We start from the raw sequence: 50,908 nt of genomic DNA, 5'->3' as shown, positions 1-50,908 counted from the left end.
AAGCCCGCTGGGTTGGGCCGGCCGGGGGCCGGCAACTGCAATACGCTGGGTGTGCCAAGGCTGCCGGCCAGCGGCCGGTATTACGGGGTTGCGGCGCTCGGCAGCACCAGCTCGAACACGGTGCCGGTTTCATCGGAGGTCACGCTTACCGTTCCGCCATGCGCCTGTGCAATTGCGCGGGTGATCGCCAGGCCCAGTCCAGCACCTTCGTGGCGGCCACGCTCGCCGCGATAGAAGCGATCGAACAGGCGCGGCAGTGCTGCTTCGGCAATCGGCGGGCCGAGGTTGTGCACGCTGACCCTGCACATGCCATCGCCCTCGACCAGCTCCACCCGCACCTCGCTGCCCACGGCTGCGTGCTTCAACGCGTTGGACAGCAGATTGGCGATCGCCCGGTGCAGCATCAAACGGTTGCCTTCCACGCTCGCCACGCCGTCGCGGCACAGGGTCAATTGCCGGTCCTCAGCCAGCAGTTCGTAAAACTCCAGCAGCGAATCCACCACCGCATCCAGCGCCACCGGCTCGCGCGAAGGCAGTGCCCCCGGCGCCTCGGCCTGCGCCAGGTACAGCAGGTCACCCACGGTCTGCGCCAACTGCTGCAGTTCTTCGGCGCACGAGGCCAGCGTCTCGCGATAGGCCTCGTTGCTGCGCGGGTGGGCCAGCACCACCTGTACCTGGGTCAGCATGTTGGTGATCGGCGTGCGCAGCTCGTGGGCCAGGTCACCGGAGAATTCGGTCAGGCGCGCGAAGTCCTGCTGTAATCGCGCCAGCATGCCGTTGAGGGTCTGCGCCAGCTGTTCCAGCTCAGCCGGCGCGCTGCGGGCGTTCAACCGCCGTTGCAGGCGCCCTGCGGTGATCTGACGGGCTTCATCGGCCAGCGTCCGCAGCGGCCGCAGCGTTCGCCGCACCACATAGCCACCCAGCAGGCTGCTGGCCACGGCGGCACCGATGATGGCGATCGCCAGCAGGTGGCGGAAACGCTGCAGGAAGTCGGCGTGGCGGGCATCGTCGATGGCCAGCAGGATCAGCAGCTGGCTGCCGTCGGCCAGGGTCTGGCGCAGGTGCAGCGCATGCATGCACGTTCCGTCGGCAAGGATCCAGTCGTGCCGCCGGAAGGCACTATCGATAGGCTGGCTGCGGGCGTGTTCGCGCAGCAGCGCCGGCGCGGTGGAGAACAGCACGGTGCCGCGCGCATCCACAATATGGAAGGCGATGTCGGGATGGTGGCTCAGCGCCTCTGCCAGTCGCTGCCCGCGAACGGACGCAGGCCCATTGCCGGCCAGGTCGCTGATCAACGCGACCTTGTTCTCCAGCTCGGTGAAATCCTGTGCGACCAGATCGTGACGGGCACTGACATAGATCGCCACGCCCAGTGCCGCCAGCACCAGCGTGGCCACGGTGGCGAACAGCAGCGTCAGCCGCACCGCGATGGAGCGGCGCAGGCTCATCCGTTGCGCGCGGCGCCGTCGTCCGGCGCCTCCAGCACATAGCCCATGCCGCGCACGGTAATGATCAGCTTGTCGGCGAAATCATCGTCGATCTTCGCGCGCAGGCGGCGGATCGCCACGTCGATCACATTGGTGTCGCTGTCGAAGTTCATGTCCCACACCTGCGAGGCGATCAGCGAGCGCGGCAGCACTTCGCCACGGCGCCGTGCCAGCAGCTCCAGCAGGGTGTACTCCTTCTGGCTGAGCGCGATGCGCTGGCCGCCACGCTCCACCCGGCGGCGCTGGGTATCCACCACCAGGTCGGCAATGACGATGCGTTCCACCTGCGGCACCGCCTGGCCACGGCGCAGCAGCGTGCGCACGCGCGCCAGCAGCTCGGCGAAAGCGAAGGGCTTGGCCAGGTAGTCATCGGCGCCCAGCTCCAGGCCCTGCACGCGGTCGGCGATGCTGCTGCGCGCGGTCAGGAACAGCACCGGCAGCGGCCAGCCGGCTCCACGCAGCCGCGACAGCACGGTCCAGCCATCCAGGCCGGGCAGCATCACATCGAGGATGACCAGCTGGTACTCGCCGCTCTCGGCCAGGTGCAGCCCGTCGATGCCGTTGCTGGCGAGATCGACCACATAGCCGGCCTCGATCAGGCCCTGGCGCAGGTAGTTGCCGGTCTTGGGTTCGTCTTCGACGATCAGCAGTTTCATGGTGCGGCCATCATCGCAGCTTGCGGGTGGGTCGGCAGCGGCGGTTCATGCCACCGGGTCCAGGGTGCCGAGTACCGCAACGCAGGCCAGCACCAGCAGCGCCAGCACCGCTTCGCAGGCCAGGCTGTGGCGCAGCGAACGCAGTGGCCTGGGTTGCCAGCCGCCGCGGATGGAAACGGCCAGCGCCGGTACCAGCCGCCAGCGATGCAGCGCGGCCAGCCCCAGCATGCCACCCACCAGCCCCAGCTTGATCATCAGCCAGCGCCCATGTGCGGTGCCGGTGAGGTTCTGCACGGAACCGCCAAGATCGACATAGGTGTAGGTCCCGGTCATCGCCAAGGTGGCGACGATGATCGTGCCGGGTACCGCGAATCCGTGCGCGGCCTGCCACAGTTCGTGGGTGCGCTCGTGCAGCCCCGGTCCTTGCCGCCGCAGCGCCCGTTGCAGGATGGCGGCGATCGCCCCGACCCAGGCGCCGGCGGCCAGCAGATGCAGCATGCCGGCGCCGAGCCGAAGCGTGCCGCTAAGCCCGTCGCTGGCGGCGGCATGGCCATTCCAGGAAAGGCTGGCCAATGCGCTGGCAGACAGTGCCAGCAGTGCGAGGCGGCGCAGGCCCTGTACGGGGCGGTTGATGGCCAGCAGCGGCAACATTGCCAGTACGGCCAGGAGGCGCAGCAGGCCCGCTTCACCCACCGGCGTACCGGCAAGAAACCAGCGCGCGGTCTCGCCGTCGATGTCGGCCGGCGATATGCCAAGCACGCCGGACAACCGGGTCACCGCGTCGGTGATGACCAGTACCAACGCGATCACGGTGAGCGTCAGCGAGACGCCGTGCGGCAGCCCGGGCCGGACGAACAGCATCCGCCCGAACAGCAGCATCAACACGGCATACAGCGAAAGCCGCAGCGCATACGGCGAAAGCTCGGCCACAGCAGCGGCCTTACTTCACGGTGAAGCGGTAGTTGCCGGTGATCGGATGGCTGTCCTGGCCGACCGCGCGCCACTGCAGGGCGTAAGTGCCGGCAGGCAGCGGCTTGGCGAAGCGCGCGCGCAGGGTGTGGCCGTCCTCGGAGATCTCCTGCGCAGTGGTCGGCATCGCCATCTTCATGCGGCCATGGTCCATGCTCAGTTCGATGCGGGTGGCACGCGGCATCACCTTTTCACTGAACTGCAGTTCGATCTGGCTGGCCGGGGCCACGGTGGCGTCGGCGGCCGGCGTTGCACGCACCAGGCTGGGATGGGCCAGCGCCAGCGGTGCGACCGCAAGGCCGGACAGCAGCAGGGCGAGCGAGGTGGGGCGGAGCAGGGCGCGGGTCATGTGCGGGAACGCCTGTCGGGAAGTTGCGCTCAGGGTGGTGCAGCGCGCCTTTCGCTGCCCTGACGCGAACATTACCGGTCTGTAATGTTGGCTGCCGGCCCGCGGCCGGCGCTACCGGGCCCGTGACTGCGCGATCCAGGCCGAAGGCGAACAACCGACCACACGCCGGAAGGCTGCGCTGAACTTGCTGGGATTGGCGTAGCCACTGGCCAGCGCAACCTCGGTGACGCTGCATCCCTGGGCCAGTGCCCCGCGCGCCCATTGCATGCGGCGTCGGGTCAGGAACGCATAGGGCGGCAGACCGGTGGCGGCGCGCAGCGCACGACCGAACGTGGACGGGTCCATCTGCACCGCAGCGGCCAACTGTGCGACTTCAAGAGGCTGGCCGTGCTGTGCATCGATGTAGGCCTCCAGCTGCTGCAGCCGCCGCGTGGACAGTGCCGTGTCCCTGCCGCGTTCCGTGCAGGCAAGCCCGGCAAGCTGGCCCAGGCGGTGGAGCAGGACCTGGGCGCCATGCTCCAGGAAGCCTGGCAGGCAGACATCGGCCTGCGCGCTGCACCACAACGCCTGCAGTACCGAAGTGATCACCGGGTCGTGGTGCAGCCGCGCCGCCAGCGGCTGCAGGTGTTGCAACCGCTGCGGATCCTGCGGATGCAGGCGGGTATCGATGGCGATGCCGAGCAGATCGACTGCGGGGCTGGCATAGGTGCCGGTGTCTCCCGGCAGCACCAGATTGAACTGGCCGGGCCGCCACGGCGCCTGCAGCAGGCCGTTGAGGGTGCGCTGCTGCAGCCGCCCACGGCCAGGCCCAGGCGAAGCTGGTGCGGATGGCCCATCTCGCCTTCGCTGGCCTCGAAGCGATGGCGCAGCAGCACCACCGCCCCGTCATCGCTGGCGTAGGCAGCAGGGGCCTGCGACCGGGTTTCCTGCAGCAACTGGTCGGTGAGGGCGGGCATCACGGATCCGGGAATGGAGCGGCGCTGCCGGAAATGGAGTGGCGGCGGGGCGCGAATGTTACAGGATAACACTCTTGTCCCGCGCTGCCGCCGCCCGCGCGTCCGCCACTCCATCCGTCGAGGTTCCCGCTTTGAAGTCGTCCACGCCTGCTGCCGCGCTCATCGCAGCATCCCTGCTCGTTCCTGCCTTGCCCGCCCTTGCCCAGCAGGCCGACCCGACCACGCTCGACGGTGTCCGCGTCACCGGTTCCAAGCGCGATACCCCTTACCTGAAGAGCGATCTGTCGGTGACGGTGCTCGATCGGCAGGCGCTGAAGGAAGCGGGCGTCACCGAGTTCCGTGACCTCGACAAGCTCGCGCCGAACGTCAAGTTCAATGCGATGGGCCAGCTCAGCAACATGTTCATCTCGATCCGCGGCATCGAGTCCAATCCATTCCTGGTCAACCGCGCCTCGGTCTACATCGACGGCATTCCGTTCCGCGAACTGAGCAATGCCGTGCTCAACCAGGTCGAGTCGGTGGAGGTGCTGCGCGGTCCGCAGGGCACGTTGTATGGCGCCAACAGCGAATCCGGCCTGGTGCTGGTGCGTACGCGTGGTCCTGCGGACAAGCGCGAAGGCGAGGTCAACCTGCGCAGCACCTGGTTCGGCAACGGCAATGGCACCGCTCTCGATGGCTTCCTGGCAGGGCCGCTGAACAAGACGGGCAGCCTGTCCGGCTCGGTGGCGTTCATGGGCTCCGATGAGGACGCCTACCTGAAGAACCTCACGCCTTCCGGTGCGCGCGGCAAGGTCGGCGAAGGCTACCTCCAGGGCAAGCTGCGCTGGCGGCCGAGCGACTACGTTTCGGTGAACGCGCTGGCCTATCACCTGCGCACCCGCGCGCCGGGCATGTTCGAGTATGAATACCTGCCGCTGGATACCGGCCTCTACAACCGCACCTACGGCACATCGCTCAATGGCGGCCGCCGTGCCGGTGACTTCACCTACATCAACGACGCGCCCAAGCGCACCGAAAAGGACGAAACGGTGGCTGGCCTCAGTGCGCAATGGCAGCTGCAGGCCGGCACGCTGGACGTGGCCGCTTCCTGGCGGGACGAGGAGGTGACCTCGGCCGGCTACGACTTCGACATGACCAACAGCCCGGCATTGGCCGGTCGCATCTACGACAGGAAGAAGGAATGGACGGCCGAGGCGCGCTTCAGCTCGCCCAGCGACCAGGCGCTGACCTGGATGGCCGGTGTGTCGACCTACCGCAACAGCAAGGATTCGATCCTCGGCACCTTCGTCGGCCCGGCGCTGCATGGGCTGGACAGCTACAACCTGGCGCCGCGGCAGACCTCCAAGGGCGAGGACTACAGCGTCTTCGCCACCGCCAGCTATACCTTCCCGGCATTGCCGAAGCTGACCGCCAGCGCCGGCCTGCGCCATGAGCAGGCACGGCGCTCCACCGAACAGCGTGCCGGTGCGCTGGATCTGGGCGCCGGTGGCCGCGTGCTGTACCGCGATGCCGCGCTGGCGCATACCTTCTCGGCCACGCTGCCGCGGGTGTCGCTGCGCTACGACGCCACTGACGACCTGTCCTTCTACGCGGCCTCGGCCAAGGGCTACATTCCGGGTGGCTTCAATCTGGCTGCGGCGCAGAGCGATGTGGTCAATGACAAGGTGCTGCGCTATGAGTCCGAACGCATGTGGAGCCATGAGCTGGGCTTCAAGATGAACCTGGCCGGCGGGCGTGGCCACATCGGTGGCGCGCTGTTCCACATCACCTCGGACAACTGGCAGGAGATCCAAGTGGCCACCGATGCCAACGGCCGCCCGATCTCGTCGGACTACGTAGGTTCGGATGCCTCGATCCGTTCGCGTGGTGCCGAGCTGGAGGGCGTGTTCGAAGTGCTGCCGGGCTTCACCCTGATGGCGAATGTGGGCTACGTCGATGCGAAGTACACCAAGCTGTGGGTCAGCGTGGACCAGAACCTGGATGGCAAGCGGGTCAAGCTGACCCCTCACTACACTGGCTATCTGGCGGCGCGCTATCAGTTCGACTCGGGCATCTATGCTCGGCTGGAATCGCAGTTCACCGGCTCCAGTGCACTGGATGAACGCAACCGCGCGTTCCAGCCCGCAGTGGCCGTGCTCGGTGCTCAGCTGGGCTATGAGACCGGGCCGTGGAGCGCGCGGGTGTTCGTGCAGAACCTGACCAACAAGCGGCGCATCAATGGCCTGATCTTCGACAATCTGGCCTTCGGCCGCGACGGCAACTACTACGGCCCGGTCGACAGCCCGCGCATCTTCGGCGCGGAAGTGGGTTACCGCTTCTGAGCAAAGGTAGTGCCGGCCGCTGGCCGGCATCTGCGGGGCGCCGGCCAGTGGCCGGCGCTACCGGTGGACGTGCAACGCCCGCCGGTTGCCGATGTGCGCGCATGCCAGCAGCACGCCACCGCAGGCAGTAGCCACGCCATGCCAGAGCAGCGATTCCTTCAACGGCAGGTACAGCGACGCTGACACCAGCAGGATCGCGCCAACCACGGCCAGCCGCACCGGCAGCCAGCGCCCATGCCGGTACAGTCCGGCCGTGGTACTGGCCAGCGCCAGTGTCGAGGCCATCAATGCGAACAACCATTCCCAGCGCGACATCATCAACAGCAGCGTCATCACGCCGTGGCCGGGGTGCTGGAACGAGCGCAGCGCCATCATTGCCGCCGGCACGAAGGCCAGCAGCAGTGGCAGGGCGATGCAATGGGCGGCGCAGGCCAGCGACAGCCAGGCACCGGCCAGATCGAAACGGGGATGCCAGCGTGCCGAAGTTGGCGGCTGGGCCAGAGCCCTTGCGGGGGTCGGGGGGATGTGGTCCATTATGTTACATAGTAACAATTGGAGTCTCCCCCATGAAGCTTCCTGCTGCTCTTTTCCTGCTGCTGGCTGCCAACGCGGCGCAGGCACACGATGTCCGCCAGCATGCACCGCACGTGCACGGCCAGGCCACCGTCGATCTCGCACTCGACCAGGGAACGCTGGAGTTCGCCCTGCAGGCGCCGGGTATCGGCATTCTTGATTTCGAGCGACCGCCCGCCAACGCGACCGAGCAGGCGGCACTGTCGCGCGCCACGGCATTGCTGAAGGGCGGCAGCTGGGTCACCCTGCCCACCGCCGCCAACTGCCGCCTGGCCAGCAGTGACGCCAGTGCCGAAGGCTTCGCTGCGACCGCCGCTGTGCCAGCGGCCGGGCAACATCGCCACGCCGGTTTCACTGCCAACCTGCAGTATCGCTGCACGAATCCGAGTGCACTGCGCGCCCTGGTCGTGCGCCTGCCGGTGCTGTTCCCCGGGTTGCACGAAGTCATCGTCAACAGTGCGACCGCCAACGGCCAGGACCGCAGCGTGCTGAGTGCCGACAACCTGCGCGTGGTGCTGGCGCCGTGAGCACGCCAGCGGTGATCGCCCTGGAGGATGTGCAGTTCGGCTACGCAACACGCCTGGTGCTGGATATCCCGCAGCTGCTGATAGAGCAGGGCAGCAGCGTGCTGTTGCGTGGAGTGAGCGGTGGCGGCAAGAGCACCTTGCTCGGCCTGCTGGCCGGCGTCCTGCTTCCCGGCTGGGGGCGCGTCGAAGTGGCCGGTCACGCGCTGCAGATGATGCGGGGTGCCGCGCGTGATTGCTTCCGTGCCGATCAGCTGGGCGTGATCTTCCAGCAGTTCAACCTGCTGCCGTTCCTCAGCGTGCGCGACAACATCGCGCTGGGCCTGCGCTTTTCTCCGGTGCGCAGTGAGCGCATCAGCGGGCCGCTGGACGACGAGATCCTGCGTCTGCTGGAAGCGCTGCAGCTGGATCCGGCGTTGTCCAAGCGTGCGGCCGGTACCCTGAGTGTCGGCCAGCAGCAACGCGTGGCCGCCGCACGCGCCCTGATCGGCCGCCCCGCAGTACTGCTGGCCGACGAGCCGACCTCGGCGCTGGATCGCCAAGCCGCGACCGCCTTCCTGCAGCTGATGTCCGCACAGTGCCGGGCCGCCGGTACCACGGTTCTGGTGGTCAGCCACGATGAAAGCCTGCAGCCCTTGTTCGACCGCACCATCGCGTTGTCGCAGATCAATCACGCAGGTGGCACTCATGCTTGAACTTTCATGGGCCAGCCTGCGCAGCCGCGCATTGTGCGTCAGCCTCACCGTGCTGGTGATCACCCTCAGCGTGGTGCTGCTGCTCGGTGTTGAGCGCGTGCGCACGCAGGCGCACGAAGGTTTCGCCAGCACCGTCTCAGGCACTGACCTGATCGTCGGTGCCCGCTCCGGGCCGGTGAACCTGCTGCTGTATTCGGTGTTCCACATCGGTGACCCGACCAACAACGTGTCCTGGCAGTCCTACCAGGAGCTGTCCTCGCTGCCGCAGGTGAAGTGGGCGGTGCCATTGTCGCTGGGCGATTCGTGGCGCGGCTACCGGGTGGTCGGCACCAGTGGCGGCTACTTCGAGCACTACCGCTACGGCGCGGGGCATGCGCTGGCGTTTGCACAGGGGCGGCCGTTCGACGACCTGTACGACGCCGTGATCGGCGCAGAGGTGGCGCGCGCGCAGAAGGTCGGCCTCGGCGACGAGATCGTGCTGGCCCATGGCACCGGCGCGGTCACGTTGGCCACGCATGCCGACAAGCCGTTCCGTGTGGCTGGCATCCTGCAGCGCACCGGCACGCCGGTTGATTCCTCGGTGCTGGTCTCGCTGCAGGCCATCGAGGCGATCCATGTCGACTGGCGCTCCGGCGTGCAGCTGCGCAGCCAGAGCGTCAGCGCCGAGCAGGCGCGCCATCTGGACCTGACCCCGACCAGCATCACCGCTTTCATGCTCGGGCTGAACTCGCGCATTGCCACGTTCTCGGTACAGCGCAGGATCAACGAGTATCCGGACGAGGCGATGCTGGCAATCCTGCCCGGCGTAACCCTGCAGCAGCTGTGGCAATCACTGGGCACCGCCGAGCGGGCACTGCAGCTGATCAGTGCGATGGTGGTGCTGCTGGGCATGGTCTCGCTGGTGGCGCTGCTGGTCTCGACCCTGCAGGAGCGACGGCGCGAGATGGCGGTGCTGCGTGCGATCGGTGCACGCCCGGGCTATATCGCCAGCCTGCTGGTGGTGGAGGCGGTGGCAACCAGCGCGCTTGCCTGCGTGCTCGCACTGGCCGCACTGGTGGTGGCCAGCCTGGCCGGGCGTGGCTGGGCGCTGGCCAACTTTGGCCTATCGATCACCCACATCTGGCCGGATGGCCGCGAACTGGCGTGGGTCGCGGGTGTGCTGGCGATCAGCGCGGTGGCCGGCCTGGTGCCGGCGCTGCTGGCCTATCGGCGCACGCTGGCCGATGGCCTGTCACCCGGGGGCTGAGCATGCGCTGGTTGCCGCTGTTGCCAATGTTACTGGTGCTGACCGCCTGCGAACGCCCGGTCGATACCGGCGTGCAGGCGCTGCCACCGTCACCGGTGGTCGATCGCGATGTCCCGGCAGCTGCCGAGGAACAGGAACTGGACTGGTTGCAGATGATGCCGAAGGAAGAACTGGGGGCGCTGGAGCGCGGCGAGGGCCCGGAGGTCGAGCACAACGGCAACCGGCGCATGCCGCAGTTCGGTACGTTTCGCACCGTGGACACCGTACTGCAGCGGCCGGTGCGCTTGCCGGGTTACGTGGTGCCGCTGGCCAACGCGCAGGACGGGCGGCTGACCGAATTCCTGTTCGTGCCGTACTACGGCGCCTGCATCCATGTGCCGCCGCCACCGCCGAACCAGATCGTGCACGTGGTGCTGCCGCGCCCGATCGAGATGCCGGACATGTATTCGCCGTTCTTCCTGGCCGGTATCCTGCGCGCCGAACGGCTGGACGATGATCTGGCCGGCTCCGCCTACACCATGCGCGATGCGCAGCTGAGGCCGTATGAACCGTAGCGTCCTGATCGGATTGGCGTGTTGCCTGGGCTTGCTGGGGTGTACGCAGGCGGGTGGGGGCGCCACCACCGTCGCCGCAGCACCGGCAGCACCGGCAGCGGCGCAGCCGGCCACGACCGAAGCGCCCATCGACCGTTGGGATGCACTGCGGCCCGACGAAGTGACCTACCAGCGGCCGCCGCCGCAGATCGGCCTGTCACGCAATGGCATGGACGGGGTCGGCGGGCTGATCGACGACACCGGCTCGGGCACGCCACCGGGGCAGGAGATCGACCATTCCAGCCCGGACCGCGCCAAGCAGTTCGGTTCATCGCAGGTGGCCGAAACTGCCGATGGCCGCGCCGTTGACCTGGATGGCTACGTGGTGCCGCTGGGCACCAACGACGCAGGACTGGTCGACGAACTGTTGTTCGTGCCGTTCTACGGGGCCTGCATCCATGTGCCGCCACCGCCGCCGAACCAGATCATCCATGTGACCCTGGCCACGCCGATCGCGCTGGGCGACCTGTGGGATCCGTACCGGTTGGCCGGTCGCCTGCAGGTCAAGCGCTTCGATGCGGATATCGCCAGCGCGTCCTACGACGCCGCAGCGGCGTCGCTGACGGCGATCCACAACTGATGCGCGCGCGCTGGATCATCGCTGCGGTGGTGTTGGCGGGAGCAGGCGTAGCGTTGGCGGTGTGCTGGCAGCGGCGCGCCGTAGTCCCAGAGCCTCCGGCGGTCGCGTTTCCGGCACCGGCAGCCGATGCCAGCCAGCGCATCGAGCAACGCCTGGGCGAAGACCACGCCTTTCGCAATGATGTGCTGTTCCTGCTGGCGGCCACGTTGCGCGACCGCTGCCAGCCGGCACAGACGGGGCTGCTGGCGCGCATGGCCAATCGTGCATCGTTGCCGGTGCTGGCGGCGGTCAGTGCGGTGACCCAGCAGGATCCAACGCTGGACCGGCCGATCTACCAGTACATCCAGCATCGTGCAGACGCCACGCGTTGTGGCCAGCCGCTGCAGATGCCGTTGGCCGGTGGGCGCAGCATGCAGGTGGACATCGAACAGTACGCGCGCACCTTCCCGGACAGCTATTTCGATCCGCAGCGCAGCAGCGAACCGCGTGATTTCGGCGGCCTGTCGCTGCAGCAGCGCGCCGGTAACGCCTGCAACAGCGTGGTGTATTCGGTGCTGCCGCTGGGGGGCACCGATTGGCGTTGCAGCAGCCTGCGCGCCAATGCGCGTGCGCGGGTGCGCGGCCTGTGCGAGGACGAACTGCGGCGCCAACATGGGGCAACGGGCGGGGAGCTGGACATGGCCGTGGGGCAGGGCATGCAGGCAGCGGTGGTGTCGGCGATCGTCGCGTTGCCGGAAGACTGTCGGTAGAGCGGGGCCATACTCGGCGGCCTTGTTGCGGGTACCCCGTTCGCCGGACACGGCCCGGCGCTACCGTTCTCCGGAACATGAACATTACCCGGGACGAAATCTGAACGTCTGGCGGCCTTCTCATAACTATACAGGACATCCTGTATAGTTATGACGGTGCTCCACCCCCATCAGGTTTCCCCATGGCTTTGTCCCAGCCCTTGGCCGGCGCTCCGGCCCTGTCGCGTGCCCGTCGCTGGGCACTGTTGTTCACTGTCGCCGCCGGCCTGCTGCTGGTCACCCTCGACAACTCCGTGCTGTACACCGCACTGCCCACCCTCACCGAGGAACTCTCGGCCAGTGCCGGCCAGGCGCTGTGGATCATCAACGCCTATCCGCTGGTGATGGCCGGCCTGCTTCTGGGCGCCGGTACGCTTGGTGACCGCATCGGTCACCGCCGCATGTTCCTGATCGGCCTGGTGGTGTTCGGCACCGCCTCGCTGGCGGCGGCCTTCGCTGACAGCGCCGCGCAGCTGATCGCCGCCCGTGCGTTCCTGGCGGTCGGTGCGGCGGCGATGATGCCGGCCACGCTGGCGCTGATCGGCCTGAGCTTCCACGAAGAGCGCGAGCGCAACATTGCCATCGCCATCTGGGGCTCGGTGGCCATCGTCGGTGCGGGACTGGGTCCGATCATCGGCGGCTGGCTGCTGCAGCACTTCTGGTGGGGCTCGGTGTTCCTGATCAACGTGCCGGTGGTGGTGGTGGCCTTCGTTGCAACCCTGCTGCTGGCACCGGAAGGCCAGCGCGATACCTCGCGGCCGTGGGACCTGGTGTCTTCGTTGCTGGCATTGGCGGCGCTGTCCGGCCTGGTGCTGGCCATCAAGTCGCTGATCGCCACGCCGCCGTCGTATGCGCTGGGTGCCGGTGCGCTGCTGCTGGCCGTCATCAGCGGCGCGGCGTTTGCACGTCGCCAGCGGCAGTTGCCGTACCCGTTGCTGGACTTCGCGATCTTCCGCAATCCGGCGTTCCTGGCCGGCACGCTGTCGGCGGTATTCACCTTGTTCGCGATGGCTGGCCTGCAGCTGGTCACCACCCAGCGTTTCCAGCTGGTGGCAGGCTTCACACCGCTGCAGGCAGGCCTGCTGGTATCGGTGGCGGCGCTGGGCAGCCTGCCCAGTGCGCTGCTGGGTGGCAGCATCCTGCACCGCGTGGGCCTGCGCCCGCTGATCTGCGGTGGCCTGGCGGCTGGCGCCGTGGGTGTCGGTGTTGTGGCGTTCGGCTTCCCGCACGGCCTCGGCTGGGTGGTGGCGGGCATGGCGATCACCGGTTTCGGCATGGGCTCGGCCATCTCGGTGGCATCCACCGCCATCCTCAACAATGTGCCGGCACACCGCGCGGGCATGGCCTCGTCGGTGGAAGAGGTGTCCTACGAGTTTGGTGGCCTGCTGGCGGTGGCGATGCTGGGCAGCCTGAGTGCGGCAATGTACGGCGCCTTCCTGCCGGTCTCGGCGGACATGCCCGAGCTTGCCCGCGACGGCTTCACCCAGGCGCTGCATGCCGCACGCGAAAGCGGGCAGGGCGAGTGGTTCGCGCTGGCTGCGGCTGCATATGACCGTGGCTACCAGATCGTGCTGCTGGTGATCACGGTGATGCTGGCAGTGGGCGCGGCGATCATCGCGCGCCTGTTGCGGGGGCGCGTCGGTGGCCGCGAGGGTGCGGCCGATCGCGTAAAATGACGCGATGAGAACCAGCAAGCGCGACCGCATCCTCGACGCCGCCGTCAACGTGATCAATCGTGACGGCGTGCGCGCGGTGACCTTCGAGTCGGTGGCCGCCGAGGCCAAGCTGACCCGTGGCGGCCTGCTGTACCACTTCCCGTCGCGCGAAGCGCTGCTGCGCGGCATCGACGAGCATCTGGTGCAGGCCTGGGAAGCGTCGATGGAGTCGCTGCTGGGCAAGACCGCAGGCGAGGCCACGGCGCTGGAGCGCTACCAGACCTTCGTGCGTGTGTCGGCGCAGAGCGCTACTCGTGCCGAGTTGATGTTCATGCTTGAATCGGCTGACCCGGACGCCGACGAGCGTCCGTGGGGACCGGCAGTGCGGCGCTGGGCGCCATTGCCGCCGTCGGCCGCGGAACAGGATCCGGCCGCGCTCGACAATTTCGTAGCGCGGCTGGCGGCCGATGGCCTGTGGATCTACGAAGCGATGTACGAAGGGCAGCTGGATGAAAGTGTGCGCGCCCAGGTAGCGGAGCGGATCGCCGGGCTGCTGGCAAAGAACGACGGACTGTCCAGCTGAGCCGTCGACCGACGCGCGGATATCGCTCTTGGTAGAGCCGACCGCTGGTCGGCTGCTCACGAAAATCCCGCGCTTCGCGCGATAGTCGACTCTACCCAGCCTGCGCTGCGCTCGCGGCCAGCCATGCCCGCGGCGACGCTCCCAACCGCTTGCGGAACGCCTTCGACAATGACCCGGTATCGGCAAACCCGACTTCGATTGCCACCTGCTTGACCGCCACGCCCGCACGCAGCTGCGCGCAGGCCAGGCTCAGCCGCCAATCCAGCAGATAACTGGCCGGCGTCGCCTGCATCACCTCCTTGAACACCGCTGCGAACGCACTGCGCGACATGCCAGCGGTGGCGGCCATGCGCGGCAGCGTCCACTCGTCCTGTGGCGCCTGGTGCATTGCCACCAGCGTACGTGCCAGCCGCGCATCGGACAGCCCGCGCATCAGCCCGTGGCTGACCCCGGCCGCATCGGGATGATCCACCACCCAGCGCAGGATCTGGATCAACGCCACCTCGAACAGGCGGTTGGTCAGCAGCCGCGAACCGCAGCATTGGCGGTCGGCCTCGGTGAACAGCAGATGCAGGGTGTCGTCCAGTTCGCTGATCGCGGACAGCGGCACCACCATCACCGGCGGCAGCGATTGCACGATGGGATTGCGCGCGCCGCCATCGAAGTCGAGCGTGGCGCAGGTGAAGTCGGGGCCATCCAGCGGCGCATTGAAGAACACATGGTGCAGCGGTTGCGGATACAGCAGCAGGCTGGGCGCGTCGATCTTCAAGCGGGGAAGCGCGATATCGCCGTCGGGATGACGGACCTCCATTTCACCCTGGCGCAGGATGTGCAGGAACGCCCGACCGGGCTGCGGCTCGAAGACATGGCGCCCGCACAGCGGACCGCTGTGGAACAGCGCGGCCTGCACTCGGAAGCGTTCCAGAAGGGAGGACAGGCGGTCGGGTGCGGAGGTGTCGGCGGGCATGCTCATGGACGAATGGACAACAGATGCGGCTGATTACGACCAATGCGTCCGTCGAGTCTACCTAGGATGAGCAGGTCGTCCAATCCCGGGCGCTTTCCCAAGGAGATCCACCATGTCCCGTGTCCCCCTGATCGATGCCTCCGCCACCACTGCCGAGCGCCAGGCCTTGCTGGGCCAGGTCCACGCCGCTTTCGGCGCCACCCCAGCCATGTTCCGCGCCGTGGCCAACTCGCCGGCCGCCCTGCAGAGCATGTGGGGTTCGTTCGGCGCGCTGGGCGGCGGTCGGCTGTCGCCGTTGCTGGGCGAGCAGATCGCCGTCGCCATCGCCAACCGCAACGCCTGCGAGTACTGCCTGGCGGCGCACACGGCGCTGGGTCGAAAGGCCGGCGCCAGCAGCGAACAGATGGCTGCCGCGCAGATCGGCCAGTCCAGTGATCCGGCCACCTCGGCGGCGCTCGACTTCGCGCTGAAGGTGGTTGAACAGCGTGCACAGATCACCGACGGTGATGTGCAGGCGCTGCGCGCAGCCGGCTTCGATGACGAGCGGATCGTCGAGATCCTCGCCCATGTGGCGCTTAACCTGTTCACCAACTACATCAACGTGGCGTTCGACGTGCCGGTGGACTTCCCCAAGGTGGCGCTGCGCTGAGGTCCATCAGGCCGGGGGCGTCTTGCTCCCGGCCGTTCTCAGTTATCGTGGCTGTCGTCCGCCTGCAGCCGTTCGGGATGGGTATACACATTGAACCCCCTCTCCCGCGCGAACCCGACCAGGCACAGTCCGGCACTGCGGGCCAGGTCGATCGCCAGCGCGGTCGGCGCCGACACCGCTGCCAGCACGCTGGCACCCGCACGTATCGCCTTGCTGACCATCTCATAGCTGGCGCGACTGGAAATCACCAGCAACCCACCGTCGATGGCGTGCTCGTTGTGATGCAGGGCGCCGACCAGTTTGTCCAACGCGTTGTGACGGCCCACATCCTCGCGCACCCAGCCGATCCGCCCGCTGGCATCGGCCCAGGCCGCAGCGTGCGTCGATCCACTCACCGCATTCATCGGCTGATGCTGCGCCAGCGTGGCCAGCGCCCGCAGCAATGCGGCATGCGGATAGGTGCGGCGCTCGCGGATCTGCGGCAGCGGGCGCAGCACATCCTCCAGCTGGCGCGTGCCGCACAGGCCACAGCCACCGCGACCGGGCAGCAGGCGGCCATTGGCCGGATCCAGATCGGCACCGGGTGCGTCTTCAGAAACGGTCATCTGCAGCTCGATGCCCTCCAGCTGCGGGCGGACCTCGATCGACAGCAGTTGCGAGGGCGCAGTGATCAGCCCCTCGCTGAGCGAGAAACCAAGCGCGAAGTCTTCCAGGTCGCAGGGCGTGGCCATCATCACCGCGAAGGCGGCGCCGTTGTAGCGCAGTGCAACCGGCACTTCCTCGGCCACCACGTCGACCTGCTGCTGGTGACCCCCGCTGCGCCAGCGCTGCAACGGGCGCTGGGCCGTGCCGGCAGGCGGGGTGTGCGGCGGGGTCGATTCAGGCATGCAGCGCGTCCGGGCAAGGGAAATACGCAGGTGGTGGACCACCCACGGCTTTGAGAATAGCGCAGTGGCCGGGCGCTGACGCGGGTGTAACCGTTGTAATGGCAGGCTGCGCCGAAAACAGCGCCTGCCTCTGGCGAAGTGGCCTTGTCCGTGCTTGATTGCGGGGCTGGCCGCACTGCAGAAGCCGCATCCGGCCCGTCTCGCGCCGTTGATTGTTGTGTTCCTCCCGCCAGGTTCCCGAACATGTCCGAGCAGAAGCCGCCGCGTTACAAGCCCTACAACCAGCCGGCCGGTGGCTGGGGTGCCGCCGGTGCCACCGCCAAGGTGCTGCTGCAGCAGAGTGTGATCGGCAAGGGCTCGAAGGCGCTGCTGGCGATGAACCAGCCCGGTGGCTTCAAATGCCCCAGTTGTGCATTCCCGGACGCTGACGAACGCAAGAAGCTGGAATTCTGCGAGAACGGTGCCAAGGCGCTGGCCTGGGAGGCCACCCAGTTCCGTGCCGGCCGCGACCTGTTCGCCCGGCACACGGTCACCGAGCTGATGGCGCAGACCGACTACTGGCTGGAGATGCAGGGCCGGCTGACCGAGCCGATGCGCTACGACGCGTCCACCGATCACTACGTACCCTGCAGCTGGGATGAGGCGTTCGCCCTGATCGGCCGTCATCTGCAGGCGCTGGACAGCCCGCACCAGGCCGAGTTCTACACCTCCGGCCGCACGCCCAACGAAGCCGCGTTCCTGTATTCGATCTTCGTGCGCGAGTTCGGCACCAACAATTTCCCGGACTGCTCGAACATGTGCCACGAGCCGACCAGCCGCGGCCTGCCGCCGGCCATCGGCGTGGGCAAGGGCACCATCGTGCTGCAGGATTTCGAGCACGCCGAGGCGATCTTCGTGATCGGCCAGAACACCGGCACCAATTCGCCGCGGATGATGAGCAACCTGGTCGAGGCGCGCAAACGCGGCATCCCGATCGTGGCGGTCAATCCGATGCCAGAGCGCGCGCTGATCCGCTTCGCCGAGCCGCAGGACATGGTGCAGATGGCCACGTTCGGTTCGACCGAGATCACCAGCGAGTTCGTGCACATCCGCATCGGCGGCGACCTGGCCCTGATCAAGGGCATGATGAAGGTAATGTTCGAGCGCGAAGCGCAGGGCGAGCGCGTGCTTGACCACGATTTCCTGGCCGAGCACACGGTGGGCCTGGACGCACTGCGCAAAGATGTGATGGCGCAGGACTGGGACGAGATCGTGCAGGTCTCCGGCATCACGCAGGCGCAGATCCGCCGCTGCGCCGAGATCTACATCCGCTCCAAGGCCACGGTGATCTGCTACGGCATGGGCCTGACCCAGCATCAGTATGGTTCGACCCTGCTGCAGCAGGTGGCCAATCTGCTGTTGCTGCGTGGCAACTTCGGCAAGCCCGGCGCAGGCATCGGGCCGATCCGTGGCCATTCCAACGTGCAGGGCGACCGTACCGTCGGCATCGACGAGAAACCCAAGCCAGCCTATCTGGACCGCGTGCAGCAGGTGTTCGGCTTCGATCCGCCGCGCGAGCACGGTCATCACGTGGTCGAATCGATCGAGGCGATGCTGGACGGCAGCGCCAAGGTGTTCATCGGTATGGGGGGCAACTTCATCCACGCCGTGCCCGATACACCGCGCGCGTATGAGGCCATGCGCGGCCTGGAGCTGACGGTCGGCATCGCCACCAAACTCAATCGCGGCCATCTGGTGCATGGCCGCGATGCCCTGATCCTGCCGGTGGTCGCACGTTCGGAGCGCATCGTTACGCCTGCCGGCGAGCAGTTCGTCACCATCGAGGACGCGATGTCGAACGTGACCGCCTCGCGCGGCGTGCTCGAACCGGTCAGCACGGACGTGCTCCCGGAGGTCGAGATCGTCTGCCGCATGGCGATGGCAACATTGCCGCACAGCAAGGTCGACTGGGCGGGGTGCATGCATGACTACGCACCCATCCGTGAGCTGATTGCGGCGGTGTACCCGGAGATCTACACCGGCTTCAACGAGCGCATCCAGCAGCCGCACGGCTTTCACCTGGACATTCCTCCGCGCCGCCGCGTGTGGCCCACGCCCAACGGCAAGGCCAACATCCTGGTGATGCCGGGGCTGGACGTGGACGCGCCCGTGGATGACCCCGAGATGCTGCGGTTGGCCACAGTGCGCTCGCACGACCAGTACAACACCACCATCTACAGCTACAACGACCGCTATCGCGGCGTCTACAACGACCGCATGGTGTTGTTCATGAACATCGAGGACCGGCTGGCACGTGGGCTGGAGAAGGAAGCACTGGTCAGCCTGGAGACGATCAGCGGCGACGGCGTGAACCGACGCATCGAGGGCCTGACCGTGCTGGACTACCCGATGCCGCGCGGCGCGTTGGCCGGTTACTACCCCGAGTTGAACCCGCTGCTACCGCTGGACTATTACGATCGGGTCAGCGGCACCCCGGCGGCCAAGTCGATTCCGGTGCGGATGCGGGCGATGGCCGAGGCAATTGCGTGATGCGTTCATCGGCTATCATCAACGGGTGAACCTGCCTGGCCTGCTGCTGAGATGGATGCTTCTCCTTGCCCTGGTGCTGAATGCACCGGCGCTTGCGGTTGCCTCATCCTCGTACGCGGCGCAGTCCAGCGCGGACCATTGCGCCGCACCGCATTCCGCTGCCATGCCCGGATGCTGCGACGAGGCAGCATCAACGGTCTGCCAGAGCAATGAGTGCGAATGCCCGCCGGCCAGCCTCGGCATGCTGGCCACCCTGAGCGGAACCCCGGCGTCACCCTGGCGTGAGGCGCCTTTGCCCGCCAGCACCCAGCAACGCGCACCGCCTCCGTTGCCGGATCCGCTACGCCCTCCCATCGTGTGATTCCCTGCAGGCCTCAAGCGCCTGCCGTAGCTGCTCGACTCACTCTCGACTCTGCCTGTGCCTTCGACGCGCAGGCAGCGGGCCGCGTTGCCCGCATCTGCAAAGGAATCAACACCATGAACCGTTCTCTCTCCCTCAGCCTGTTGCTGGGCACCGTGCTGGCCACCACCGCCTGCGCGCGTGCTGCTGAAGAATCGTCTGCCGCGCCGGTTGCCACCGAAGCCCCGGCGGCACCGATCAAGGCCGGCCCGTCGCAGGTGGATCCGGCACTGCCCATCGCCATCGTGCACAAGACCGCCAGCTGCGGCTGCTGCGGCATCTGGGTCGACCACCTGAAGGCCGAAGGCTTCCAGGTGGATGTGCGCAATACTGATGACATGAACCCGATCAAGGTCCGGCTGGGTGTGCCGGTCGGCAAGGCCTCCTGCCACACCGCCGAGATCGGTGGTTACGTGGTTGAAGGCCACATCCCGGCCGAGGACATCAAGCGACTGCTGGCCGAGCGGCCGGCCGCGCGCGGCCTGGTGCTGCCGGGTATGCCAGCCGGCTCGCCTGGCATGGAAATGCCGGATGGCTACGTGCAGCCGTACACCGTTGAACTGGTGCGCAACGATGGCACCACCGAGCCGTTTGCCCAGCACGGGCAGGGCGGCTGACAGGCGGCGGTGCCGGTCGTCCTGACCGGCACCCTTCGGCGCGCCCAATGTAGAGCCGAGCCCACCCTCGGCTTGCTCTTTGTGGCGTCGAGCCATGCTCGACTGCTCTGCTTCGGTCGAGCAAGCTCGACAGAATCAGCGGGCACCGGCTGTTTCCTTGGCCAGCTGTGCGTCGAACTTCTGTTCTGCCGCATCCGCGTAGGCCTTGCAGGTCAGTGCCTTGGCACCGGCCCTGGCACCCGCAGCGTAGTCCCAGTTGCTCGCGCCCGGATGAGGGGTCAGCAACACGTCGCAGGGCAACGCCCGCACCGTCGCGAAGCTGCGCTTGTAGTCCTCGACCAGGCGCGGATAACGGGGGTTGCCCTTCAGCTGGTAGCCCGGTGCACTGAGGCTGTCGGCATAGGCGATGCGCACCGGCTTGCCCTCGCGGGTATCGGTCCAGGTCCAGGCGGTGCTGCCCGGGGTGTGTCCCGGCATGAAGTGCGCGGTGAATTCGATGCCGCCCACCTCGACCACCTCGCCATCCATCACGATGCGGTCTGCATTGGCAGGCGGGTAGGTGATGCCATCGCCGAAGTGCAGGTCATCGCTGCCGCCACGCGCCAGCAGCACCGCCGATTCCGCGTTGGCGACCACGTGCGCGCCGCTGCGGCGCTTCAGTTCCGCCACTGGGCCTGCATGGTCGGCATGCGCATGGCTGAGCAGGATCAGCCGCACGTCCTGCGGGGCGACGCCGCGCGCCTTCATGTTATCCAGCAGGTGGCCGGCCATCTGTGGCATGCCGCCGTCCAGCAGCACTGCGCCCTCGGCGGTCTGCACCAGCAGTGCGGTCAGGTTCTCGGTGCCGATCTGCCAGGTGTGGTCAGCAATCTGCAGCGGTGCCATCGGCTGCAGCCAGGAAGCATCCACGGTGTAGGCCTGCAACTGCGGCAGTGGTGCCTCGGCGGCGCTGGCGTAGGCGATCGGGAGTACTGCTGCAAGCGAGAGGGCGAGCATGTGCGGGCGCATGTGAAAGGTGTATCGGGAAGGTGGATCGAGGCTAGCATGGCGCTTTCCGATGCCGTTTCTATGATTCCTCATGCCTGCCATAAGCCGGCGTTGCGGGTGCCGGAATATTGGCGCGACAACTGCCGTGAAAGGGCGATGCAGTTCGCAACGTGTTCGCATTGCGCAGGGTAGCCTGCAGCGACCACAAGGAAGGAGCAGGCGCATGTGCATTGTGTGCAATCCAGGAGCCGCAGCATTCCTGCAGGCACGTCGCGAGTTTCTGGGCGGGATGGTCGGATTGGGTGCGGCGGCGCTGGTCGGGTCGGCCGTACCGCTGGCAGCGTTCTCTGCTACGCCGCCGCCGAATCTGGCAGGGCCGGCAGATAGGATCTTCCATGGCGGTCCGATCCATACGCTCGGGCCAAAGGGCAAGGTGCAGGCCATCGCGGTTCGCCAGGGACGCATTCTGGCCACGGGCAGCCGCGAGGAAGTCATGTTGCATCGAGGGCGCCAGACCGACGTGGTCGACCTGCACGGCCGGGCGCTGCTGCCAGGCTTCATCGACCCGCATATGCACTCGGCGATGGCGATGCTGTCCGATTGGGTGGATGTGACGCCGTTCAGTACCAGCACGTTGGCCGAGGCGCTGTCGAAGATCGGTGCCGCCGCGAGTGCGAGCAAACCCGGCGAATGGGTGGTTGCGCAGGGCATTGACCCTTCGCTGATGCCGGGTGAGCCGATCACCATGAAGGCGCTGGATGCGGTCGCTGCGGATAATCCGGTGTTCGTCCTTGAATCCAACGGACACGTCGCCTACAGCAACAGCAAGGGCTTCGCCGCTGCCGGAGTAACCGATGCGACGCCCGATCCGGAGCAGGGGCGTTACGATCGCGAGGGTGGGAAGCTGACGGGCCGGATGCAGGAGTCTCCCGCGATGAAGCCGTTCATGGCCGCGATGCCGGTCCCCGACGAGGATCGCTACGTCGCGTTGATCCAGCAACTGTTCTCGGACGCGGCCAGGGCCGGCTGCACCGGCCTGCATGATGCCGGCATCGGGACCGGAGGCGTGACCGATCTCAAGGTACTCAATCGCGTGATGGCGAAGAATCCGCCGATCCGCTATTCAGGCTTTCTCACCTCGGACCTGATGGACGACTGGGTCGAACTGGGGCTGAAGCCCGGCCACGGTGATGACCGCTTCCGCCTGACGGGTATAAAGTTCTGGTCCGATGGCTCCAACCAGGCGCAGACCGGCTATCAGCGCGAGAACTACCTCGGCTCGGACAAGCGGGGTTCGCTGAACTACACGCAGGAGCAGCTGACGAAAGGTGTGCAGCGCGCCCACGATCTCGGTTGGCAGGTCGGCATCCATGCCAATGGCGATGCGGCCATCGATACCACCCTGAAGGTCTACAAGACCGTACTGGCCAACACGCCACGTGCCGATCATCGCCACCGCATCGAGCATTGCAGCGTGCTGCATGGGGACCAGATCACACAGCTTGCCGAGCTGCAGGTGTCGCCTTCGTTCCTGATCGGGCACGTGTACTACTGGGGAAAGGCGTTCCGCGACAACATCCTGGGTCCGCAGCGCGCCGATCTGTACGATCCATGCCGGTCGGCGCTGGCGGGCGGGCTTCGCATCTCGCTGCACTCGGACTTCAACGTCACCACCATCGAACCGTTGCGCTACATCGACAACGCAGTGAACCGGCGCATGCGTGATGGCGGCGAAGTGTTGAACCCTGAAGAGTGCATCAGTGTCGAACAGGCGCTGCGCGCAGTGACCATCGATGCGGCATGGCAATGCCGGGTGGACGACATTGTCGGAAGCCTGGAGTACGGCAAGTATGCGGACATGGTCATTCTTGATCGCGACCCGCTCATGATCGATCCGGCAAGCGTCCTCGAGCTGAAGGTGATGGAGACCTGGCTGCAGGGTGAGCGACGCTACGCCGCGTGATCCGAGGCTTGAAGCAGGGCCCGGCGCAGCTGCGCCCCGGGCCCTGCGCAGGCTTAGTACTGGTACTGCCACCCCAGCGTCAGCACTCGGCCACGGCCCGAGAAATAGCTCGGGTTCGACGGCGTGGTCTGCGAGTAGTAGCTGATGTACTGCTTGTTCGCCAGGTTCTGCACGCCCAGGGTGAAGCTGTGCTTGTCCAGTACATAGCGGGCCACCAGGTCCATCGTGGTGTAACCCTTGAACTCCGCCACCTGCGCGCCACGCAGATCGAAGTCGCGGTCGAAGGCGTGGCTGGCCTGCAGGCGCGTGCTCAGCTGTGGTGTCCAGCTCTGTTCCCAGAACGCGGTCAGCCGGTTCGGCGCGATGTTGACGCCGGCCAGGTCGCTGTCGAGGCGGCCGTCGACGTCGGCATCGTAGCGGCCATTGGCGCGTGCATAACCCAGGCCCAGCCGGCTGTCGCCCAAGCGCAGGCGCAGGTTGCTTTCAAAACCTTCCACGCGGGTGGCCTGGCGCTGCACCGCATAGGCGTCGATGCCCGGATCGTAGATCAGCACCGAGCCCAGCTTGGATTCGGAGGTGTAGTACGCAATATCGCCACTGAAACGGCCATCGTCGTACTCCAGCCCGATCTCGCGGTTGTCCGAAACCACCGGTGACAGGTCAATCAGATTGTCCACGCGCTGGCCGTCGCGGTTGATCGCACGTAGCACGCGGCCGACGTCGGCCACGGTGTAGCCTTCCGAATACGAGGCGTAGGCGTTGAGGCGATCGTTGATGTACCAGACCGCGCCGAAGTTGGGCAGGGTCTCGCTCATGGTCGGCTTGCCGCCAGCTACCTTGCGTGCGCCGTAGCGGGGCAGGGTGGTGTAGTCGCCTACTTCCAGCTCGCCCTTTTCGTAGCGCAGGCCGCCGGACAGCATCAGGTGGTCGCTTGGCCACCAGTGCAGCTGCAGCAGCGGCGACAGGCTCTGGTAGGTGGTCTGCGGCACCCAGTTCATGCCGCTGGCCAGCAGCACCTGGTGGGTGCGGTCGCGCAGGCCGTCCAGGCCCAGGGTCACGTCCAGCGTGGTGTCGGCGATGCGGGCCCAGCTCTGGGTCAGCTTGAAGCCGCGCTTGTTCGATTCGTTCTGGGTCTGGTCCCAGGCGGCGTTGGCGCCGGTGTTGCCCCACGGGTCCCACTGGCTGGCGCCATAACGGCCTTCGAAGTCCACCGCGAAGGCCTGCGCCTGGAAGCGGCCACCGAGCAGGTCGGCGGCGCTGTAGTCCAGCGTCAACGAACGCGAGCGGTTCATCGGTGGATCCAGCGGGGTATCGCCGGGCACCGAAATGGTCGGGCGGCCGGTGCGGTAATCACCGTTCACCGCCAGGTAGTTGTCCAGCCCGCGCAGCTCGTAGCGGTTGGCCATCAGCTGCAGGCGGTGGCCCTCGGCAATGTTCCAGCCCAGCTTGGCGAACACGTTCGACGATGTCGAATCCATCAGTTCGCCCTGCGCGTTGGTACCGATCGAACGGCCCTCGCCGTCGTGATACAGGCCCTGCTTCTCATAGGCCAGGCCGGCCACCAGATCGAACTGCTCGCCGCGCACGCCGACCAGTGCCGAGCCGCGCTGGCCATTGTCATCGCGGCGGCTGGGCAGGGCCGAGCTGTAGGTGACGTTGGTGTCGAGCAGGAAGGCGCCGGGCTCGCTGGGCGCGCTGCGGGTGATGATGTTGACGATGCCACCGGTGCCGCCGATGCCCTGCAGCGCGTTGGCGCCGTGGATGACCTCGATGCGCTCGATCATCGCCGGATCGATGGTGTGCGAATCACGCGAGCCATCGCGCAGCGGCGTCGACTGCGGTACGCCGTCGACCATGTACAGGATGCCGCGGCCGCGCATGGTTTCGCCGTAGTTGGACATCTTCTCGCGCGCCGGGGCAAGCGCCGGGATCTGCGCCGACAGCACGCGCGAGACATCCGAGCCCAGCGCCAGCTGCTGCGCGATGTCCTCGCGGGTCAGCACGGTGATGGTGTTGGGCATCGCGGTCTCGCCCTGCGGCATACGCGCGGTCGAGGCCGATACCGTGACGCGGGCCAGCGAAGTGGTCGTGCCCGGGGACGCTGCCGATGACGAGGCTCGGGCCGGAGCGCGGGCCTTGGAGGATGCCGGCGCGGCACTCACCACGAACACCCCCGGCGAGCGCTCCTGCATCGCCAGGTCTTGCCCGGCCAGCAGGCGCTGCAGGGCGTCGTGCGGGGTGTAGCGGCCGTCGAGGGCAGGCGCGTTGCGGCCACTTACGCTATCGGCCGCGAACAGCAGCTGGATGCCACTCTGCCGCGCCAGTGTCGTGAGCGAAGCCTGCAGCGGGCCGGCCGGCAGGTGTAGTTCGACAGGTGCGGACGCAGCGGTCTGCGCGGTGGCGGGCAGCGCCGCACACAGGCAGGCGGCAAGCAGGGTGGGGGCCAGCCGGCGCAGCGCGGCAGGCGGAACAGGGCGGATCATGCGGGGGTCCTTCGGAAGGGTTCAAGCACTTGCCGGATGGGACGGCGCGCAACCCACCCTCGGCGTGGCAATCAATCGCGGGCACGCAGATGCAGGCTGCCGTCGGCGGCGGTATGCACCTGGACCGGCAGGATCTCCGGCAACAGGGCGACCGCCGTCTCGGCACGGTCGGCATCGAACACGCCCGACACCTGCAGTGGTCCCAGTGCCGGGTCGTCCAGCACGATCGGACGGTCGTGATAGCGCTGCAGGATGCGCAGCACCTCGGCCAGCGGCATGCGGTCGAACTGCAGCCGGCCGGTGGTCCAGTCGGCCCGGTCCGGATCCACTGCTTCCGGCGGAGACAGGGACCCCGGCTGGGCCAGCAGGCGCTGCCCCGGCTTCAGCCGCTGCTCGGTGCCGCCGCCATCCACGCTGACACCGACCTCGCCGCGCCAAAGCGTGACCTCGCTGAGATCGCCCTGGCGGTCAACATCGAACACCGTGCCGTAGTTGCGTACCTGTACCGGCCCGGCATCGACCTGGAAGCGGCGCCACGCCGAATGCTGCACCTCGAAGCGCGCATGGCCCTGCGCCAGCAGCACCCGCCGCGAACGCAGGTGGCGACGGACCTGCAGGTGGGTTCCCGCGTCGAGCAGCACGCGGCTGCCGTCCGGCACCTCGATGTCGCGGCGCTCGCCGACGGCGGTCTGGTAGTCACGCACCTGCCAGGCCGGGTCGGCCAGCAGCAGCGCGGCGGCCGCCAGCAACAGCACCGGCAGTACCCGTTTCGCGCCAGATTCGCCGCGCCGCCGCTGCAGCTGCTCCGGGCCTGGCAACGGGAAACGCTCCTTCAGTGCCTCCCGGTGCTGATCGAGCGTGTCCTCGGCGGACGGTTCGGCGGGCGGCGACGGCGGTACCGGATCGGGTGATGCAGGGCTCACCGCAGCGCACCGTGCAGCCGACAGTCGGCCATGGCCAGGCGCAGGTGACGTTCCACCGCCTTCAGGCCGATGCCCATCCGCTGCGCCACTTCGGTCTGGGGCAGCTCGTGGATCTTGTGCAGGATGAACACCTGCTGGCGCCGGCAGGGCATGCGCTCGATGCTGGCGGTCAGCCGCTGCAGCGCCTGCTGGCCCTGCGCCTGGCGCTCGGGTCCGGGGCGCTCGCAGGCGCCTTCGGGAAGCTCGGCGCGGGGCTCCACCCAGTGCCGGCGCAGGTCCTCGGCGCGGCAGCGGTCGACCGCTGCGTCGTGGGCGATCCTGCGCAGCAGCGCGATCGGTTGGCGGGCGTCATGCACGGCCGGACGTTCCAGCAGGCGTACACAGATATCGTGTACCACTTCGCGGGCCAGCCCGGGCGAGCGGAACCGGCGATGCAGGTAGTCCACCAGTTCCTCGTAGTGGCGCACCAGCGAGGTCACCAGCGGCAGCGCAGGTGGGCGGGGAAGTGTCGGCTGGGACATCCGGAAGGGCAGCAAGGGTGAAAGGCGGGTGCCGGGAGGTCATCCCTGCGTAATGACGCAATACTAATGGGAACTGTTCTCGTTTGCCATGCCGCGATCGCCAGGGCGATTGTTCGCCGCGCCTGGAAAGTGAATCCACGATCATCGGCTGGAGCGCAGAATCGCCCACGGTTAGCCTGCCTGCAGGCTCAAGGAGGTGGACCCTTGTAAGGGGGCATTCGGTTTGCGAAGGCGGGACAGTCGGTTTGCGCCCCTCGGCCCGGCTGTCAGAAGTCACTTCAATGGACCTTTGAAGCGGGCCTGAAAGTGATTAGAGAGCAAGCGCCAGCTCCGCATGGGCTCGGCGGGTTCTACTCGCTAACACGGACATGTAATGACCCACTGAAAACCTGCTCAGGTGTTACTTTCCCCGAAGGAGACACCGATGAGCGAAATGATGGAATAAGAGATCAAGCGCTGGACCGCCCGGCGCAAGTCGGCACTGATGCTTGAGATCATCCAGGGCAAGACGACGGTGGCCGCGGCCAGCCGCCAGTTCGACCTGACCCCGGCGGAGATCGAGGGCTGGGTCGAGGACGGCAAGCGCGGCATGGTGCCGATGACCAAACTGTGTCGTTGGTTCGAGATAGCCCGCCGCTAGACGTACTACAAGCCAACCCGGTCACTGCCCAAGGTAAAGCCTGAGCTGGCCGAGCCGATCCAGGACATGATTGAGACAGAGTCCTCGTTCGGCTACCGCACGGTGACAGCTCTGCGGGGCATGAACAAGAACACCGTCCAGCGGATCTTGCAGCTCAAGGGCTGGCAGGGGCGCAAGCGCCCACTTGGCCATCGGCCGCGTATTGAAGCCAAGGTGTCGCGCGCCGAGGGGCCGGACCAACTTTGGGCCACCGACCTGTGCCGCATCTGGGGCGGGAAGGACGGCTGGCTCAGCCTGGCGCTGGTGATCGCCTGTGGCACGCCACAGTTGCTTGGATGGCACCTGTCACGAACTGGCAAGGCCAGCACCGCGTCGGCAGCGCTGGAGCAGGCGTTGATTACCCGCTACGGCCCGCTGGGACGGGTGCCAGCGCCTTTCCTGCTGCGCTCGGACAATGGGCTAGTGTTCAACAGCCGCGACTACACGCGCCTAGTGCGCAGCTACGGCCTGCAGCAGGAGTTCATTACCCCCGCACTGCCCACAGCAGAACGGGATGGTGGAACGGGTAATCCGGACGTTGAAGGAGCAATGCGTGCATCGGCATCGCTTCGAAAGCCAGACCCATGCCCTGCGGGTGATCGCAGACTGGATCGCCTTCTACAACCAAAAGCGCCTTCACCAAGCGTTGAAGATGATGACCCCGGATGCGGCCTATGCCGCTACATTAACCGCATGACCTGAGCAGGAACCGGTGGGTCATTACATGGGCGGCCATCGAGTCCATCGCCAGAATCTACCTGACGAATTGCAGAAAGAACCTCCTGCATAAGCACGCGTTACCGAAGTCCTGAGCAATTGACAGCAAATGAGAGCTCACCATAGATGAGACCTGGGCAGAAGTCAGATTGTTAGGTGCAAAGCGTATCAAAATATTCTTCCTGCCAAGTTCTGAGGATATAGCCCAGAGCGCCCCAGCCTCCTCAGGATCGGTCAAGTGAAGCTTCTCGTGAAACACTAGCAAATCGAAACAGCTCTCGACGCCATCTATCTCACCCAAGGGGACAACCAAGCACCAACTCAAGTGAATGATTTGAGACAATCGCTGAAGTGAACACCAAACATCTTTGCGCAAGAAAGTAGGGCATTCGCCTCTAAGATTCAATGCCTTAGAATCCTCAGATTTATATCCTGGCGGAGGCAACTGCATAGGCCGAGATCTGTCCTGAGCAAAGTACTGTTGCAAACGCTGCCTCTGTGAGTCGAAAAATGCGCCGGACGATGAGTAGGCGACCATGCTGACATCGACGAATTCCCCTCGGAACTCATCAGAAATTTCGATCGACAGAAATTTAACTTTAGAGCGCACGTCACAGATTGGCATATAACTGAAGTTGAGAACCCCCCGACGTGCACATTCAAGAAACTTCTGCCTAACTTGATAGGCAGTTCTTGCGCCCGGGGCGAGAAGAGCCGGAAATGCGTAGGCTTCGGAGTAATTCGAGCTGGCATCTGCTGCAGAGCGAAAGCAGGCCTCCGTAAATCTTTGGTCTACAATTGCCAAGTCAAGATCCGATTTTCCACGCGCAAAGGAATGTCCGTACAACAAGCTCATCCCGTACTTCGCGGAGCCGCATGCATACACTGAATCCAATGCGACGCCTAGTGCACTGGACACACGCTCACGCGCGGAATTTACGACAGTCTCATCAGCTCCATTGGCATCGAGAGAATGATCGCGGTACGCAAAGGCGGATATGTCAGCGGACGAGCATCCTTGCTCATGCAACACAGACAATTTTTTAAGTAAGCTCACTTTCTTGCCCCATCAGTGCGCAACCAACTTAACGCAGCCAACTCCGCGGCAGAATCTGCCATTGAGAGCACCTTAACATCTGGCTGCACTCCGGAAGGGTACTTTCGACCTGTTCTATCCATAAATGTTGCACTCGCGACATGCAGACGATAGCCGCCTGGAAGATCAAAACTTCTGTTCGACGTAGTGTAACCACCCGTGCGCGTGCCAAAGCTTTTTACACCAGGTCGACCGTTAAAAGCGATAGCGACGGCCTCACCAGAGCTCGCCGTCCTTGAGTCAAGTAAGATGGCCACTTTATCCAGGGTGAGATCAGGGATCGAAGATGCCGCAGGATCGATGGTCCAGCTATCGATCGTCCCATCCCTATTCTCTATCCCGCCGATGTGGTCCTGCCCAAGCAAGGGAGCTAGCGCAGAAAGCATTGGCCACATGTTCCCTCCGCTATTCAGACGAAGATCTAAAACCCAATGCCGGACCCCATTGGCATGAAGGCGAGAGAACTCCGAATGAAACATCTCAACAAATCTATCAACCTCTCCGTGGTTACTTCCCGAAAATGGCGGCATCGAAATCAGCGCGGTATTTGGAGCGACTATATCGAAGGTAGGATCGAACTTTGGCCCAGACTCCATCTTAGACGTTACAACATCATCAGGGGACTGAAGAGCGCTATGGTGATCATCAAGCGTCTGCAGAATGCCCTTAATGCGTCGTTCCACCTGCCACGTCGTTTCTCGCTTAACGTCTGACAGGGCCTCATTGCCCTCGACATTGCCCCAATCGACTCTATTAGCAAATAGTGCATGTTCACGGATCAACCGTGTGGCGGCTTGGTATGTTTCTAGCAAAGAAGACGTGCCGTCACTTACTTCATCCCCACTGGCAACTGGAGATAATGTCAGCGACTCCAGCTCGGCGCCGGCGCCATCAAAAATGGCAAGACCCATTATCATTGTTGTGGCGCGGCTATCGACATTGAATCTCCTAACAAGCGTCCCTTGTTCTTCAATGAGAGGAATCTCCGCCGCGTCAATCTTCGCATTTTCATCGTCCACCCTCAGCATCATCTTCGAGCGCCCTTGACCTTCGAGACGATAGTTAGCCCTAATTTCTACCTGTCGACCTTTCAAATGTGATGCATCCAAACGAATTGCAACTCCTCCGTAGCGGCAGTGGCCCTCGCCTTTGGAAGCCCCTATGCGCGCGCCGGCCGTCTGCAAAGGATCACCCTGACCATGCCATACGCATGATTTATCCGGAGACACAGCAAACCACTTGTTCATTTCCTTACCCTGGGTGCATGAAGCGCAAGCGACTGAGAGGATGATCACAAGTAAGATGTACAGGTTACGCATAGGAAATTTCACCAGAGGACTCAATGATGATGGGCCGCCCCTTAATAAGGGTTACATAAGACCTCTTCAGGATCTCCCATATAACCGCCTCCTGATATCTTTGATCCTGCACTAGCATTCTATTGAACCTCATATGAATTATTGCCCACGAAATCGAATACCTCATTTCGTCCGTGTGCGTTACGAGTTCATTTGCGATGTGATCCGACACCGACACTGGAGCGAGCCGCTCGCACCATGAAGAGTCAACGCCTTGGAATGCCAACCCTCCATTTGATAGCGCGAGCCGTGCGGAAGCAAAAAGTCGCCCGATGCGTTTCCTATCGTTCGTAGAAAAGCGTATCTCATTATGAAAATCCTTTGCGGCGCGGTCCGCGAATTTCGAACGAGATTCGACCGATCCGAGACCTAGCGAGATCATCAGGCGGTCTATCGAGACTGCGACACACTTCCAGTAATCTGCGCCCTGATCATCGAGGCGGTCAGCATACTTAAGAAGTGATTGGCTCTCGCATACCCAGAGATCTTCAATTTTCGAAAGCAGCGGATCCCCTCCGTATCTCTGAAGTTCTCGAACGTAGGGGTAAATTGATATCTCTTGAACGACAAATTTCCGCCGAAGGGCATCTAATGCATCCATCAAAGGCACCATCAACTGAGCGCCGCCTCCACCTGCATCACTCCTAAATCTCACGCGGAGATGAAATCCGCGATCATCCCTATATCTAACGAAGAACAAATCAAGTCGTCTCTCCGCCGAGAATTCCGCCAAAACGTCTAATACCAATTGGGCGCTCTGCGCGGCAGAGTATATTTTCAGGTAAAGCCAGTCCATACCGACCGGCTTAACGGCGGCATCGAAGTCTTCAAAGCAGGCGGTCGCGCTAGTACGCCTATCCACCCCAAAGGTATGAACAAGCTGGATCTCATGAGCACGGCGGCCATCATTTGCAGAAAATGCGGGCTGTAGTCCGAAGGGGGAGGCCGTTGTCAGTATGGACTTTTCTGATCGCTTAAGGTGTCGTATCAGCTCAGTTAGCATCCATTCTACCCGGGTATCGAGTGGAATAACCCGATCACCTTGAACCAAGGCCACCTCATGCGGCATCGCCATTTCTTCGCATATCTCATGCCAGCGGTGGATTAGCTTCTCTCCTTTCAATCTGGAAATTTCGTCTATTTTCTCAGCCGATAGGTACCAAGTTGGTCGACTGAGAATGATGTTCTTGAACCTCATTCCCGGCACATAGGGAGCGCTTGGAAAACGGTCACGAAGTGTAGGTATTGAAACCGCATGCCCCTGCGTAGCAACACTACTTAGGAACCTGTAAAGAGGGAGGCTGGCGCGGCGCTCAACTGCATGAGCGTTGCTCATTCGAAGGGAGAGCAGGCGACCCAGAGAGCGAGACTTCACAAGAACCCGGCCGTCCCTGACCAGAACTACCAAGTCCGTGAGATCAATCCGGTGCGCGAGCCTCGAAGGGCCCGCACGTATGCCAATTTCGACATTACTCAGGACAGGGCGTGCGCACACACTACCAAGATCGTCCTCTGGCAAGTGTACGATTTCTGCAGGAATCTCGTCTAAAGAATCATGGGGCAAGCCATCATTGGTGAGAAGCCCCCTTAGTTCCGGCAACTGATATGAGAACCGTCCCATCACCCGACCGGCCCGCTGTGCTCCAACGCTTCGGATTTCTACCAACTCTCCCGTGCTCGATTTCCAGAGGCTCAACCAGGACACGATGGGCGTACGTGGGGAAGTGAGCGGCAAGTCGGTTTGAGATTTCACATTTGGACGCAACTCGACGTATTCCTGCCCCCCAGGGGGGATCATCTTCTCGACCGCGCTAGTTGCGCCTGTTGTCGGCATGACATTGTGCGATTTCGTACCTGATGCTGCGCCAAGGAATCGCAAAATGGCCGGTGCGGAAGATGTCCTCTCAATATAGCCGAGAGCGGAGAGCTCATTGGCGATATCAAGAAGTGGAACCTCGAGATCCCCATATCGCGATGAAAATATATCCACAAATTTCTTCAATCCATTGTTCTTCTCTGAGAACACGGCGAAATGACTTATTGCTTCTTCGACGCTCTTTACCACTCGCGTGGAGATCGCCCCGAGACTTTCCGATGCGTAGAGATCGACCTTCACCGACGCTTCAGCAAGTTCACTATCAATGCCCTGCAGAAGCGCGAGGCGACTGATCGCTCTATCATACGATGACGGAATAGATAGAGGATGCTTTCCGGACAGGCCACTAATTGCAGCTTGAGCATCTGCGGCTCTCCTTCCGAGGGCTTCGCTATCGGCGAAGGAACTAGCCAAATTCCCTAGTAAATCATCAGCAGTAAGATCCAGAAGACCGTCGTTACAAAGCAACTGAGCATCAACTAGTTCATCAAGATACTCACCAACCTGACTTGAGGAGGAGTCGGGGTAGCGCTGCACCACTTTCTCCGCCAGTGAATTGAGGCTCATGCCGCAGCGGGCAAGTCCAAGTATCAACTCCAACGGTCCGTCAAGCTCCACCACCTCATTCCGATACACCCTCTTTCCCTTGCGATTCCGCGAGTAAGCCATCCACGATAAACGCCCATCGCGAACATGCAGCGTGTCGTTGAGGTGGAAGGACAGCTCCGGATGATCACGGTGCTCATGTAGTATCTTGGATACGATTTGACTAATCGTCGCGGTGGACGCTTGGACGTGCCGATGCATTTCACGGCGGACTGGAATGGTGAGCCCCCCAGTTGCGCCAGCTGAGGCTGTTCCAACGCAAGCAAAGGTGCCGAACGGCGTGGGCCTATACGCCATGCGAAAGAGGTACTTTGCGACCGCAGCGATGACATCAATGTCCTTCGCCTCCGTTTCGGGTCGAAGATGGTCATAGCGAGCGAGCAGCTTTGGACTCGCTAGCCATATTGCCTCTCGAATATAAGGGTCATCCATCAGGGCGCGGACCTCCCTTAGTAGAGTATCCGCGCTACAGGATAACCTATTGATGGTTTCAAATGGAAGAACTGCAACTCGGATGAATGCAACATTGGCGGTTGTCATCAGCGCCTGCAACGTAGGCATATTAGTCAAGATCTAATCTCCAGTATCTGTCCATTGCGCACTTCGAGGACCCTATCAGCCAAGTTGATAGTCTGTGGCCTATGGGCAATAACTATCGCCGTTATTCCGCCGTCTCTAACAGCCTCGCCAATTAACTTCTCGTTCTCCAAATCCAGTTGACTTGTTGCCTCATCCAGGACGAGGATTTTTGGCCTCTTGTAGAATGCTCTCGCAAGGAGTATTCGCTGAACCTGTCCGCCAGAAAGGGTGCTGCCCATATCTCCAACGGACGTTCTATAGCCCATGGGCATGCCTTTGATCTCCTTATCGACGCGAGCTCGCCGCGATGCCTCAACAACATCTTCCATGGAAGCGTCATCCTCGAAGAACGAGATGTTCTCCGCGATCGTTCCTGAGAACAGCTGATCGGCCTGCATCACACAGCCGATCGCGTCTCGAACCAGGCGCTTGCCAGCAACTCGAATATCCACGCCGCCCACCGCGATTATCCCTTCTTGATGGTCATGCACGCCTAGCAGGAGCTTGGCAATCGTGCTCTTCCCTGAACCGGAAGAGCCCGTAATGGCTACTACCTCTCCAGCCCGAACTTTAAAGTTCACGCCGTCCAAAATTTTGGGCGTGCCATAGCCATAACTGAACTTTACGTTGGAGAACTCTATTTCACTGCCGACCAATCTAGCTGCGGTAGATTCGGTGTACTTCTCAGGCGATGACAGTGCGATATCCGCGATTCGCTCAGCATGAAATCTGAGTAAACGAAACTGAACTGCGTAATCTGCCAGCTTGGCGAAGCGAAGGGTGAACTGATCACTGTATATAACAAAGGCAACAAGCGTCCCAGATGTCATCTCGCCACTTAGAGCAAGATAACCGCCAACCCACAGTACCGCGATTCTCTGGCCGGCTGTACTTAATGTATTAACAATCTCGAAGAACAGGTCAAGTCGTTGAAATTGTACATTAGTATTGATGACCCTTGCCGTGGCGTTCATGAATCGAACAGATCGGGAAGCGGCCTTGTTGTTTAACCTCAAAGTAAGCATGCCGCGCAAGGACTCGATAAGTTCACCCTGCTGAATGGCTGTTACGTTTACTTGCTTTTGGGCTACATCTTCGTATGCCCGCAAGTAAAGAAACCGCGCAAGCACGTATGCGGCCGCAAAGAGGAAGACGACGCCAGCGAGAATTTTGCTGTAATAAAGGAGTAAGCCAAGCGCCGCAACTGCCATCAAACCATCTATCACAACCACCACAAAGTTGGTAGTCAATGTCTGCTGTATAGCGGAGATTGATCCAAATCTAGCGACAACATCTCCCAGTTGGCGCTTGAAGAAATAATCTAACGGCAGTCTAAGTAGGTGATTATAGGTGTTGGCGTTCCAGCCAATATTTATGTTGCTCGAAATCCAGATTAACATCCACTTTCGCATCGCCTCTGTAACGGCTCGAAGTCCAAGCACTGCTAAAAAAGTAAAACCCAGAAAGTGAAGTAACTGAAAGTCAGAGAACGGCAGAACCTGATCTATAGTTATCCGAAGTTGCTGTGGTACCACCAACAACAGCGCTTCCAGGAACAGCGCGAGCACCAAGACCTGCCCCAGGCTTCTACCTAAGCCATGGATGGATCCTGCGAGCGCCCTGAGAGAGATCGCTTCTGGACGCGTCCTACGCTTGACCTTGACGCCGGCCTCAACCTCCAGAGCTACGCCCGTCGCAAACTCATCAAGTTGCTTCAATGGAATTTTTTGGCGGCCCAGTTTGGGGTCGACAATTGCTGCGTAATCGCGTCCAACTTTCGTAAGAACAACAAAATGTTTCATCTTCCAATGAATTATGCAGGGAAGTTGCAATTGTGCGAGTTCATTTAGATCGTACTTTACAGGGCGTGAAGACAGGCTGATATCGCTAAGAATTTCAATAATATGCTGCAACCCCATTCCACGCGTCGTTACCGGGTACTTTTCACGCAGCTCATAGAGGCTATAGTTGATCCCGTGATAGCCAGCTATCATCGAAATGCATGCCAAGCCGCATTCAGCTTGTTCCGTCTGGAGAACTTCCTTGACCCGCCTCCCAGGCCGCAAGCTAAGTAGTCGCGAATAGTCATTGCCTGAGGTCGGTTTACTATCAATTGGATCTCCGCTCATTTCTGTTCTTCCGTCTTCCTAGTAACTTTCAGAACTGGCTCAAATACCCACTCATATATCGCGCGACTCTCAAGCATGATATCTCCTTCGACGGCCATGCCAACCGAAAGAGCACGAGGGCCGAATTGCGTCAATATCCGATCATCGTTGATTTTTACAAGGACGCGGTAGGAGCTTTCTGTCTTTTCGTCTCCAATTCCCAAGCTACTCCTTACCTCCTCCGACCCCACCGAAATTCTCGTCATCGAGATTACTTCTCCCGAATGAGCGCCAAACTTCTGATGTGGAAAGGCCAAATACCGCAGTCCAACACGAGTGCCCGGCGAGATGAATCCTGAACCAGAAGTGGGCACATACAGCTCCGCCAAGAGAGGCGATTTTTCAGGGACCACTGTCATAATGGCGCCGCCGGCGATTATAGTATCTCCGCTCTTCACCGCGACATTTGTTACGACCCCATCCCGCGGCGACACAATAGAGCTCCGTTCTTGAACATAACTCTCGTTCAGTGCGCGAGTTAGTTCACCACGCTTCCTTTCGAGCTCATTCTTAAGCTTTCTAGTATCTGCTCCCTGCCTGTTCAACTGGAATGCCATCTCTGACCGCGCTCGCATCAGTGATGAACTCTGTGCCACTTGCTGAGCAATCCTCGCCTGGGCCTGTAGCACTGAAGATCTCTGCGCCACTACCTGTGCACCGGATACATACCCACCGTCGAGGATCGATTCATATTTCGACAGCAGCTCCTTCTGTGAATCTAGATCGGCACGGTAGGCGCCAAGCTGCTGGTTTGCCGCAGCAATCTCCGATGTCAGCATAGCCATCCTTTCCATGAGACTTTGCCTTTCTTCCCGTGCGACTTCATTCACGCCGGAAGCCTCCTCCCATAGTCCCAAAATCTCAGACTTAATCCGCGTCTGATCTGATTCAGAAATAGGACCAGCTTTTTCCGATCTAAGATCGCTTGATACTTCAGCCAGAAGTTGGCCGGCACGAATCACATCTCCCTCGCGAACATACAGTTGAACCACCTCCCCAGCGGATCTAGCCTTCACTCGAGCCATGCCTTCTTGCGGGACCAGCACTCCCTTGGCGGTCTCGCGTCGGCTATAGCTCCCAAACACCATCCAAGAAGCCAACGCCATCATTGTCAGTACGGCAAATCCAGCCCACACTGCATGACTAATTGGTGCGCCAACTCGTATTTCCCCAAGAACGGAGCGCCCAGGCCTCTGTTTGGCTCTCATTCTGAAAAGCTCACTCACCACCGACTCTCCATGTAGTTAGTTCGCTCGGATAAAGGCGCCACCGTGCCGGTGGCGCCCAGATTGCAAGCTACGGGCAAACGTCCGTATAGTTGCAGTTATAGGAGATGCAGGTGCCGTCACTATCGCAGACGTTACTCACGCAACCGTCGCTGTCGCAGCCAAAGCTGCCACACCAGTCACTCGTGCAATCGCCACTCGCGCACCAGTCACTTGGATTATCACAGCGGCGGCTCGTGGTCCCAATGCCACCGCTCACCAGCGATACTTCATCATTTGTCAGGATCGTGACTGTACGATTTTTTAGCTTGAGCATCTTGCTATTCCTTGTGCTTGATAGTAGGGGCTACTTCAGTTCCAATGCATTTATCTATTCTATGCTCACCTCCATTCATTGGTTAACCCAAAATTCCGAGTACAGCCATCCAAGGCCGAACTGCGCCCCTCCCCCGAACAGCACGATTCGCAAGCGCAATACCAGCAGCGCCCTCAAGCAATGAACGCCTTACGACTGAGATTCCGTTGTATTCACTTGAGAATGCGGGACCCGACATTTCCAATGAAACCGCCCTCACATCTAGATCACGCGAGAGACTTAGCAAATGCCTGGAAATTTTTGTGGGAAGGTGGGCTGATCTCGATAGGATATTCGTTATAAGGGCGGCTCCAGCAAACCCGTGACAGAGCGAAGCGTCCTTTATTCCATGCTGTCCGGAATTAAATTGCGAGACAATGCCATTTGCGAGAAAATAGATCCTCTCAGTCCATGGTTCTTCCAAACGACATAATTGCTCGAAGAGTAAGCTGAGACCTAATCCGCCATAGCACCAAGCGAGTCTAGATGGCTGCGTTCCACCGATGAAGGAAGGGAATCCTACGGCGCCTGAGTCGAGTTCAATGGAGTGACTCCATATCCGCTCCGCTGCTGCCTTTACAACGTTCTTCTCCGCATGAGAAAGGTCGGCCGCGTATGCCCCGACTGCAACCAAAAGCAACCCTGGTACACCATGCGCAATACCAAGATCCAGTGCTTTCTTCGATGCCGGGACGTTCGGGCTCTGGCACCAGGACGACAGGTGCTCAAAGACTTTTTTGCGAAGAGCCCATTTCAGATAGTCCGAGCCGCCATATGTCGCACGACAGGACGCGTACGCGAGCACACCGGCGAGGCCATTTACAAGATCGAGATCCGGATTCCTCACGACTGAATATTGTTCATGAAGAACTTCGTCAAGATCACTCATTAATTCTGTGGCATGTTGCGGCAGTGCTCCTTGGGGAGCAAGCTGAGTAGCCAGGGCGAAGCCGGTTACGCCTCTATATAGGGACGAATTCAAGGAGCAGGAATCGAGCAGCTCGAGTGTCGCATTAAAATATGCACTGGATGAGTTAAGTCTTGAGGGTAACCTTGAGTCGATATGCTCGTCCGATACGCATAGCAACGAGAGAGGCAATCCATGCCCAAGTGAGTGGGACATCGCCCCCGAAAACTCCAACTCACTAGAGGAGCACAGTCTCGAAAGCAGATCATCTTTCGATGGTTTGGAACTTTTGCAGATGGTGCTTGCCGGAGCTTGAACTTCAGCATTGCCAGGGCGAATTATGGGGCTGGAAGACGCTGCAATGATCTCAAGCATTTCTGAAAAATAGTCGATCAGCGAGACCCAATTTCCATTTCTTTCGGCATCCCTTAGCCTTATTTCATAAGAACCTTTTGCCATTGCGTTGATTATCGATAGAGGAAGGAATAGCTCATCATCAACATGCGCTGCGTTAAGGCGGCAGTTGAACAGAGCTCGCGCCACCCTTCCATTGCCATCCCTGAAGGGATGGATATTTAGAAATACTGCCTGCGCAAATATTGCGCCACCGAGGACTCCGAAACTCTTAGCACTGAGCCCTGCCCTGAGCTGATCAAGGCGATGCTCGATGAGATTGGGCTCGGAAAAAGAGATCAACCTGTCGTCTGGACCGACTATACCGACCTCATGCTTGCGCAGCTGCACGTGCTCATTAACGGCTTGCGAGGCAATATCGCTGAGCCATTGGACGAAGTTGTTGTGTGAGGATATAGCCGAAGTGTACCCTGTTGATGCTCTTTTATAGAGATTGAAGGCGTCAGATTGCTTACACACCCTTCTTGATGCCACGCTTCTTCGAAAGGCATCGCTCGCGTGATCGGCAGGATGCGATAGCCGAGGGGACATGATTTGCCAGAGCTCCTCAGAGCCGACCAGGCTCCTCAGACCGATGTCATTTTTTATCAGCTTTCGAAGCCTCTGCGCGTCTGAGTCAAGCCTGTACAAGCGCCTCATGCAGACATCAGGAAGCTCTCCGGCTCCAGGAAAATCTAAGGAAATAGCGCGATTAAGATCAGCCATTGGCCTTAATTCCAGTCCGATCGATCGCAGCGAAGCAATATCAATCCACTTGGTTCCGTATCATCGCCTTGCTTGCGTTGAGTGTAGAGCAGGGCAAAGTACATCCCAATCTTCAGAACGTCCGAACTATCGATATCAATCGGTATCATGCGCAAATCCAAGCCATGTATTGATTGATTCTTGGCCCACTCTGCGATCGCCGCGGGCCGAAGGAATTCTGATTGATAGAAAACTATACAATCCAGATCCGCGGGTGCTTTCTGTATGTGACAAAAGCTGCCGCCGATCAATACGCTATCTGCGTGAACGCCAATTCTGTCCAACTTGATTAGCGCCGACCCCAAGGATTCGATTAGTTCTTTTCTAGTGTCGTCCAATTCTAAGGAAGTTAGATCAGCCCATGTTGCCATGTAAGGGGATGAACTCTCCGGGCCGCTTCTATCTATAGGTCGGGTGAATTGCGGGAGGCCCAGCATCCATGCATGTCTCAGTTGCATTTTTTCGTCCTCGGAATGGTCTAATCAATAAGGTCAAGGATGGCCAATGAAGTAGTTTCAACCGCAGTTTCGCCCATTATTCGAAAGAGTCCCTTGTTTGAGAGTTATTTGCATGGCTTTGACCATCCTGCGGGTGTGATTATCCCCATGCGTTTCTAGCAGTTGGCAGTTGGCGTAAATTGAGAACGGTCGTTTCATGCGGAATCACATTCGGCCTACTCAATCGCGTGAACAGACGCATCGAAGCGATTTCGTGCAGTGCCCCTTCCATGCCAGGCTCGCTCAAGGCATACCGCTGCGGTAGATGGATGCGAAGCATCGTCTCCAGCGGGCAAGCCTGACGCCCGCGCACGCCCAACGTCGGTTAATGCGGCTCAACCATCGCCAGCAGCGGCTTCCACACTACTACCTGCTCCATCCCCGCCAGATAGATCTCGCGGCGGTTTCGTTTGCGCTTGCCGAGACCATCGGCATCACCCAATGTCAGTTCATGGCAGGCTCTCATCACGGGTCATCATTGCCCCAGAACTTCTTCGGTACGGCACTACATTACAAAGAATTTAATGCGGTGCTTCCTTTTAGAACGTTGTTGGGTGCAGGTACCCCTACGCCCCCATCAACTAAAGTTCAGTGAATATTCACGATCACCAAAATAACTGCGTGGTGTCGGTAGCCTGACGTTTGATCAATCAATACGTGATGGCGCATCTGGGCAAGTAGAGCCCGTTCTACGAACACCGGTTGGCAGCGCAGAGGGGACCAGAACGTCAGTGGGCCGGTGTCATGACTGAACCGCCCGGCTTTCGCGGAGGCTCAACACTCTGAGAGGATTGGGCCATGAGCAAGTCGAACAAGTTCTCGCCTGAGTCGCGCGCGCGGCGAGGATGGTGCAGAAGCAGCGTGGCGAGTACCCGTCGCTGTGGGTGTAATGACCCACTGAAATCCTGCTCAGGTGTTACTTTCCCCGAAGGAGACACCGATGAGCGAAGTGATGGAAGAAGAGATCAAGCGTTGGACGGCCCGGCGCAAGTCGGTGCTGGTTCTTCAGATCATCCAGGGCAAGACGACGGTAGCGGCGGCCAGTCGCCAGTTCGACCTGACTCCAGCCGAGATCGAGAGCTGGGTCGAAGACGGTAAGCGCGGCATGGAGAACGCCCTGGCAGGTGCGCAAGCGCGCACTTGGGCATCTGCCGAGGATCGAGGCGAAGGTGTCTTGTGCCGAACATCCTGACCAGCGCTGGGCCACGGATCTGTGCCGTGTGTGGGGTGGCAAGGATGGCTGGCTCAGCCTGGCACTGGTGATCGACTGCAGCACGCGACAGCTGCTCGGCTGGCACCTGTCCCGCACCGGGAAGGCTAGCACTGCATCAGCCGCGCTGGAGCAGGCGCTGCTCACCCGCTTTGGCACGCTGGGGCGCGTGCCTGAGGCATTTTTGTTGCGCTCGGATAATGGCTTGGACTTCACCAGTCATGATTACACGCGCCTGTTGCGCAGCTACGGCCTGAAGCAGGAATTCATCACGCCGCACTGCCCGCAACAGAACGGGATGGTGGAACGGGTCATCCGGACGCTGAAGGAACAATGCGTGCATCGACACCGGTTCGAGAGCGAGGTCCACGCCATGCGAGTGATCGCTGAGCCTGCGCGAGTGGAGCGGCATCGGCCTGGTGGTGGCCGGGGTGATCGCGCTGGCGACGAAGAAGTAGCGGGATTCAACCCATCACACGGAAGTGCAGGATGCAGGGCGAAGCACACGGTAGAGTCGACTCTACCGTCTCCCTCTACCGCCTGAGGTGGCCTGGCCAAGCGCGGCGGCCATTGCCGCAAGTCTGCCGACCGTGTTGAGGTTGCGGGCGGTGCCTTGCTGGGCATAGGGAATCCGCAGGCGTGAGTCGGCCATGCCGTCGCCATAGTGGACGAAGATCTCGCGTGTACCCAGCACCAGCTGCTCATCGCGCAGGCCGGTCACCCCGGTCAAGGGATCCGTGGGCAGTGCCTCATCCACGAACAGCGCGACCACACGATTGCCGGCGGCGTGCGGGAACGGATTGCCGGCGGCAACCGCCGCGATCTCGGCTGCCGAGCGCACCAGCACACCAACCGGTTTTCCGGCATAGGCCTGCAGCCGTTGGCCAAGGGCTTTCCGCACGCCGGCTTCGTCAAGTCCGCTGCGGAACACCACGTTGCCGCTGGCGATATAGGTGCGGACGTCGGTGAAGCCTGCGTCCTCGCACATCGCCACCAGTTCAACCATCGGCAGCTTGCCGGTGCCGCCGACGTTGACTGCGCGTAGCAGCGCGACATGCACGCTCATGGGGTGCCCGCCTGCAAGCGGTCGTACATGCGCACCAGGTCGACCAGCGTACGCGCGCCCATCTTGCGCATCACCTGTGCGCGGCGCACCTTCACGGTGATCTCGCTCACCCCGAGGTCGCCGGCGATCTGCTTGTTGAGGCGGCCGCGCACCACGCCGTCGACCACCTCGCGTTCGCCGGGGTTGAGGGTGTTCCAGCGCTGCTGCAGGGCGTCCAGTGCCTCGCCGTCACGGCGGCGCTGGCGGTCGATGTCGATTCCCTTGTGGATTGCATCCAGCAGCTCCTGGTCACGGAACGGCTTGGTCAGGAACTCGATGGCACCGTCCTTGATCGCGTTGACACCCATCGCGATGTCGCCGTGGCCGGTGATGAACACCACCGGCAGCTGCAGGCCGTGGCTGCCCATCGTGCGATGGAACTCCAGCCCACTCTGGCCGGGCATGCGCACATCCAGCACCAGGCAGGCCGGTGCATCTTCCAGTTCGTGCTCGAGGAATGCCTGGGTGGAGGCGAAGGCCCGTACCTGCAGGCCCATCGAGGCGAGCAGGTCTTCCAGCGCGGCGCGCACCGACGGATCGTCGTCGATCACATAGACGATGGGCGCTGGATCGGCGGCGGGTGCAGCGGGCTTACGCATGAGGAAGTTCCGTGGCGATGGGCAGGTCAAACACAAAGCAGGCACCCCCGCCGCTGGGGCGCTCGGCTCGGATCCTGCCTTCGTTGGCCTCGATCATCGAACGGCTCAGGCTGAGACCGAGCCCCAGCCCGTGTGATTTGGTGGTCCAGAAGGCATCGAACACGCGCTCAGGATGGTCGATTGGCAGGCCGACACCGCGGTCGCGCACGCTGAGGCTGATCCGCTGTCCGTCGCGTTGGGTCAACAGGGACAGGCGTCGATCAGCGGCGGGCACGGCCTCCATTGCGTCCACCGCATTGAGGATCAGGTTGCCGATCACCTGCTGCACCTGCACGCGATCGGCCTGTACCAGCGGCAGGTCGGCATCGAGCAGCAGGGCCACGGCCACGCCGTGCTGGTCCAGCTCGCTGCGCGACAGCGCCAGCATTTCCTCCACCGCCTGGTTCAGGTCGAAGGCGCGTCGTTCCGGTGCCGCACCCTGGGTCAGGCCGCGAATGCGGGCGATCACGTCACCGGCGCGATGTGCATCGTCCAGGATGCGGGACACGGTCTGCCGGGCCTTGTCGACGTTCGGTGGGTCCTGTGCCAGCCAGCGCTGGCAGGCCTCGGCGCTGCTGGCAATGGCCGCCAGCGGCTGGTTGACTTCATGTGCGATGGAGGTGGTCAGCTCGCCCACGGTCGACGCGCGCGCCACCCGCAGCAACCGGCCCTGCGCTTCCTGCACTGCGGCCTTGGCCGCTTCCATCTTCAACGCGAGGTAGGTGGTGATGCCGATCACCAGCATGCCGATCACCGAATTGACGAGGCCGATGCGATAGGTGCCGAAGCGGGTGAGGAAGAAGCTCAGGGCGGTGAGTGCGATGCAGGCGATGGCCAGGCTGATCAGCCCGCGCGCACTCAGCACTCGTGATGCGGCGAGGATGACCGCTGCATAGAAGCAGGCCGCAGCCACGGCGTAGTCGGTGACGGTATCGACCAGAAAGATCGCCGCCATCACGACGATCAGGGCCAGCAGCACCAGCGGGCGGCGGGGCGACAGCGATGGCATCGGGACGTCTCCCTGGCGTGGGGGGGAAGGATAGCAAAGCCGCCTTGGGTGGATGCGGGCACCCACCAAAGCGATGCCCGGTAGTGCCGGCCGCTGGCCGGCATCTCCAGGATTGTGCCGACCAAGGTCGGCACCTACCAAAGTGGTAGACGGTGTTGCCGGCCAGCGGCCGGCACTAGCGAGCGGCTACTCCTCCAGGCTGGCGTTCCAGAACCCCTGCAACACGCCGGGGGTGGTCGCCAGCGTGGCCAGTACCGCATCCAGTTCGCCGGCATCGACCGTGGTGGCGTACAGCACCGCTTCTATCTCCACGTCGCGCTCGCCGAACGGGCGCTGGTCCACGGCGCGTACCGGGTAGTGCGCCTGTTCCAGCAGCAGCAACAGCTGGTCCAGCACCTCGGCCTGCTGCTCACGTTGGCAGACCACGTTGATCGCATAGGTCGCCTCGCTGAACGCCTCCGGCAACGGCTGCCGCTGGATGCGGTTCACCACCGGCCGCAGCAGGGTGTTGGCGGCCAGCACGAACACGGCCGCCAGTACCGCTTCGGGCAGCAGCTTGATACCCGCACAGGCGCCAACCGCCGCCGAGCCCCAGAGGGTGGCCGCGGTGTTCAGGCCGGACACCTGCGCGCCGTCCTTCATGATCGCGCCGGCGCCGAGGAAGCCGACACCGGAGATCACATAGGCCACCACATGCAGCGGTGAGGGCGGGCCGCCGTACAGGTCGTGGAAGCGCACGGCCAGGTCCACGAACACCGCCGCACCCACCGCCACCAGTGTATTGGTGCGCAGACCGGCGGTGCGTTGGCGCAGCTGTCGCTCCAGGCCGATGACGGTGCCAAGCACGAAGGCCACCGAGAGGCTGATCAACGAGCTCAGGGTCGCGCCGGCGTTGAACGCCGGCAGGTTCGGATTGATGTCCATTGTGGTTCTCCCTGGACAAGGCGGCGGGCGCTTACTGCCAACCGTAGCGACGGATGTAGAACTTCTTCAGTGCCGTGGTCAGTACCGCATAGCCGAACAGGATCGCCACCAGAAACGGCCAGTAGCCGGTCGGCAGGGCCTGCAGCTTGAAGTAGCCGGCCAATGGGCTCATCGGCAGGGCCACGCCGATGGCCATGATCAGGCCGGTCATCACCAGCAGCGGCGGCGCGGCGATGCTCTGCAAGAACGGCACCTTCGGTGTACGGATCATGTGCACGATCAGCGTCTGGGTCAGCAGGCCGACCACGAACCAGCCGGACTGGAACAGGCCCTGGTCGGCCGGTGTGCGCGCATCGAACACGTACCACATCAGGGCAAAGCAGCTCAGGTCGAAGATCGAGCTGATCGGCCCGAAGAACACCATGAAGCGGCCAATGTCTGCCGGGTTCCACTTCAGCGGCTTGCGCACCAGCTCCTCGTCCACGTTGTCGAACGGAATGGCGATCTGCGAGATGTCGTACAGCAGGTTCTGTACCAGCAGCTGCAGTGGCAGCATCGGCAGGAACGGCAGGAAGGCCGAGGCCACCAGCACCGAGAACACGTTGCCGAAGTTGGAGCTGGCAGTCATGCGGATGTACTTCAGCATGTTGTTGAAGGTGCGCCGGCCCTGGATCACACCTTCCTCCAGCACCATCAGGTTCTTTTCCAGCAGGATGATGTCGGCCGCCTCCTTGGCGATGTCCACCGCACTGTCCACGCTGATGCCGATGTCCGCCGCACGCAGCGCCGGTGCATCGTTGATGCCATCGCCGAGGAAACCGACCACCTTGCCCTGCGCACGCAGCTCGCGCACCAGGCGCTCCTTGTGCAGCGGGGTCAGGCGAGCGAACACGCGGTGGTGGTGCAACGCCCGCGACAGCGCGCCGTCATCCATGCGCTCGATCTGCGGACCGGTCAGAATGGTGTCTGCCTCCAGCCCGACCTGCGCGCAGACGCGGGCGGTCACCAGTTCGTTGTCACCGGTGAATACCTTCACCTCCACGCCATGCGCGGCCAGCGCCTGCAATGCCTGCGCGGCCGACTCCTTGGGCGGATCGAGGAAGGCCACGTAGCCGACCAGGGTCAGTCCGCATTCGTCGGCCTGCGAATACACGGTCTGGCTGGCAGCAGTTTCCTTCATCGCCACTGCCACCACACGCAGGCCCTGTTCGTTCAGTTCCTCGGTGGTCTGCCGCACGCGTGCCAGGCGCTGCTCATCCAACGCCTTGTCCTCGCCGTTCTCGCGCACCGTGCTGCATACCGCCAGCATCTCTTCCACCGCACCCTTGCAGATCAGCTCGTGGTGGTCCTCTCGTTCGGACACCACCACCGACATGCGGCGGCGCACGAAGTCGAACGGAATCTCATCCACCTTGTGGTAGTCCTGTGACAGCCGCAGCGAACTCTGCAGCTCAACATGCTCCAGCACCGCGCGGTCGAGCAGGTTGATCAGGCCGGTCTGGAAATGGCTGTTGAGGTAGGCGAACTTCAGCACATCCTCCGAATCGTGACCGAACACGTCGGTGTGCCGTTCCAGCGCGATCTTGTCCTGGGTGAGGGTGCCGGTCTTGTCGGTGCACAGCACTTCCATCGCGCCGAAGTTCTGGATCGCATCCAGGCGCTTGACGATCACCTTGCGCCGCGACAGCAGCACCGCACCCTTGGCCAGGGTGGAGGTGACAATCATTGGCAGCATTTCCGGGGTCAGGCCCACCGCCACCGACAGCGCGAACAGGAACGCCTCGGTCCAATCGCCCTTGGTCCAGCCGTTGATCAGCAGCACGAATGGCACCATCACCAGCGCGAAGCGGATCAGCAGCCAGCTGACACTGTTGACGCCGGCCTGGAACGCAGTCGGTGCGCGGTCGGTGGCGGTGCTGCGCTGGGCCAGGGTGCCGAAGTAGGTACGGTTGCCGGTGGCCAGCACCACGGCGGTGGCGGTACCGGAGACCACATTGGTGCCCATGAACAGCAGGTTGTGCTGCTCCAGCAGGCCGGCCAGGCCATCGCCCGGGTGCGCGAACTTCTCCACCGGCAGCGACTCGCCGGTCATCGCTGCCTGCGCCACGAACAGATCCTTGGCGGTCAACACGCGGCAGTCGGCCGGAATCATATCACCAGCCGACAGCACGATGTGATCACCGGGCACCAGCTCACGGATCGGCAGGTCCAGCAACCGTGCCGGGCGACGGCTGTGCAGGTGCGCACCGAAGTACTGGTCGGCAACGTCCGCCGCCTCGGTGCCTGGATTGCGGCGCAGCACGCGTGCGGTGTTGCCGACCAGCGCCTTCAACCGCTCGGCGGCACGGTTGGAGCGGCCTTCCTGCACGAAGCGGATCAGCGTGGACAGCAGCACCATCGCACCGATCACCACGGTGGCCTTGATGTCCTCGGCCAGCCAGGACACCGCCGCCAGCACGGTCAGCAGCAGGTTGAACGGATTGCGGTAGCACTGCCACAGATGGCGCCACCACGGGAGCGGCTTTTCGTGATCGACCTCGTTGGGTCCGAGCGTGGCCAGCCGCTCCTCGGCCTCGTGTGGGCTGAGGCCATCGACGTGCGAGTCGAGCGCGGCAAGCAGGCGCGGCTCGTCCAGCTGCGACAGGGTGACCAGGCCGGTGGTGAGCGAGAAAGGTGCGGCTTCGGCGCTGCCCGGGCCGAAGCCGGCTTCGGGCATGGCGCGACGGCCGAACAGGTTGCCTGCGCGACGGCTGCGCAGGAAGGCATTGAACCAGGCGTTGAGCAGGCTCATGGGAACTCCTTGAATGTCAGAGCCGGCCGCGGCCGGAATACGAACGGAATGGATGCAACGGATCAGGCGTGGCGCATCGCCAGTACCGCCGGTGACCACGGCTGCATATGCAGGCGCTGGCTGCCACCGATGCACAGCGGCTTCATCGCATCGCGAAGGGGGTAGGGCAGATGGCGCAGCACGTTGATGCGCTCGCTGATCGGCAGCAGCGACAGTGCGTCGGCGACCACGCGCGGCGAACCGAGCGACAGCGAACGGGCAAACGTGACCGGGCCGTGCTGCAGCAGCTGGCTGCGCAGGGCGGCAACATCGCGCTCGCCTATCAGGCGGCGCAGGGTGATGTAGAGGATCTTGTAGGACATGGGGGCGATCTCCAGGCAAGCGGCGCCTGACGATCCCCCGTCACTCAGGCAGGCAGGGACCGGCGGACAGGCGCCAGGAACAGGCAACAGGCAGGCATACGGGGCGCGGGGCGCCCGGCAGGGTCGGGGTCCATCTGCGTCTCCATGAAGGGAGGGAGCCAGCCAGGGTTGTCCTGGCCAGTGGCGCTATTGTCCGCCCCTGAATGGGGTAGTCCTAGAGGCTCGTGGGTTAGCCCGGCTATACCTTGGTATAGCCGGGCAAGCATCGCGCCAATCGATGGCGCATCAAGGGATCAATGCGCGGTGCTGGTCTGCTTGCACACGTCGTACTCGCCGCGGCTCAACGTCTTGTTGCGATCGGTATCGCAGGCGTGCAATCGTTCGGCCCAGTCTGGCGCCACCGCATCCACTTCGGCCAGGGTGACGATGCCGTCCTTGTCCTTGTCCAGCGATTCATAGGCAGGGATGAGCTTCACTTCGGTTACGTCCTCGGCCGCGGTGGCCTTGCTGGCTTCCTGGGTCTTGGAACACGCACCGAGAAGCAGGCCCGCGCAAAGTACGAGAGCGACGGGGAGATAGCGAACACCGGTCATGGCAGGCTCCAGAAGTAGGGAGGTAGGCCAGGGTTGTCCGTGGCCACGGCCGGATCATCGGCGCCTGCCTGTAAGCGAGCTGCGAAGAATCCGCCTGCCTGGCCGGTGGCGGTGGGCCGCCATTCACCGGGCTGCCGTGATCGACGGCGCAGAGGCGGCTGCGCGGAGACGGCTGGGTAGAGTCGACTGTTAGTCGACTGCACTTGGCAGGAAACCGAGATCCCACGCTGCGCGCGAGTGCCGACTAACAATCGACTCTAACGGGTAGGCATCAGTACCGGTCGGCGAACGCATCCGTGGCGCGCACCAGCGCATCGACCGTCGCCGGCTCGTTCGCGCTATGTCCCGAGGTCACCATCTCCAGCTTTGCCTCCGGCCAGGCCTTGGCCAGGTCCCAGGCGCTGCGCGGCGGGCAGATAATGTCGTAGCGGCCCTGCACGATCACGCCGGGCAGATGGCGGATGCGATCGATGTCGCGCAGAAGCTGGTCGGGTTTCAGGAAGATGCCATTGCGGAAGTAGTGCGCTTCGATGCGGGCCTTGGCCAGCGTGTCCAGCGGGTCGTCCGTAGAAACAGCATCCACGTCGTGCTGCAGGGTAGCGGCGTTGTCCTCCCAACCCAGCCAGGCCTGCGCGGCTGCGATGCGGGTGGCCTCATCGGCGCTGTCCATGCGCGTCCAGTAGGCCGCAATCATGTCGCCACGCTCGCCTTCTGGAATGTAGGCCTCGTAGCGATCCCAGCGCTCCGGGAAGATCCAGCGCGCACCACCGTTGGTTTCCGCGAACCAGCGGTTCTCCATCTCGCGGCCAAGGAATACGCCACGCAGGATCAGGCCGGTGGCACGCTCGGGATGTGCCTGCGCGTAGGCCAGCGACAGGGTCGAGCCCCAGGAACCGCCATAGACCAGCCAACGCTCGATGCCGAGGTGCTCGCGCACCTTCTCGATGTCGGCCACCAGTTCCTGCGTGGTGTTGTCGCGCAGCTCGCCGAACGGCGTGGAGCGACCGCTGCCGCGCTGGTCGATCAGCACGATGCGGTAGCGCGCCGGGTCGAAGAAACGGCGATGGGTGGGCGAAATACCCGCACCCGGTCCGCCATGCAGGTACACCACCGGAATGCCCTCCGGCGTGCCGCACTCTTCGATGTGCAGCGTGTGCAGATCGCTTACCGGCAGAGTGAACTCGCGGTACGGCTCGATGGTTGGGTACAGAGTGCGCATGGCGGGTGTCTCACAAGCAGGAGCGGCCAGCATAGCGCCTCGCGCCGACCGAGGCAGGGGGTGTTGCTTGCGGGACGCTGGAAATGGGCTTGCCGATGCGCATAAGCTTCTGGGATGCACGCGACCACGACAAGGACGTCCACGTTCAGCATCAGCCTCGGCAGTGGCGCCCGCGAGCTGCTGAAGTGGATCGCATTGCTGGCCATGACCGGCGACCACGTGGCCAAGGTGGTGTTCGGTGGCTACGTGCCGGTGGTCACTGAACTGGGGCGCATCGCCTTTCCGCTGTTCGCACTGGTGATGGCCTGCAACCTGGCCCAACCGGGCGCCGACCTTCGCAAGTCGATGCGTCGCCTAGCCCTGTGGGGCGTCATCGCCCAACCGCTGCATGCCTTGGTCTTTGGCTCCTGGCTGCCGCTCAACATCCTACTCACGTTCGCCCTGGCTGCCGTGGCGGTGCACGCGCTGGCCAACAACCGGCCCCTGTTGCTGTTGTTGGCGGCGGGTGTACTGCCGATGCTGGTGGACTACCAGTGGGCCGGAGTCGGCAGTGTCCTGCTGGCCTGGATCGCGTTCCGCCATCGCGCGTGGTGGACGCTGCTGATTGCCTTGGCGGCGGTGTGCTGGGCCAACCGGAACGGCTGGGCCGTGCTGGCAGTTCCCGTGGTGCTGCTGGCCGCACGGGTGCAGTGGCAACTGCCACGCTGGCGCTGGATGTTCTATGGGTACTACGTGGGGCATCTGCTGGTACTGGCGGTGGTGGCGCGCGTGCTTTCTTGATCAATGCATGGGTGGTCGTGCCTTGTGTCGGTAGATCCACGCCATACGTGGATGCTTCTGGCGGATTGCCTGGCATTCTGTAGCAACTGTCTTGTCAGGCGGAGGCCATCTGGGCCTCCGCATCCCTTTTGCGGGCGTTGAGGATCACCAGCAT

General features: G+C 62.9%; 43 protein-coding genes and 2 pseudogenes. 18 read left to right on the top strand and 27 right to left on the bottom strand.

The window, feature by feature from the left end:
* Positions 1–80: 80 nt before the first annotated feature.
* From AC07M7_RS08670 to AC07M7_RS08650, 5 genes are all read right to left on the bottom strand, one after another.
* Positions 81–1,448: a heavy metal sensor histidine kinase gene (locus AC07M7_RS08670; RefSeq protein WP_495207160.1), complete on the bottom strand. Its 1,368-nt coding sequence runs from the start codon at positions 1,446–1,448 to the stop codon at positions 81–83.
* On the bottom strand, positions 1,445–2,143 hold the full coding sequence (locus AC07M7_RS08665) for a heavy metal response regulator transcription factor (RefSeq protein ID WP_006370165.1): 699 nt from the start codon (positions 2,141–2,143) through the stop codon (positions 1,445–1,447). The genes AC07M7_RS08670 and AC07M7_RS08665 overlap by 4 nt, the downstream gene beginning before the upstream one ends.
* Before the next feature lie 45 nt (positions 2,144–2,188).
* Positions 2,189–3,073 (bottom strand): copper homeostasis membrane protein CopD, encoded by an 885-nt coding sequence (gene copD, locus AC07M7_RS08660; protein WP_253077721.1) that lies wholly within the window; start codon positions 3,071–3,073, stop codon positions 2,189–2,191.
* Between the two features lie 10 nt (positions 3,074–3,083).
* Positions 3,084–3,461: a copper homeostasis periplasmic binding protein CopC gene (gene copC, locus AC07M7_RS08655; protein WP_046982528.1), complete on the bottom strand. Its 378-nt coding sequence runs from the start codon at positions 3,459–3,461 to the stop codon at positions 3,084–3,086.
* A gap of 111 nt (positions 3,462–3,572) precedes the next feature.
* Positions 3,573–4,190 carry a helix-turn-helix domain-containing protein gene (locus tag AC07M7_RS08650; RefSeq protein WP_495207159.1) on the bottom strand — a complete coding sequence of 206 codons (618 nt, stop codon included), beginning with the start codon at positions 4,188–4,190 and terminating at the stop codon, positions 3,573–3,575.
* 415 nt (positions 4,191–4,605) lie between these two features.
* On the opposite strand from AC07M7_RS08650, the gene AC07M7_RS08645 reads away from it, so the two are divergent.
* A complete protein-coding gene (locus AC07M7_RS08645; protein WP_428708826.1) occupies positions 4,606–6,738 on the top strand; it encodes a TonB-dependent receptor in 2,133 nt (710 codons plus the stop codon).
* A 57-nt stretch (positions 6,739–6,795) separates the two neighbouring features.
* Here the strand turns inward: AC07M7_RS08645 and AC07M7_RS08640 are convergent, their stop codons facing one another.
* The gene (locus AC07M7_RS08640; RefSeq protein ID WP_046982531.1) at positions 6,796–7,272 is read right to left on the bottom strand and encodes a MerC domain-containing protein; all 477 of its coding nucleotides are present in this window, start codon (positions 7,270–7,272) and stop codon (positions 6,796–6,798) included.
* Positions 7,273–7,304: 32 nt separating this feature from the next.
* Here AC07M7_RS08640 and AC07M7_RS08635 point away from each other — a divergent pair, with 32 nt between their 5' ends.
* The 8 genes from AC07M7_RS08635 (at position 7,305) to AC07M7_RS08600 (ending at position 13,975) form a co-directional block, all read left to right on the top strand.
* Positions 7,305–7,838: a ZrgA family zinc uptake protein gene (locus tag AC07M7_RS08635; RefSeq protein WP_071227990.1), complete on the top strand. Its 534-nt coding sequence runs from the start codon at positions 7,305–7,307 to the stop codon at positions 7,836–7,838.
* A complete protein-coding gene (locus tag AC07M7_RS08630) occupies positions 7,835–8,530 on the top strand; it encodes an ATP-binding cassette domain-containing protein (RefSeq protein ID WP_495207158.1) in 696 nt (231 codons plus the stop codon). Before AC07M7_RS08635 ends, AC07M7_RS08630 begins: the two co-directional genes overlap by 4 nt.
* A complete protein-coding gene (locus AC07M7_RS08625) occupies positions 8,523–9,776 on the top strand; it encodes an ABC transporter permease (protein WP_495207157.1) in 1,254 nt (417 codons plus the stop codon). The genes AC07M7_RS08630 and AC07M7_RS08625 overlap by 8 nt, the downstream gene beginning before the upstream one ends.
* A gap of 2 nt (positions 9,777–9,778) precedes the next feature.
* Positions 9,779–10,330 carry a DUF3299 domain-containing protein gene (locus AC07M7_RS08620; protein WP_495207156.1) on the top strand — a complete coding sequence of 184 codons (552 nt, stop codon included), beginning with the start codon at positions 9,779–9,781 and terminating at the stop codon, positions 10,328–10,330.
* The gene (locus tag AC07M7_RS08615; RefSeq protein WP_495207155.1) at positions 10,320–10,949 is read left to right on the top strand and encodes a DUF3299 domain-containing protein; all 630 of its coding nucleotides are present in this window, start codon (positions 10,320–10,322) and stop codon (positions 10,947–10,949) included. Before AC07M7_RS08620 ends, AC07M7_RS08615 begins: the two co-directional genes overlap by 11 nt.
* Complete coding sequence (locus AC07M7_RS08610; RefSeq protein WP_032970599.1) at positions 10,949–11,698, top strand: hypothetical protein; 750 nt, start codon at positions 10,949–10,951, stop codon at positions 11,696–11,698. Before AC07M7_RS08615 ends, AC07M7_RS08610 begins: the two co-directional genes overlap by 1 nt.
* A gap of 182 nt (positions 11,699–11,880) precedes the next feature.
* Positions 11,881–13,413 carry an MFS transporter gene (locus AC07M7_RS08605; RefSeq protein ID WP_495207154.1) on the top strand — a complete coding sequence of 511 codons (1,533 nt, stop codon included), beginning with the start codon at positions 11,881–11,883 and terminating at the stop codon, positions 13,411–13,413.
* 4 nt (positions 13,414–13,417) lie between these two features.
* Positions 13,418–13,975 carry a TetR/AcrR family transcriptional regulator gene (locus AC07M7_RS08600; RefSeq protein WP_046982539.1) on the top strand — a complete coding sequence of 186 codons (558 nt, stop codon included), beginning with the start codon at positions 13,418–13,420 and terminating at the stop codon, positions 13,973–13,975.
* A gap of 91 nt (positions 13,976–14,066) precedes the next feature.
* Here the strand turns inward: AC07M7_RS08600 and AC07M7_RS08595 are convergent, their stop codons facing one another.
* Entirely contained in the window at positions 14,067–14,948 is an 882-nt protein-coding gene (locus tag AC07M7_RS08595) for an AraC family transcriptional regulator (RefSeq protein WP_495207153.1), read from the bottom strand.
* 106 nt (positions 14,949–15,054) lie between these two features.
* Here AC07M7_RS08595 and AC07M7_RS08590 point away from each other — a divergent pair, with 106 nt between their 5' ends.
* Positions 15,055–15,591 (top strand): carboxymuconolactone decarboxylase family protein, encoded by a 537-nt coding sequence (locus AC07M7_RS08590; protein WP_430766091.1) that lies wholly within the window; start codon positions 15,055–15,057, stop codon positions 15,589–15,591.
* A gap of 38 nt (positions 15,592–15,629) precedes the next feature.
* Here AC07M7_RS08590 and fdhD read toward each other — a convergent pair whose 3' ends face one another.
* Positions 15,630–16,478 (bottom strand): formate dehydrogenase accessory sulfurtransferase FdhD, encoded by an 849-nt coding sequence (gene fdhD, locus AC07M7_RS08585; RefSeq protein ID WP_495207152.1) that lies wholly within the window; start codon positions 16,476–16,478, stop codon positions 15,630–15,632.
* Between the two features lie 243 nt (positions 16,479–16,721).
* Here fdhD and AC07M7_RS08580 point away from each other — a divergent pair, with 243 nt between their 5' ends.
* Together AC07M7_RS08580 and AC07M7_RS08575 are read left to right on the top strand one after the other, a co-directional pair.
* Positions 16,722–19,007: an FdhF/YdeP family oxidoreductase gene (locus tag AC07M7_RS08580; protein ID WP_495207151.1), complete on the top strand. Its 2,286-nt coding sequence runs from the start codon at positions 16,722–16,724 to the stop codon at positions 19,005–19,007.
* Positions 19,008–19,484: 477 nt separating this feature from the next.
* The gene (locus AC07M7_RS08575; protein ID WP_295381509.1) at positions 19,485–20,024 is read left to right on the top strand and encodes a DUF411 domain-containing protein; all 540 of its coding nucleotides are present in this window, start codon (positions 19,485–19,487) and stop codon (positions 20,022–20,024) included.
* A 135-nt stretch (positions 20,025–20,159) separates the two neighbouring features.
* Here the strand turns inward: AC07M7_RS08575 and blaL1 are convergent, their stop codons facing one another.
* On the bottom strand, positions 20,160–21,032 hold the full coding sequence (blaL1, locus tag AC07M7_RS08570) for a L1 family subclass B3 metallo-beta-lactamase (RefSeq protein WP_495207150.1): 873 nt from the start codon (positions 21,030–21,032) through the stop codon (positions 20,160–20,162).
* A gap of 70 nt (positions 21,033–21,102) precedes the next feature.
* Between blaL1 and AC07M7_RS08565 the strand changes: the two genes are divergently transcribed.
* Positions 21,103–22,974, top strand: coding sequence for an amidohydrolase (locus tag AC07M7_RS08565; RefSeq protein WP_495207149.1), 1,872 nt, complete (start codon positions 21,103–21,105; stop codon positions 22,972–22,974).
* A 53-nt stretch (positions 22,975–23,027) separates the two neighbouring features.
* Here AC07M7_RS08565 and AC07M7_RS08560 read toward each other — a convergent pair whose 3' ends face one another.
* The 3 genes from AC07M7_RS08560 to AC07M7_RS08550 all read right to left on the bottom strand — a co-directional run bounded on the left by AC07M7_RS08560 (position 23,028) and on the right by AC07M7_RS08550 (position 26,901).
* Complete coding sequence (locus AC07M7_RS08560) at positions 23,028–25,457, bottom strand: TonB-dependent receptor (protein WP_495207148.1); 2,430 nt, start codon at positions 25,455–25,457, stop codon at positions 23,028–23,030.
* A gap of 71 nt (positions 25,458–25,528) precedes the next feature.
* Positions 25,529–26,380: a FecR family protein gene (locus tag AC07M7_RS08555; protein ID WP_495207147.1), complete on the bottom strand. Its 852-nt coding sequence runs from the start codon at positions 26,378–26,380 to the stop codon at positions 25,529–25,531.
* Positions 26,377–26,901, bottom strand: a complete 525-nt coding sequence (locus tag AC07M7_RS08550) for an RNA polymerase sigma factor (RefSeq protein ID WP_136637954.1) — start codon at positions 26,899–26,901, stop codon at positions 26,377–26,379. The genes AC07M7_RS08555 and AC07M7_RS08550 overlap by 4 nt, the downstream gene beginning before the upstream one ends.
* A 448-nt stretch (positions 26,902–27,349) precedes the next feature.
* Between AC07M7_RS08550 and AC07M7_RS08545 the strand changes: the two are divergent.
* Positions 27,350–27,493 (top strand): annotated as a pseudogene (locus tag AC07M7_RS08545) (DUF1153 domain-containing protein); the annotation flags it as partial.
* A gap of 168 nt (positions 27,494–27,661) precedes the next feature.
* Complete coding sequence (locus tag AC07M7_RS08540; protein ID WP_495207146.1) at positions 27,662–28,282, top strand: DDE-type integrase/transposase/recombinase; 621 nt, start codon at positions 27,662–27,664, stop codon at positions 28,280–28,282.
* Between the two features lie 1,068 nt (positions 28,283–29,350).
* Here AC07M7_RS08540 and AC07M7_RS08535 read toward each other — a convergent pair.
* From AC07M7_RS08535 to AC07M7_RS08505, 7 genes and pseudogenes are all read right to left on the bottom strand, one after another.
* Positions 29,351–30,640 (bottom strand): S41 family peptidase, encoded by a 1,290-nt coding sequence (locus AC07M7_RS08535; protein ID WP_495207145.1) that lies wholly within the window; start codon positions 30,638–30,640, stop codon positions 29,351–29,353.
* Between the two features lie 64 nt (positions 30,641–30,704).
* Positions 30,705–33,665: a thiopeptide-type bacteriocin biosynthesis protein gene (locus AC07M7_RS08530; protein WP_495207144.1), complete on the bottom strand. Its 2,961-nt coding sequence runs from the start codon at positions 33,663–33,665 to the stop codon at positions 30,705–30,707.
* 134 nt (positions 33,666–33,799) lie between these two features.
* Positions 33,800–35,941, bottom strand: coding sequence for a peptidase domain-containing ABC transporter (locus tag AC07M7_RS08525; protein ID WP_495207143.1), 2,142 nt, complete (start codon positions 35,939–35,941; stop codon positions 33,800–33,802).
* On the bottom strand, positions 35,938–37,206 hold the full coding sequence (locus AC07M7_RS08520) for an HlyD family secretion protein (protein ID WP_495207142.1): 1,269 nt from the start codon (positions 37,204–37,206) through the stop codon (positions 35,938–35,940). The genes AC07M7_RS08525 and AC07M7_RS08520 overlap by 4 nt, the downstream gene beginning before the upstream one ends.
* A gap of 398 nt (positions 37,207–37,604) precedes the next feature.
* Positions 37,605–39,587, bottom strand: a complete 1,983-nt coding sequence (locus AC07M7_RS08515) for a lanthionine synthetase LanC family protein (RefSeq protein ID WP_495207141.1) — start codon at positions 39,585–39,587, stop codon at positions 37,605–37,607.
* 5 nt (positions 39,588–39,592) lie between these two features.
* The gene (locus tag AC07M7_RS08510; RefSeq protein WP_495207263.1) at positions 39,593–39,997 is read right to left on the bottom strand and encodes a DUF6932 family protein; all 405 of its coding nucleotides are present in this window, start codon (positions 39,995–39,997) and stop codon (positions 39,593–39,595) included.
* Between the two features lie 253 nt (positions 39,998–40,250).
* Positions 40,251–40,589, bottom strand: a pseudogene (locus AC07M7_RS08505) (transposase); the annotation flags it as partial.
* Positions 40,590–41,063: 474 nt separating this feature from the next.
* Here AC07M7_RS08505 and AC07M7_RS08500 point away from each other — a divergent pair.
* A complete protein-coding gene (locus AC07M7_RS08500; RefSeq protein WP_495207140.1) occupies positions 41,064–41,315 on the top strand; it encodes a DUF1153 domain-containing protein in 252 nt (83 codons plus the stop codon).
* Positions 41,293–41,877 (top strand): transposase, encoded by a 585-nt coding sequence (locus AC07M7_RS08495; protein ID WP_495207139.1) that lies wholly within the window; start codon positions 41,293–41,295, stop codon positions 41,875–41,877. The genes AC07M7_RS08500 and AC07M7_RS08495 overlap by 23 nt, the downstream gene beginning before the upstream one ends.
* Here AC07M7_RS08495 and AC07M7_RS08490 read toward each other — a convergent pair.
* The 8 genes from AC07M7_RS08490 to pip all read right to left on the bottom strand — a co-directional run bounded on the left by AC07M7_RS08490 (position 41,854) and on the right by pip (position 49,974).
* Positions 41,854–42,399, bottom strand: coding sequence for a DUF1697 domain-containing protein (locus AC07M7_RS08490; protein WP_495207138.1), 546 nt, complete (start codon positions 42,397–42,399; stop codon positions 41,854–41,856). The genes AC07M7_RS08495 and AC07M7_RS08490 overlap by 24 nt on opposite strands.
* Complete coding sequence (locus tag AC07M7_RS08485) at positions 42,396–43,037, bottom strand: response regulator transcription factor (protein ID WP_046982553.1); 642 nt, start codon at positions 43,035–43,037, stop codon at positions 42,396–42,398. Before AC07M7_RS08485 ends, AC07M7_RS08490 begins: the two co-directional genes overlap by 4 nt.
* A complete protein-coding gene (locus tag AC07M7_RS08480; RefSeq protein ID WP_046982554.1) occupies positions 43,030–44,085 on the bottom strand; it encodes a sensor histidine kinase in 1,056 nt (351 codons plus the stop codon). The genes AC07M7_RS08485 and AC07M7_RS08480 overlap by 8 nt, the downstream gene beginning before the upstream one ends.
* A gap of 186 nt (positions 44,086–44,271) precedes the next feature.
* Entirely contained in the window at positions 44,272–45,009 is a 738-nt protein-coding gene (locus AC07M7_RS08475) for an MgtC/SapB family protein (protein WP_012511185.1), read from the bottom strand.
* A gap of 31 nt (positions 45,010–45,040) precedes the next feature.
* Positions 45,041–47,800, bottom strand: a complete 2,760-nt coding sequence (gene mgtA / locus AC07M7_RS08470; protein WP_495207137.1) for a magnesium-translocating P-type ATPase — start codon at positions 47,798–47,800, stop codon at positions 45,041–45,043.
* 62 nt (positions 47,801–47,862) lie between these two features.
* Positions 47,863–48,162 (bottom strand): hypothetical protein, encoded by a 300-nt coding sequence (locus tag AC07M7_RS08465; protein ID WP_099481573.1) that lies wholly within the window; start codon positions 48,160–48,162, stop codon positions 47,863–47,865.
* A 293-nt stretch (positions 48,163–48,455) separates the two neighbouring features.
* Complete coding sequence (locus AC07M7_RS08460; protein WP_495207136.1) at positions 48,456–48,755, bottom strand: EF-hand domain-containing protein; 300 nt, start codon at positions 48,753–48,755, stop codon at positions 48,456–48,458.
* A gap of 271 nt (positions 48,756–49,026) precedes the next feature.
* Positions 49,027–49,974, bottom strand: a complete 948-nt coding sequence (pip, locus tag AC07M7_RS08455; RefSeq protein WP_495207135.1) for a prolyl aminopeptidase — start codon at positions 49,972–49,974, stop codon at positions 49,027–49,029.
* 114 nt (positions 49,975–50,088) lie between these two features.
* Here pip and AC07M7_RS08450 point away from each other — a divergent pair, with 114 nt between their 5' ends.
* The gene (locus AC07M7_RS08450) at positions 50,089–50,754 is read left to right on the top strand and encodes a TraX family protein (protein WP_046982558.1); all 666 of its coding nucleotides are present in this window, start codon (positions 50,089–50,091) and stop codon (positions 50,752–50,754) included.
* Positions 50,755–50,908: the final 154 nt, after the last annotated feature.

It is taken from the genome of Stenotrophomonas sp. GW821-FHT09E08 (assembly GCF_059416125.1).
Note: the sequence above shows the minus strand (reverse complement) of the source record. Positions and strands in the feature narration are given on the sequence as shown.

Coding starts and splice junctions, on each gene's coding strand:
- AC07M7_RS08670 (WP_495207160.1), bottom strand. CDS start 1,448: ATGAGCCTGCGCCGCTCCATCGCGGTGCGGCTGACGCTGCTGTTCGCC.
- AC07M7_RS08665 (WP_006370165.1), bottom strand. CDS start 2,143: ATGAAACTGCTGATCGTCGAAGACGAACCCAAGACCGGCAACTACCTG.
- copC (WP_046982528.1), bottom strand. CDS start 3,461: ATGACCCGCGCCCTGCTCCGCCCCACCTCGCTCGCCCTGCTGCTGTCC.
- AC07M7_RS08640 (WP_046982531.1), bottom strand. CDS start 7,272: ATGGACCACATCCCCCCGACCCCCGCAAGGGCTCTGGCCCAGCCGCCA.
- AC07M7_RS08635 (WP_071227990.1), top strand. CDS start 7,305: ATGAAGCTTCCTGCTGCTCTTTTCCTGCTGCTGGCTGCCAACGCGGCG.
- AC07M7_RS08625 (WP_495207157.1), top strand. CDS start 8,523: ATGCTTGAACTTTCATGGGCCAGCCTGCGCAGCCGCGCATTGTGCGTC.
- AC07M7_RS08620 (WP_495207156.1), top strand. CDS start 9,779: ATGCGCTGGTTGCCGCTGTTGCCAATGTTACTGGTGCTGACCGCCTGC.
- AC07M7_RS08615 (WP_495207155.1), top strand. CDS start 10,320: ATGAACCGTAGCGTCCTGATCGGATTGGCGTGTTGCCTGGGCTTGCTG.
- AC07M7_RS08610 (WP_032970599.1), top strand. CDS start 10,949: ATGCGCGCGCGCTGGATCATCGCTGCGGTGGTGTTGGCGGGAGCAGGC.
- AC07M7_RS08605 (WP_495207154.1), top strand. CDS start 11,881: ATGGCTTTGTCCCAGCCCTTGGCCGGCGCTCCGGCCCTGTCGCGTGCC.
- AC07M7_RS08600 (WP_046982539.1), top strand. CDS start 13,418: ATGAGAACCAGCAAGCGCGACCGCATCCTCGACGCCGCCGTCAACGTG.
- AC07M7_RS08595 (WP_495207153.1), bottom strand. CDS start 14,948: ATGAGCATGCCCGCCGACACCTCCGCACCCGACCGCCTGTCCTCCCTT.
- AC07M7_RS08590 (WP_430766091.1), top strand. CDS start 15,055: ATGTCCCGTGTCCCCCTGATCGATGCCTCCGCCACCACTGCCGAGCGC.
- fdhD (WP_495207152.1), bottom strand. CDS start 16,478: ATGCCTGAATCGACCCCGCCGCACACCCCGCCTGCCGGCACGGCCCAG.
- AC07M7_RS08580 (WP_495207151.1), top strand. CDS start 16,722: ATGTCCGAGCAGAAGCCGCCGCGTTACAAGCCCTACAACCAGCCGGCC.
- AC07M7_RS08575 (WP_295381509.1), top strand. CDS start 19,485: ATGAACCGTTCTCTCTCCCTCAGCCTGTTGCTGGGCACCGTGCTGGCC.
- blaL1 (WP_495207150.1), bottom strand. CDS start 21,032: ATGCGCCCGCACATGCTCGCCCTCTCGCTTGCAGCAGTACTCCCGATC.
- AC07M7_RS08565 (WP_495207149.1), top strand. CDS start 21,103: ATGCCTGCCATAAGCCGGCGTTGCGGGTGCCGGAATATTGGCGCGACA.
- AC07M7_RS08560 (WP_495207148.1), bottom strand. CDS start 25,457: ATGATCCGCCCTGTTCCGCCTGCCGCGCTGCGCCGGCTGGCCCCCACC.
- AC07M7_RS08550 (WP_136637954.1), bottom strand. CDS start 26,901: ATGTCCCAGCCGACACTTCCCCGCCCACCTGCGCTGCCGCTGGTGACC.
- AC07M7_RS08540 (WP_495207146.1), top strand. CDS start 27,662: ATGAACAAGAACACCGTCCAGCGGATCTTGCAGCTCAAGGGCTGGCAG.
- AC07M7_RS08535 (WP_495207145.1), bottom strand. CDS start 30,640: ATGAACAAGTGGTTTGCTGTGTCTCCGGATAAATCATGCGTATGGCAT.
- AC07M7_RS08530 (WP_495207144.1), bottom strand. CDS start 33,665: ATGGATGACCCTTATATTCGAGAGGCAATATGGCTAGCGAGTCCAAAG.
- AC07M7_RS08525 (WP_495207143.1), bottom strand. CDS start 35,941: ATGAGCGGAGATCCAATTGATAGTAAACCGACCTCAGGCAATGACTAT.
- AC07M7_RS08515 (WP_495207141.1), bottom strand. CDS start 39,587: ATGGCTGATCTTAATCGCGCTATTTCCTTAGATTTTCCTGGAGCCGGA.
- AC07M7_RS08510 (WP_495207263.1), bottom strand. CDS start 39,997: ATGGCAACATGGGCTGATCTAACTTCCTTAGAATTGGACGACACTAGA.
- AC07M7_RS08500 (WP_495207140.1), top strand. CDS start 41,064: ATGAGCGAAGTGATGGAAGAAGAGATCAAGCGTTGGACGGCCCGGCGC.
- AC07M7_RS08490 (WP_495207138.1), bottom strand. CDS start 42,399: ATGAGCGTGCATGTCGCGCTGCTACGCGCAGTCAACGTCGGCGGCACC.
- AC07M7_RS08485 (WP_046982553.1), bottom strand. CDS start 43,037: ATGCGTAAGCCCGCTGCACCCGCCGCCGATCCAGCGCCCATCGTCTAT.
- AC07M7_RS08480 (WP_046982554.1), bottom strand. CDS start 44,085: ATGCCATCGCTGTCGCCCCGCCGCCCGCTGGTGCTGCTGGCCCTGATC.
- AC07M7_RS08475 (WP_012511185.1), bottom strand. CDS start 45,009: ATGGACATCAATCCGAACCTGCCGGCGTTCAACGCCGGCGCGACCCTG.
- mgtA (WP_495207137.1), bottom strand. CDS start 47,800: ATGAGCCTGCTCAACGCCTGGTTCAATGCCTTCCTGCGCAGCCGTCGC.
- AC07M7_RS08465 (WP_099481573.1), bottom strand. CDS start 48,162: ATGTCCTACAAGATCCTCTACATCACCCTGCGCCGCCTGATAGGCGAG.
- AC07M7_RS08460 (WP_495207136.1), bottom strand. CDS start 48,755: ATGACCGGTGTTCGCTATCTCCCCGTCGCTCTCGTACTTTGCGCGGGC.
- pip (WP_495207135.1), bottom strand. CDS start 49,974: ATGCGCACTCTGTACCCAACCATCGAGCCGTACCGCGAGTTCACTCTG.
- AC07M7_RS08450 (WP_046982558.1), top strand. CDS start 50,089: ATGCACGCGACCACGACAAGGACGTCCACGTTCAGCATCAGCCTCGGC.